The 53,425-nt window shown below is 59.8% G+C and carries 64 protein-coding genes and 2 tRNA genes (1 of these 66 cut by a window edge); 27 read left to right on the top strand and 39 right to left on the bottom strand.

The window, feature by feature from the left end; all coding sequences use genetic code 11:
• The 6 genes from ACRY08_RS12885 to rsmD all read left to right on the top strand — a co-directional run.
• On the top strand, window positions 1–1,165 hold the 3' portion of the coding sequence (locus ACRY08_RS12885) for an HlyD family type I secretion periplasmic adaptor subunit (protein WP_432450359.1). The gene continues 137 nt to the left of window position 1, outside the view; 1,165 of the gene's 1,302 nt are visible here — the last part of the coding sequence; the start codon falls outside the window, past its left edge; the stop codon is at window positions 1,163–1,165.
• 106 nt (window positions 1,166–1,271) lie between these two features.
• Window positions 1,272–1,733, top strand: coding sequence for a RidA family protein (locus tag ACRY08_RS12880; protein ID WP_432450358.1), 462 nt, complete (start codon window positions 1,272–1,274; stop codon window positions 1,731–1,733).
• The gene (locus tag ACRY08_RS12875; RefSeq protein WP_432450357.1) at window positions 1,730–2,497 is read left to right on the top strand and encodes a glycerophosphodiester phosphodiesterase family protein; all 768 of its coding nucleotides are present in this window, start codon (window positions 1,730–1,732) and stop codon (window positions 2,495–2,497) included. The genes ACRY08_RS12880 and ACRY08_RS12875 overlap by 4 nt, the downstream gene beginning before the upstream one ends.
• Before the next feature lie 31 nt (window positions 2,498–2,528).
• Window positions 2,529–3,707, top strand: a complete 1,179-nt coding sequence (locus ACRY08_RS12870) for a GNAT family N-acetyltransferase (protein WP_432450356.1) — start codon at window positions 2,529–2,531, stop codon at window positions 3,705–3,707.
• 85 nt (window positions 3,708–3,792) lie between these two features.
• Entirely contained in the window at window positions 3,793–5,001 is a 1,209-nt protein-coding gene (locus tag ACRY08_RS12865; RefSeq protein WP_432450355.1) for an NAD(P)/FAD-dependent oxidoreductase, read from the top strand.
• A complete protein-coding gene (rsmD, locus tag ACRY08_RS12860; protein WP_432450354.1) occupies window positions 4,998–5,558 on the top strand; it encodes a 16S rRNA (guanine(966)-N(2))-methyltransferase RsmD in 561 nt (186 codons plus the stop codon). Before ACRY08_RS12865 ends, rsmD begins: the two co-directional genes overlap by 4 nt.
• Here rsmD and map read toward each other — a convergent pair.
• Together map and sfsA are read right to left on the bottom strand one after the other, a co-directional pair.
• Entirely contained in the window at window positions 5,555–6,403 is an 849-nt protein-coding gene (gene map, locus ACRY08_RS12855) for a type I methionyl aminopeptidase (protein WP_432450353.1), read from the bottom strand. The two genes, rsmD and map, sit on opposite strands and share 4 nt — an antisense overlap.
• A 32-nt stretch (window positions 6,404–6,435) precedes the next feature.
• The gene (sfsA, locus tag ACRY08_RS12850) at window positions 6,436–7,134 is read right to left on the bottom strand and encodes a DNA/RNA nuclease SfsA (RefSeq protein WP_432450352.1); all 699 of its coding nucleotides are present in this window, start codon (window positions 7,132–7,134) and stop codon (window positions 6,436–6,438) included.
• A 38-nt stretch (window positions 7,135–7,172) separates the two neighbouring features.
• Here sfsA and ACRY08_RS12845 point away from each other — a divergent pair, with 38 nt between their 5' ends.
• The 4 genes from ACRY08_RS12845 to ACRY08_RS12830 are packed head-to-tail and all read left to right on the top strand — an operon-like array spanning window position 7,173 to window position 10,134.
• The gene (locus ACRY08_RS12845) at window positions 7,173–7,901 is read left to right on the top strand and encodes a competence/damage-inducible protein A (RefSeq protein WP_432450351.1); all 729 of its coding nucleotides are present in this window, start codon (window positions 7,173–7,175) and stop codon (window positions 7,899–7,901) included.
• Window positions 7,898–8,635, top strand: coding sequence for a GNAT family N-acetyltransferase (locus tag ACRY08_RS12840; RefSeq protein ID WP_432450350.1), 738 nt, complete (start codon window positions 7,898–7,900; stop codon window positions 8,633–8,635). The genes ACRY08_RS12845 and ACRY08_RS12840 overlap by 4 nt, the downstream gene beginning before the upstream one ends.
• 4 nt (window positions 8,636–8,639) lie before the next feature.
• Complete coding sequence (locus ACRY08_RS12835) at window positions 8,640–9,209, top strand: peroxidase-related enzyme (protein WP_432450349.1); 570 nt, start codon at window positions 8,640–8,642, stop codon at window positions 9,207–9,209.
• Entirely contained in the window at window positions 9,181–10,134 is a 954-nt protein-coding gene (locus ACRY08_RS12830) for an OmpA family protein (protein ID WP_432450348.1), read from the top strand. Before ACRY08_RS12835 ends, ACRY08_RS12830 begins: the two co-directional genes overlap by 29 nt.
• Window positions 10,135–10,212: 78 nt before the next feature.
• On the opposite strand, the gene ACRY08_RS12825 is transcribed toward ACRY08_RS12830, so the two are convergent.
• From ACRY08_RS12825 to ACRY08_RS12795, 7 genes are all read right to left on the bottom strand, one after another.
• Complete coding sequence (locus ACRY08_RS12825) at window positions 10,213–11,118, bottom strand: LysR family transcriptional regulator (RefSeq protein WP_432450347.1); 906 nt, start codon at window positions 11,116–11,118, stop codon at window positions 10,213–10,215.
• 136 nt (window positions 11,119–11,254) lie between these two features.
• Window positions 11,255–12,175, bottom strand: coding sequence for an AEC family transporter (locus ACRY08_RS12820; protein ID WP_432450346.1), 921 nt, complete (start codon window positions 12,173–12,175; stop codon window positions 11,255–11,257).
• Window positions 12,176–12,200: 25 nt separating this feature from the next.
• Window positions 12,201–14,228 (bottom strand): FAD-dependent oxidoreductase, encoded by a 2,028-nt coding sequence (locus tag ACRY08_RS12815; RefSeq protein WP_432450345.1) that lies wholly within the window; start codon window positions 14,226–14,228, stop codon window positions 12,201–12,203.
• A 55-nt stretch (window positions 14,229–14,283) separates the two neighbouring features.
• Window positions 14,284–14,805 (bottom strand): DUF523 domain-containing protein, encoded by a 522-nt coding sequence (locus ACRY08_RS12810; RefSeq protein WP_432450344.1) that lies wholly within the window; start codon window positions 14,803–14,805, stop codon window positions 14,284–14,286.
• Window positions 14,802–15,176, bottom strand: a complete 375-nt coding sequence (locus tag ACRY08_RS12805) for a hypothetical protein (RefSeq protein ID WP_432450343.1) — start codon at window positions 15,174–15,176, stop codon at window positions 14,802–14,804. Before ACRY08_RS12805 ends, ACRY08_RS12810 begins: the two co-directional genes overlap by 4 nt.
• Before the next feature lie 16 nt (window positions 15,177–15,192).
• Window positions 15,193–15,966, bottom strand: coding sequence for a DUF6478 family protein (locus tag ACRY08_RS12800; protein WP_432450342.1), 774 nt, complete (start codon window positions 15,964–15,966; stop codon window positions 15,193–15,195).
• A 68-nt stretch (window positions 15,967–16,034) separates the two neighbouring features.
• Complete coding sequence (locus ACRY08_RS12795; RefSeq protein WP_432450341.1) at window positions 16,035–16,796, bottom strand: hypothetical protein; 762 nt, start codon at window positions 16,794–16,796, stop codon at window positions 16,035–16,037.
• Between the two features lie 162 nt (window positions 16,797–16,958).
• On the opposite strand from ACRY08_RS12795, the gene ACRY08_RS12790 reads away from it, so the two are divergent.
• The 5 genes from ACRY08_RS12790 to ACRY08_RS12770 all read left to right on the top strand — a co-directional run bounded on the left by ACRY08_RS12790 (window position 16,959) and on the right by ACRY08_RS12770 (window position 21,927).
• Complete coding sequence (locus tag ACRY08_RS12790; RefSeq protein WP_432450340.1) at window positions 16,959–17,885, top strand: CPBP family intramembrane glutamic endopeptidase; 927 nt, start codon at window positions 16,959–16,961, stop codon at window positions 17,883–17,885.
• A 31-nt stretch (window positions 17,886–17,916) separates the two neighbouring features.
• Window positions 17,917–18,924, top strand: coding sequence for an acetyl-CoA carboxylase, carboxyltransferase subunit beta (gene accD / locus ACRY08_RS12785; protein ID WP_432450339.1), 1,008 nt, complete (start codon window positions 17,917–17,919; stop codon window positions 18,922–18,924).
• Window positions 18,925–18,956: 32 nt separating this feature from the next.
• Window positions 18,957–20,195, top strand: coding sequence for a bifunctional folylpolyglutamate synthase/dihydrofolate synthase (locus ACRY08_RS12780; RefSeq protein ID WP_432450614.1), 1,239 nt, complete (start codon window positions 18,957–18,959; stop codon window positions 20,193–20,195).
• 242 nt (window positions 20,196–20,437) lie between these two features.
• Window positions 20,438–21,067: a rhodanese-like domain-containing protein gene (locus ACRY08_RS12775; protein WP_432450338.1), complete on the top strand. Its 630-nt coding sequence runs from the start codon at window positions 20,438–20,440 to the stop codon at window positions 21,065–21,067.
• Window positions 21,064–21,927 (top strand): LysM peptidoglycan-binding domain-containing protein, encoded by an 864-nt coding sequence (locus ACRY08_RS12770; RefSeq protein ID WP_432450337.1) that lies wholly within the window; start codon window positions 21,064–21,066, stop codon window positions 21,925–21,927. The genes ACRY08_RS12775 and ACRY08_RS12770 overlap by 4 nt, the downstream gene beginning before the upstream one ends.
• A gap of 74 nt (window positions 21,928–22,001) precedes the next feature.
• Here the strand turns inward: ACRY08_RS12770 and zapE are convergent, their stop codons facing one another.
• Complete coding sequence (gene zapE, locus ACRY08_RS12765) at window positions 22,002–23,090, bottom strand: cell division protein ZapE (protein ID WP_432450336.1); 1,089 nt, start codon at window positions 23,088–23,090, stop codon at window positions 22,002–22,004.
• 97 nt (window positions 23,091–23,187) lie between these two features.
• Between zapE and ACRY08_RS12760 the strand changes: the two genes are divergently transcribed.
• Window positions 23,188–24,429 carry an MFS transporter gene (locus tag ACRY08_RS12760; RefSeq protein WP_432450335.1) on the top strand — a complete coding sequence of 414 codons (1,242 nt, stop codon included), beginning with the start codon at window positions 23,188–23,190 and terminating at the stop codon, window positions 24,427–24,429.
• A gap of 185 nt (window positions 24,430–24,614) precedes the next feature.
• Here the strand turns inward: ACRY08_RS12760 and ACRY08_RS12755 are convergent, their stop codons facing one another.
• Window positions 24,615–25,073 (bottom strand): Lrp/AsnC family transcriptional regulator, encoded by a 459-nt coding sequence (locus ACRY08_RS12755; RefSeq protein ID WP_432450334.1) that lies wholly within the window; start codon window positions 25,071–25,073, stop codon window positions 24,615–24,617.
• Between the two features lie 162 nt (window positions 25,074–25,235).
• Here ACRY08_RS12755 and ald point away from each other — a divergent pair, with 162 nt between their 5' ends.
• Window positions 25,236–26,354 (top strand): alanine dehydrogenase, encoded by a 1,119-nt coding sequence (ald, locus tag ACRY08_RS12750; protein ID WP_432450333.1) that lies wholly within the window; start codon window positions 25,236–25,238, stop codon window positions 26,352–26,354.
• A gap of 92 nt (window positions 26,355–26,446) precedes the next feature.
• Here ald and ACRY08_RS12745 read toward each other — a convergent pair whose 3' ends face one another.
• From ACRY08_RS12745 to pyk, 15 genes are all read right to left on the bottom strand, one after another.
• A complete protein-coding gene (locus tag ACRY08_RS12745) occupies window positions 26,447–26,857 on the bottom strand; it encodes a CBS domain-containing protein (RefSeq protein ID WP_432450332.1) in 411 nt (136 codons plus the stop codon).
• The gene (locus ACRY08_RS12740) at window positions 26,854–27,207 is read right to left on the bottom strand and encodes a P-II family nitrogen regulator (protein ID WP_432450331.1); all 354 of its coding nucleotides are present in this window, start codon (window positions 27,205–27,207) and stop codon (window positions 26,854–26,856) included. Before ACRY08_RS12740 ends, ACRY08_RS12745 begins: the two co-directional genes overlap by 4 nt.
• Window positions 27,204–27,986 (bottom strand): DUF1538 domain-containing protein, encoded by a 783-nt coding sequence (locus tag ACRY08_RS12735; protein ID WP_432450330.1) that lies wholly within the window; start codon window positions 27,984–27,986, stop codon window positions 27,204–27,206. Before ACRY08_RS12735 ends, ACRY08_RS12740 begins: the two co-directional genes overlap by 4 nt.
• Entirely contained in the window at window positions 27,986–28,726 is a 741-nt protein-coding gene (locus ACRY08_RS12730) for a DUF1538 family protein (RefSeq protein WP_432450329.1), read from the bottom strand. Before ACRY08_RS12730 ends, ACRY08_RS12735 begins: the two co-directional genes overlap by 1 nt.
• A gap of 180 nt (window positions 28,727–28,906) precedes the next feature.
• Window positions 28,907–28,983: transfer RNA gene (locus ACRY08_RS12725), tRNA-Met, on the bottom strand.
• A gap of 142 nt (window positions 28,984–29,125) precedes the next feature.
• Window positions 29,126–29,557, bottom strand: coding sequence for a large conductance mechanosensitive channel protein MscL (mscL, locus tag ACRY08_RS12720; RefSeq protein ID WP_432450328.1), 432 nt, complete (start codon window positions 29,555–29,557; stop codon window positions 29,126–29,128).
• A 130-nt stretch (window positions 29,558–29,687) separates the two neighbouring features.
• Entirely contained in the window at window positions 29,688–30,137 is a 450-nt protein-coding gene (locus tag ACRY08_RS12715) for a YtoQ family protein (RefSeq protein ID WP_432450326.1), read from the bottom strand.
• Between the two features lie 48 nt (window positions 30,138–30,185).
• Window positions 30,186–32,582 (bottom strand): phenylalanine--tRNA ligase subunit beta, encoded by a 2,397-nt coding sequence (gene pheT / locus ACRY08_RS12710; protein ID WP_432450325.1) that lies wholly within the window; start codon window positions 32,580–32,582, stop codon window positions 30,186–30,188.
• Entirely contained in the window at window positions 32,579–32,881 is a 303-nt protein-coding gene (locus ACRY08_RS12705; RefSeq protein WP_432450323.1) for a hypothetical protein, read from the bottom strand. The genes pheT and ACRY08_RS12705 overlap by 4 nt, the downstream gene beginning before the upstream one ends.
• Entirely contained in the window at window positions 32,882–33,955 is a 1,074-nt protein-coding gene (pheS, locus tag ACRY08_RS12700; RefSeq protein ID WP_432450321.1) for a phenylalanine--tRNA ligase subunit alpha, read from the bottom strand. It abuts the gene before it with no gap.
• 77 nt (window positions 33,956–34,032) lie between these two features.
• On the bottom strand, window positions 34,033–34,488 hold the full coding sequence (locus ACRY08_RS12695) for a GNAT family N-acetyltransferase (RefSeq protein WP_432450320.1): 456 nt from the start codon (window positions 34,486–34,488) through the stop codon (window positions 34,033–34,035).
• Between the two features lie 106 nt (window positions 34,489–34,594).
• Window positions 34,595–34,960: a 50S ribosomal protein L20 gene (rplT, locus tag ACRY08_RS12690; RefSeq protein WP_432450318.1), complete on the bottom strand. Its 366-nt coding sequence runs from the start codon at window positions 34,958–34,960 to the stop codon at window positions 34,595–34,597.
• A gap of 14 nt (window positions 34,961–34,974) precedes the next feature.
• The gene (rpmI, locus tag ACRY08_RS12685) at window positions 34,975–35,175 is read right to left on the bottom strand and encodes a 50S ribosomal protein L35 (protein ID WP_371169578.1); all 201 of its coding nucleotides are present in this window, start codon (window positions 35,173–35,175) and stop codon (window positions 34,975–34,977) included.
• A gap of 139 nt (window positions 35,176–35,314) precedes the next feature.
• Complete coding sequence (locus tag ACRY08_RS12680) at window positions 35,315–35,542, bottom strand: hypothetical protein (RefSeq protein WP_432450317.1); 228 nt, start codon at window positions 35,540–35,542, stop codon at window positions 35,315–35,317.
• Between the two features lie 52 nt (window positions 35,543–35,594).
• Entirely contained in the window at window positions 35,595–37,034 is a 1,440-nt protein-coding gene (gene pyk, locus ACRY08_RS12675) for a pyruvate kinase (protein ID WP_432450316.1), read from the bottom strand.
• A gap of 131 nt (window positions 37,035–37,165) precedes the next feature.
• Between pyk and ACRY08_RS12670 the strand changes: the two genes are divergently transcribed.
• The 3 genes from ACRY08_RS12670 to ACRY08_RS12660 are packed head-to-tail and all read left to right on the top strand — an operon-like array spanning window position 37,166 to window position 38,573.
• Window positions 37,166–37,906 (top strand): N-formylglutamate amidohydrolase, encoded by a 741-nt coding sequence (locus ACRY08_RS12670; RefSeq protein ID WP_432450315.1) that lies wholly within the window; start codon window positions 37,166–37,168, stop codon window positions 37,904–37,906.
• A 1-nt stretch (window position 37,907) separates the two neighbouring features.
• A complete protein-coding gene (locus ACRY08_RS12665; RefSeq protein WP_432450314.1) occupies window positions 37,908–38,243 on the top strand; it encodes a 5-carboxymethyl-2-hydroxymuconate Delta-isomerase in 336 nt (111 codons plus the stop codon).
• Window positions 38,244–38,255: 12 nt separating this feature from the next.
• On the top strand, window positions 38,256–38,573 hold the full coding sequence (locus ACRY08_RS12660; protein WP_432450313.1) for a DUF1244 domain-containing protein: 318 nt from the start codon (window positions 38,256–38,258) through the stop codon (window positions 38,571–38,573).
• A gap of 105 nt (window positions 38,574–38,678) precedes the next feature.
• Here ACRY08_RS12660 and ACRY08_RS12655 read toward each other — a convergent pair whose 3' ends face one another.
• Window positions 38,679–39,698: a LacI family DNA-binding transcriptional regulator gene (locus tag ACRY08_RS12655; RefSeq protein WP_432450312.1), complete on the bottom strand. Its 1,020-nt coding sequence runs from the start codon at window positions 39,696–39,698 to the stop codon at window positions 38,679–38,681.
• A gap of 79 nt (window positions 39,699–39,777) precedes the next feature.
• Between ACRY08_RS12655 and ACRY08_RS12650 the strand changes: the two genes are divergently transcribed.
• Window positions 39,778–40,959: a phytanoyl-CoA dioxygenase family protein gene (locus ACRY08_RS12650; RefSeq protein WP_432450311.1), complete on the top strand. Its 1,182-nt coding sequence runs from the start codon at window positions 39,778–39,780 to the stop codon at window positions 40,957–40,959.
• 182 nt (window positions 40,960–41,141) lie between these two features.
• Here ACRY08_RS12650 and ACRY08_RS12645 read toward each other — a convergent pair whose 3' ends face one another.
• Window positions 41,142–41,996 carry a D-amino-acid transaminase gene (locus ACRY08_RS12645; RefSeq protein WP_432450310.1) on the bottom strand — a complete coding sequence of 285 codons (855 nt, stop codon included), beginning with the start codon at window positions 41,994–41,996 and terminating at the stop codon, window positions 41,142–41,144.
• Window positions 41,997–42,098: 102 nt separating this feature from the next.
• On the opposite strand from ACRY08_RS12645, the gene ACRY08_RS12640 reads away from it, so the two are divergent.
• Entirely contained in the window at window positions 42,099–42,548 is a 450-nt protein-coding gene (locus tag ACRY08_RS12640) for a DMT family transporter (protein ID WP_432450309.1), read from the top strand.
• Between the two features lie 2 nt (window positions 42,549–42,550).
• Here the strand turns inward: ACRY08_RS12640 and dgcA are convergent, their stop codons facing one another.
• Together dgcA and dgcN are read right to left on the bottom strand one after the other, a co-directional pair.
• Complete coding sequence (gene dgcA, locus ACRY08_RS12635) at window positions 42,551–43,516, bottom strand: N-acetyl-D-Glu racemase DgcA (protein WP_432450308.1); 966 nt, start codon at window positions 43,514–43,516, stop codon at window positions 42,551–42,553.
• 67 nt (window positions 43,517–43,583) lie between these two features.
• A complete protein-coding gene (dgcN, locus tag ACRY08_RS12630) occupies window positions 43,584–44,585 on the bottom strand; it encodes an N-acetyltransferase DgcN (RefSeq protein ID WP_432450306.1) in 1,002 nt (333 codons plus the stop codon).
• A 273-nt stretch (window positions 44,586–44,858) separates the two neighbouring features.
• Between dgcN and ACRY08_RS12625 the strand changes: the two genes are divergently transcribed.
• From ACRY08_RS12625 to ACRY08_RS12615, 3 genes are all read left to right on the top strand, one after another.
• Complete coding sequence (locus ACRY08_RS12625; protein WP_432450305.1) at window positions 44,859–45,818, top strand: L-malyl-CoA/beta-methylmalyl-CoA lyase; 960 nt, start codon at window positions 44,859–44,861, stop codon at window positions 45,816–45,818.
• Between the two features lie 165 nt (window positions 45,819–45,983).
• Entirely contained in the window at window positions 45,984–46,409 is a 426-nt protein-coding gene (locus ACRY08_RS12620) for a hypothetical protein (RefSeq protein WP_432450304.1), read from the top strand.
• A 205-nt stretch (window positions 46,410–46,614) separates the two neighbouring features.
• The gene (locus ACRY08_RS12615; protein ID WP_432450302.1) at window positions 46,615–47,580 is read left to right on the top strand and encodes an acetyl-CoA carboxylase carboxyltransferase subunit alpha; all 966 of its coding nucleotides are present in this window, start codon (window positions 46,615–46,617) and stop codon (window positions 47,578–47,580) included.
• Between the two features lie 7 nt (window positions 47,581–47,587).
• On the opposite strand, the gene ACRY08_RS12610 is transcribed toward ACRY08_RS12615, so the two are convergent.
• From ACRY08_RS12610 to ACRY08_RS12590, 5 genes are all read right to left on the bottom strand, one after another.
• Window positions 47,588–48,193 (bottom strand): pyridoxamine 5'-phosphate oxidase family protein, encoded by a 606-nt coding sequence (locus ACRY08_RS12610; protein ID WP_432450301.1) that lies wholly within the window; start codon window positions 48,191–48,193, stop codon window positions 47,588–47,590.
• Entirely contained in the window at window positions 48,193–48,927 is a 735-nt protein-coding gene (locus ACRY08_RS12605; RefSeq protein WP_432450300.1) for a lysophospholipid acyltransferase family protein, read from the bottom strand. The genes ACRY08_RS12610 and ACRY08_RS12605 overlap by 1 nt, the downstream gene beginning before the upstream one ends.
• On the bottom strand, window positions 48,927–49,832 hold the full coding sequence (locus ACRY08_RS12600) for a cell division protein FtsX (RefSeq protein ID WP_432450299.1): 906 nt from the start codon (window positions 49,830–49,832) through the stop codon (window positions 48,927–48,929). The genes ACRY08_RS12605 and ACRY08_RS12600 overlap by 1 nt, the downstream gene beginning before the upstream one ends.
• On the bottom strand, window positions 49,829–50,503 hold the full coding sequence (locus tag ACRY08_RS12595) for a cell division ATP-binding protein FtsE (RefSeq protein ID WP_432450297.1): 675 nt from the start codon (window positions 50,501–50,503) through the stop codon (window positions 49,829–49,831). Before ACRY08_RS12595 ends, ACRY08_RS12600 begins: the two co-directional genes overlap by 4 nt.
• Window positions 50,504–50,582: 79 nt before the next feature.
• Entirely contained in the window at window positions 50,583–50,867 is a 285-nt protein-coding gene (locus ACRY08_RS12590) for a hypothetical protein (protein ID WP_432450620.1), read from the bottom strand.
• Here ACRY08_RS12590 and ACRY08_RS12585 point away from each other — a divergent pair.
• Complete coding sequence (locus ACRY08_RS12585) at window positions 50,769–51,593, top strand: zinc-ribbon domain-containing protein (RefSeq protein ID WP_432450296.1); 825 nt, start codon at window positions 50,769–50,771, stop codon at window positions 51,591–51,593. The genes ACRY08_RS12590 and ACRY08_RS12585 overlap by 99 nt on opposite strands.
• A 144-nt stretch (window positions 51,594–51,737) precedes the next feature.
• On the opposite strand, the gene ACRY08_RS12580 is transcribed toward ACRY08_RS12585, so the two are convergent.
• A tRNA-Met gene (locus ACRY08_RS12580) sits at window positions 51,738–51,814 on the bottom strand.
• A 23-nt stretch (window positions 51,815–51,837) separates the two neighbouring features.
• Complete coding sequence (locus ACRY08_RS12575) at window positions 51,838–52,008, bottom strand: hypothetical protein (RefSeq protein WP_432450295.1); 171 nt, start codon at window positions 52,006–52,008, stop codon at window positions 51,838–51,840.
• On the opposite strand from ACRY08_RS12575, the gene ACRY08_RS12570 reads away from it, so the two are divergent.
• The gene (locus ACRY08_RS12570; protein ID WP_432450294.1) at window positions 52,007–52,471 is read left to right on the top strand and encodes an acyloxyacyl hydrolase; all 465 of its coding nucleotides are present in this window, start codon (window positions 52,007–52,009) and stop codon (window positions 52,469–52,471) included. The two genes, ACRY08_RS12575 and ACRY08_RS12570, sit on opposite strands and share 2 nt — an antisense overlap.
• A gap of 273 nt (window positions 52,472–52,744) precedes the next feature.
• Here ACRY08_RS12570 and ACRY08_RS12565 read toward each other — a convergent pair whose 3' ends face one another.
• Together ACRY08_RS12565 and ACRY08_RS12560 are read right to left on the bottom strand one after the other, a co-directional pair.
• A complete protein-coding gene (locus ACRY08_RS12565) occupies window positions 52,745–53,044 on the bottom strand; it encodes a hypothetical protein (protein WP_432450292.1) in 300 nt (99 codons plus the stop codon).
• Window positions 53,014–53,169, bottom strand: coding sequence for a hypothetical protein (locus ACRY08_RS12560; protein ID WP_432450291.1), 156 nt, complete (start codon window positions 53,167–53,169; stop codon window positions 53,014–53,016). The genes ACRY08_RS12565 and ACRY08_RS12560 overlap by 31 nt, the downstream gene beginning before the upstream one ends.
• Window positions 53,170–53,425 lie beyond the last annotated feature (256 nt).

Below are 53,425 nucleotides of genomic sequence, written 5' to 3'. Positions count from 1 at the left end.
GGTCGACAAGAACCGGCAAGTCGTTCAGCACCCTGATGGTGGCGTCGTGAACGCGTTGCTTGTCAAAGAAGGCGATCTGGTATCCGCCGGCGATATTCTTGTGCGCCTTGATGCGGCAGAACGTCAGTCGCAAATGGTTGTGCTCAACGGGCAATATGCGGATCAGCTTGCCCGTCACGCCCGGCTCGTGGCAGAGCGGGATGGGGCCGATCAGATCGAGTTTCCACCCTCCCTTCTCAGCTCTGCCTCTGAAAATGAGGCAATCCACGATCTGATCGACGGGCAGACCCGGCTGTTCTCGTCGCGCCGCCGCAGCCTGTCGACCCAGATTGCCCAGCTTGAAAAACGCAAAACCCAGATCGAGCGGCAAATCGACGGGTTTGATGCCCAGAAACGGGCCTTGGATCAACAACTCTCTTTGCTGGGTGAAGATCTGGAAAACCAACAGACTTTGCTTGCAAAGGGACTGACGCAAGCGCCGCGCGTGCTGTCATTGCAGCGCGAAGAGGCCGCACTTCTTGGCGCGTTGGGCGAACTTGAAGCAAATCGCGCAAGTGCTGCGCTACAGGTCACGGAAACCGAACTGCAAATCCTGTCGCTGGAAAGTGAACAACGCGAAGGCGCCATCACTGAATTGCGCGAATTGGAACCCCTCATGCTGGATCTAGGAGAGAAGCGCGCACGACTTGCCGCTGAACTGGACCGGCTTGATATTCGCGCACCGATTTCCGGAATTGTGCATGGGATGCAGGTCTTCACCGACCGCGAAGTGATCCAACCCGGCGCCCCGGTGCTTTATCTGGTTGCGCGTGATCGGCCCTTGGTGGTGACCGTGCAGATCGATCCCATTCATGTGGATCAGGTTTTTGTCAATCAGGGCGTTTTCCTGCGGCTCACGGCCTTTGACGGAAAAACCACCCCGGATCTGAACGCAAAAATCACGCGCATATCAGCAGATTCCTTTTCCGACAGCAGTACGGGGCAAAGCTTCTACGTGGCGGAAATCCGGCTTGAGCCGGGCGAGGTTGAGCGCTTGCCGGATGGGGTCGAGCTGATCCCCGGCATGCCGGTCACCGCGTTTATCCGCACCGAAGACCGCAGCCCGCTTTCCTATCTGATTGCACCGCTTTCCGCCTATTTCGAAAAAGCGCTGCGCGAAAGCTGACGCGCGATCGCGGCCCCCTGTCGCTTTCCACCTTTCCCTGATCCCGGAGGCGCGATAGCGTTCGTGAAATGCCCTGGTCACCGGGCCAAATGGAAAGGACAAACAGATGAGCAACTATGAAACCCGACTGGCCGAACTGGGCGTCACCCTGCCCGATGCCCCGGCCCCGGCCGCCAACTATGTGCCGTTTGTGCAAATCGGGGATCTGGTGCACGTCTCTGGGCAAATCTCGATGAAAGATGGGGCTTTTCTGACCGGTAAACTGGGTGAAAACATGAGCGCCGAGGAAGGCGCCGAGGCCGCGCGCAGCTGCGCCATCAGCCTGCTTTCGCAGGTCAAAGCCGCCTGCGGTGGGGACCTTGATCGCCTTCAGCGCGTTGTGAAACTGGTGGGGTTCGTGAACTCGACCGCAGAGTTCGGCGATCAGCCCAAAGTGATCAACGGCGCGTCGGATTTCATGGTCGAAGCCTTGGGTGAAGCCGGGCGTCACGCCCGTTCCGCTGTGTCTGCGGCAAGCCTGCCCTTCGGCGTCGCCGTGGAAATCGAAGGCATCTTCCAGATCAAATGACCCGCACGCCTGTTGCTTTGCCGCATAGTTTTCTGGATCGCCCAATCGCGCATCGAGCCCTGCATGATGTGACGGATGGGCGGCCCGAAAACTCGCGCGCGGCGATCCGTGCCGCGATGGATGCGGGCTATGGGATCGAGATCGATCTGCAAATGTCGCGCGACGGGCAGGCCATGGTGTTTCATGACTTTCACCTGGGCCGACTCACCGATGAAAACGGCCCTATTCGCCAGCGCGACGCGGCAGCGCTTGCGTCAATCCCGCTGAAAGGCGGTGATGAGGGGGTGCCTGACTTTGCCGAGGTCCTGTCCCTTGTCGATGGCCGCGTGCCGCTCTTGGTTGAACTGAAAGACCAACATGGCGCGATGGGTCCACATGATGGGGTGATGGAACAAGCTGTCGCGAGGGCGTTGCAAAACTATTCGGGCGATGTGGCGGTGATGTCCTTCAACCCACATTCCGTCGCGGCTTTTGGACGGTTCAATGATACGGTCCCCCTTGGCCTGACAACCGAAGCATTCAGGCAAAAAGACAATCCTCTTCTGCCTGCCGCCACCCGCCGCCGTCTGCGCGACATTCCGGATTACGATCAGGTGGGAGCAAGCTTTATAAGCCACGATGTCAACGATCTGAAAAACCCGGCCGTCACAAAACTGAAAGCGCGCGGCGTGCCTGTATTGTGCTGGACCGTGAAATCGCCCGCACAGGAAAAAACTGCCCGCGAAATCGCCGACAACATCACCTTCGAACGATACCTAGCTTGACCTGCTGCCCTCTCTTCGGCCCAATACACCCGTGAGCACCCCCCAGATCAACATCCGCACCCACAGCAGCATTGCCGCCATTGAGCCCGCGGATTGGGATGCTTGTGCCGCCCCTGAAACTGCGCATGGCGGGCGTCCGACAGACCCTTTCACCACCCATCGCTTTCTTTCAGCACTTGAGCAGTCCGGCAGCGTCGGAGAAGGCACAGGCTGGCAGCCCCAACATCTTAGCGTCACATCGGGCGAAAGCCTCATTGCGGTGATGCCGCTTTATGTGAAAAGCCACAGCCAGGGGGAATATGTATTCGACCACGGCTGGGCCGAAGCCTATGAGCGCGCCGGGGGGCAATATTACCCAAAACTGCAATCGGCCGTGCCCTTCACCCCGGTGACCGGGCGCCGCCTCCTGACCCATCCGGACTTCGCCGACATAGGGCAAGCCGCGCTGTTGCAGGGATTGGTACAAATCGCGTCGGAAAATGGCCTAAGCTCGGCCCATGTCACCTTTTGCAACGAGTCTGAGGCCACGTTCGCCGCGCAAAGCGGCTTGTTGCACCGAACCGGCCTGCAATATCACTGGCAAAACGATGGCTACGCGGATTTTGACGCGTTCCTGACCACACTCAGCGCCCGCAAACGCAAGCAAATCCGCAAGGAACGGCGCGTGGCTCAGGGTTTTGGCGGGGTCATTCGTCAGCTGTCCGGGCCGGAGATTCGCCCAGCACATTGGGATGCCTTCTGGCAATTCTACCAGGACACTGGCGCCCGAAAATGGGGGCGCCCCTATCTGACACGTGCCTTTTTTGACGCGATACATGACACGATGGCCGACGATCTTTTGCTGGTTGTGGCGGACCGCGACGGTGTTCCCGTCGCGGGCGCGCTGAACGTGATCGGTCGTGACACGCTGTTCGGACGGTATTGGGGCGCGCTTCAGGATCACCCCTGCCTGCATTTCGAACTGTGCTATTATCAGGCGCTTGACTATGCGATCCGCCACCAGCTTTCCCGCGTCGAGGCGGGGGCGCAGGGGGATCACAAACTGGCACGTGGTTACATGCCCGTCGAAACGCAGTCTGTTCATTGGATCAACGACCCCGGGTTTCGGGACGCCGTGGCGCGGTTTTTGTCGGACGAACGGCGTCTGGTCGCAAATGACATTGACGCGCTGGCCCAAATGGGACCATTTCACCGAAAGAACCTGAGCTAGCGCGGCATAGATCGTTGTCAATGCAACCATCTGCGGTTTAACCTCGGTGGAAGCGAACAGGAAAACCAAACAGGACGGGACTTTCATGAGCCATATTGTTGTCATCGGCGCCGGTCAGGCGGGGGCCTCACTGGTTGCAAAACTGCGCAATGCCGGCTTTGACGGAGAGATCACCCTGATCGGTGCTGAAACCGCCCCGCCCTATCAGCGCCCGCCCCTGTCCAAGGCCTATCTGCTGGGCGAGATGGAGCTGGAGCGGCTCTATCTGCGGCCCGAAAGCTTCTATGATGACCAGAACATCACCCTCCGACTGGGCACAAAGGTCGATGCGATTGATGCCACCACGCGCGAAGTTGTGATCGGGGATGAACGCCTTGCCTATGACCAACTGGCGATCACCACCGGATCGACCCCGCGCCAGCTGCCCGCATCCATTGGCGGTTCGTTGGAAGGCGTACATGTGGTGCGCACGCTTGATGATGTGGACCGTATGGAACCCGAAGTGTCCCCTGGCCGCCGCGTGTTGATCATCGGGGGCGGCTATATCGGTCTGGAAGCCGCAGCAGTTGCCGCCAAGAAAGGCCTGAAAGTCACGCTGGTCGAAATGGCAGACCGCATCCTGCAACGGGTGGCCGCACCGGAAACCTCGGACTATTTCCGCGCGCTGCATCGCGCGCATGGCGTTGAAATACTGGAAGGCGTCGGGCTGGAGCGGCTGGTGGGTGATACGCGCGTAACCGGCGCAATCCTGTCCGATGGCACCGAACTGGAACTGGATTTCGCCATTGTCGGCGTGGGCATCGCACCGGATACCGCGCTGGCAGAAAGCGCAGGGCTGGTGCTGGACAATGGCATCAAAACCGATGCGCAAGGCCGCACATCTGACCCGGCAATCTGGGCGGCTGGCGATTGCGCGTCTTTCCCTTATCGCGGCACCCGCATCCGGTTGGAAAGCGTGCCCAATGCGATTGATCAGGCTGAGGTTGTCGCCCGCAACATGCTGGGCGAGAGCGTGGATTATGTCGCAAAACCGTGGTTCTGGTCCGACCAATATGATGTGAAACTGCAGATCGCGGGCCTGAACAGCGGCTATGACAATATCGTCACCCGTCCCGGCGACAACGCGGGCAGCGTGAGCTATTGGTATTATCAGGGCGACACACTGCTGGCGGTCGATGCAATGAACGACCCACGCGCCTATATGGTCGGCAAACGTCTGATCGAGGGCGGCAAATCGCCCGCCAAAGAGGCGGTGGCGGACCCAGCCGTCGAGCTGAAAACACTTCTGAAATGAGGATCATCGCAGGCAGGTTTCGCGGGCTGGCGTTGGCCAGTGTCGGCAAGGGGGATGCGGGCGCGCATCTGCGCCCCACCACGGACCGCGTGCGCGAAAGCCTGTTTTCCATGCTGACCGGTGGGCGTTTTGGCGACCCGATCAACGGCGCGCGCGTGCTTGACCTTTTCGCGGGCACAGGGGCGTTGGGGCTTGAGGCCCTGTCACGCGGCGCGGCCCATGTCACCTTGGTGGATGACGGGCGCAAAGCCCACAGCCTGATGCGCGAAAACATCGCCAAATGCCGATGTGCGGATGAGGTCACAGTCGTAAAACGCGATGCGACACGGCTGAGCGCGGGCACGCCGCATGACCTCGTGTTCCTCGATCCGCCCTATGGCAAGGCGCTGGGGGAAAAGGCGCTGGCTGCAGCGATCAAAGGCGGTTGGATCGCAGAGGGCGCGCTGATCGTCTGGGAGGACAACACAGCCCTGACCCTGCCCGAAGGCGTCACCCAGCTGGACGCGCGCCGCTACGGCGCGACGACCATTACGATTTGTGAATATTCAGGGGCCTAACCCCAGGTCGGGTGAAATTTTCCCGCGGGTGACAGGGTGAAAATCTCAACCCCATCCGCCGTCACGCCGACCGAGTGTTCAAACTGCGCCGAAAGCGACTTGTCACGGGTGATCGCGGTCCAGTCATCGGACAGGATTTTGGTTTCGGGGCGCCCCAGATTGACCATCGGTTCGATGGTAAAGAACATGCCCTCTTCCAAAACCGCACCTGATCCCGCACGCCCGTAATGCAGCACATTGGGCGGCGCGTGAAAGACCTGCCCCAAACCGTGACCGCAAAAATCGCGCACCACTGACATACGCTGGCTTTCCACGTAGGTCTGGATCGCGTTGCCAATGTCTCCAAAGGTGTTGCCAGGCTTCACCGCCTCGATCCCCTTCATCAGCGCGTCATGCGTGACCTGAATCAGGCGATCCGCGAAGGGCTTGATCTTGCCGACTTTGAACATGCGGCTGGTGTCGCCATACCAGCCATCGACGATCACAGTGACGTCGATGTTCAGGATGTCGCCTTCAACCAGTTCGTCATGTTTGCGCCCCGTCTTGTCGTTCTTCATCTTGGGCGTCTTAGAGCCCGGAATGCCGTGACAAACCACGTGGTTCAGCGAAATGCACGACGCGTGCTTGTAGCCCTTGTAGCCAATCGTGGCCGACACGGCGCCCGCCTCGTCCACCATCGCCTCGATCGCGGCATCCAATTCGGCCGTGGTCACGCCGGGGCCAACCATCGGCGCAATCCGGTCCAGAATTTCAGCTGCCAGCTTGCCAGCCGCATGCATCCCGGCAAAATCCGAGGTTTCGTAAAGCCGAATGCCTTCTTTGGTCACGCGCATGGTCTTGTCCATCTTGGTGTCGTCCTTGCCCCTAGATAGGCGGTTCAGGCCAAAGACACCAGAGGGTCGGCTACCGTGATGCCATCGGGGCTGATATGCGTGCCCAGAACCACAACGCCAACCCCGGCAGCACGGGCCTCATCAAAAGCAGCGCCATAGGCGGGGTCAATGTCGCGCGCCAGATCAAAGCGGTCACAATCGGTGCGCTGTACCAGATAGAGCATCACGGCTGCGTGGCCCTCTCGCACCATATTTGCGAGCTCCCCCAGATGCTTGGTGCCACGCGCGGTCACGCTGTCGGGAAATTCGGCCAGACCGGGCTGGCGGGAAAGCGTCACGGATTTCACCTCGACATAGGTGAGGCCCATGCCTTCCAGCAGGAAATCAACGCGGCTCTTCTCGCCGTATTTCACCTCGGCGCGCAGCGTGTCATAGGCGGGCAGGCCCGGCACCTCATGCGCTTGAAGCGCCGCTTTCAGCGCGCGATTTGGCACCGAGGTATCCACGCCGGTGAAATGCCCATCCGCGTGTTCCACCAGCCGCCAGCCGTAATCGAGCTTCTTTTTCGGGTCGTCATTGGGTTCCAGCCAAACCTTCATGCCGGGGTCGCAAAGCCCCATCATCGAGCCCGGATTGGCACAATGGGCGGTGATCTCGCGCCCATCGGGCAACCGGCAATCGGCAAGAAACCGTTTGTAGCGTCGAATAAGCGTTGCAGGCACAAGAGGGCTGGGAAATTCCATGCCCCGGGCCTATACCGGAATAAGGAAAGGAACAAGCGATGCCTAACCCGACAGCTTCCATGTTGGTGATCGGAGACGAGATCCTCTCGGGCCGCACCCGTGATGCAAACATGCATTACCTGGCGGGCCGCTTGACCGAGGCGGGCATTGATCTGCGCGAAGTGCGTGTGGTGTCCGATGACGCGCCCGCCATTGTCGCCGCCGTTAAGGCATTGGCGGCAGCGCATGACCACGTGTTCACCTCGGGCGGCATCGGACCGACCCATGATGACATCACGGCAGACTGCATCGCGCGCGCCTTTGACGATCACATCGACATTCGTGCCGATGCGCGTGATCTGCTGGCGGCGCATTACGCGGCCTCGGGGCGCGAGTTTAATGCCGCCCGCCAGCGCATGGCCCGCATCCCGGACCGTGCCACGCTGATCGACAACCCGGTCTCGGTTGCCCCCGGGTTCACGCTGGAAAACGTGCATGTTATGGCCGGTGTCCCATCGGTCTTCAAAGCGATGGTCGAAAGCGTTCTGCCCGGCCTGACCGGGGGCGCGCCGCTTTTGTCACAAAGCGTGCGTATTGACCGGGGCGAAGGTGACATTGCGGGGCCTCTGGCAAAACTGGCCGAGGACCACGACAACCTTAGCTTCGGTTCGTACCCCTTTATCGAAAACGGTGCCTATGGCGCCAATATCGTCATCCGGGGCACGGATGCAGCGCAGATAGATGCCGCCGTCCATGCCCTTGAAACACTGTTTGCGGAGACCCCATGAAACACGACCTGCCCACCACAGACGACCTGATCGAAGCATGCGAAGCCACATGGCCACCCGCCGAAATCCACCGGGTTGGAGCCTGGGTCATTCGCGACGGTGCGGGTGGCGGCAAACGGGTTTCGGCTGCGACCGAAAACTGGCCCACAACCGAAGCCGATCTGCCCGCCGCCGAACAGGCCATGAAGAAACTGAATATGGATCCCTTGTTCCAGATTCGCGCGGGCGACGAGCATCTGGACGACATGCTGGAGCAACATGGCTATGACGTGGTGGACCCGGTGAATTTCTGGGTCATCCCGGTCGCGGAACTGACCCGCGATCCCCTGCCCCCGGTGTCCGCTTTTGCCATCTGGCCGATGCTGTCGATCATGACCGAACTGTGGGAGGCCGGCGACATTCACAAGGACCGCCGCGCCGTGATGGAGCGCGCCGACTGCGAGAAAACCGCCATTCTTGCCCGCACAGATGACACCCCGGCTGGCGTGGCTTTCGTCGGCATTCATGACGATATCGCCATGGCGCATGCCATCCATGTCGACCCGAAACTGCGTCGTCAGGGCACCGGGCAAAACCTGTTGAAACAGGCTGCGAAATGGGCCGAGGAAAAGGGTGCGAAATACTTGTCACTGATCGTGACCCAAGGCAACCATGCAGCCAATCCGCTTTATGCAAATCTGGGCATGCACCTTGTTGGGCACTACCACTATCGCACCAAAAAAGCTCAAGGATGAAGGCATGACAGACAGCAAAGTGACCGAACTGAACCTGCCGATGGTTGATCCTCTGCCCGAGGATATTCAGAAATATTTCGACATCTGCGATGAAAAGCTTGGCCTCGTGCCCAACGTGCTGAAAGCCTATGCCTTCGACATGGAAAAGCTGCGCCCCTTCATGGCGATGTATAACGAGCTGATGCTGGGCGAAAGCGGCCTGTCGAAACTGGAACGCGAGATGATCGCCGTGGTGGTCAGTTCGATCAATTCCTGCTGGTATTGTCAGGTGGCCCATGGGGCGGCCGTGCGCGAATTATCCGGCAATCCAAAACTGGGCGAGGCGATGGTCATGAACTGGCGCGCCGCAGAGCTGGACCCGCGCCAGCACGCCATGTTGCACTTCGCCGAACGCATCACCAAGGCCTCGTCCGAGACCACCGAAGAAGATCGCGACGCCTTGCGCGCCGTGGGGTTCACGGATCGCGACATCTGGGACATTGCCGCGACGGTCGGTTTTTTCTCGATGTCCAATCGCATGGCCTCTGCGGTCGGAATGAAACCAAATGACGAATATCATGGGCAAAACAGGTAACGCGTTGCGGGTCTCAGGCCTTGTTGTGGCATCGGCCCTTCTGTTTCCAATCGCAGCAGGCGCACTCAGCCTGCCCGCAGGCGCCATCAAACAGGCCGAAGACGTGCAGATCGGGCAAACCGACCTGGCGCGCGCGCGCTTTGATGGCAGCGCGGTGCCAAGGCGCACCGTCGAAGGCCGCATCACCCGGCAAGCATGGAAACTGTCCGGTGACAGCCGCACCAGCTTTCAGATTTTGCAGGATTTGCGCCGCCAGCTGACCGATGACGGCTTCGAGCCATTGCTGCAATGCCAATCCGTGTCCTGCGGTGGGTTCGACTTTCGCTTTGCTGTTGGCCATTTCAAGGCACCCGAGATGTTCGTCGACCTTGGCGACTATCACTATCTCAGCGCCTCAAACGGCGACCAGCACGCCAGCGTGTTGGTCAGCCGGGCGCAGGCTGATGCTTATGTCGAACTTACCTTGGTGGCACCTGCCGACGCGGCCGCGACCAATGTCGACACCGGCGCAACTCCCGTCACAACGCCCACAATCATCCCCCCATCCGGCCCACTACAAGCGCAGCTGGACAGCGCAGGCCATGCCGTGCTCAGCGGTCTGAGTTTTGCCACCGGATCGGCGACACTGGCCGAAGGCGACAGCCCGTCGCTGGCTGAACTGGCGCGCTATCTGACCGATCACCCAACGCGTCAGGTGGCGCTGGTTGGGCATACGGATGCGCAAGGAGGGCTTGAGGGCAATGTTGCCCTGTCCCAAAAACGCGCAAACGCTGTGCGCATTCGTCTGATCGAACAATATGGCGTGAAACCGGATCAGCTTTCCGCCGAGGGGATTGGCTATTTGGCCCCCCGCGCGGCCAATTTGACCACAGAAGGACGCGACGCCAACCGGCGGGTCGAGGCGGTTCTGATCAGTACGGAATAAAAAAACGCGGCGAAGGGGCCAGCCCTTGCCGCGTCAGTGGTTCCCATGGATGTCAGGCGGGAAAACTCGGTCGCTGGGTTACCAGCTGTCCGGGCCTTTGTCGGCAAAGGCATGGACAAGAAAGTCAATGAAGGCACGCACCTTGGGCTGGGTAAAACGGCCCGGCGGGTAGACCGCGTAAATGCCCTGGCGATCTTGCGGCAGGTCGGGGATCGCGTCTTCGACCAAGCCCTGTTCCAACGCATCTGCGTAGAGGAAGCTGGGCAGGTAAGCGATGCCAAGTCCCGAGATGGCCGCATTCAAAAGCGACTGCCCGTCATTCACGCTCAGCCACCCGGCCGACCGCACTTGGCGCAGCTCGCCCGAAGGGGCGGGGATTTTCCACACATTACCAGTGCTTTGGCTGGAATAATGCAGAAGCTTGTGTTCGTTCAGATCGTCAATCCGTGTCGGACGACCGTATTTTTCAAAATATTCCGGGCTGCCCACCATGCGGCGTGTGGTCTGGGCAATTTTACGGGCCCGCAAGGAACTGTCTTCCAGCTCGCCCACACGAATGGCCATATCGAACCCTTCGGAAATCAGCTCGACATAGCGGTTCGCCAATTCCATGTTCACGTTTACATCGGGGAAGTCCTGCAGGAACTCTCCCAGAACGGGGCTCAGGTGATTGACGCCGAAATCCGTCGCAACCGAAATGCGCAACATGCCCGAAGGGGCTGATTGCATCGACGTCACCAGCGCATCCGCTTCGCCTGCGTCGTTCAACACGCGGCGGGCGCGGTCGTAATAGGCCAGACCGATCTCGGTCGGACTCACGCGGCGTGTGGTCCGGTTCAGAAGACGGGCGCCCAGACGGGCCTCGAGGCTCGAAACATGTTTCGAGACAGCGGATTTGGAAATCCCCATCTTCTTGGCAGCATCCGTGAAGCCGCCCTGATCCACCACGGTGGCGAAGGCTTCCATTTCAGTCAAACGATCCATGCGTCTTTTCTTTCTACAATCTTGGCCCCAACTACGAATTGTATCGCGGGCAAATGGGGCGAGACTGTGAAGAGAGGCAGACAATACCGGGGTAATTAGGCGGATCGTTCGGGGCATGGAAACAGGGCGCGATGGGTCATGGCGCGTTGAAAACGGCCTCGGCGATCGAAATCCAAAGGGGCAAGGTCAGGGCTGATATCAGGGTCGTTTGGGCGATCAGCGTTGCAACCAATTGGCGATCCGCCCCGAAGGCCGAGGCCAGCACATGCGCAGCCGACGCCGTGGGCAGGGCCGCGAAGACAACCAAAGTCGCAGCGATGGCCGGGTCCAGCTGGAACGCAAGACCAAGGCCCAAAGCGACCGCAGGCAATCCAAGTAGCTTAATTGCGCAGATTGCGCCGCTAAACCGGTTCAGCCGGGCCAAAGCGCCCCAATTCATCGTGGCCCCAATGGATAGAAGCGCGATGGGAATGGCGGCGCGGGCCAGCATCTCGATCGGGGCCATCACTGCCCGGGGCAAGGCCCAGCCCATCAAGCCGAAGGTCACACCCGCAAGGCTTGCCAGCAGAAAGGGGTTCAGGGCGATCTTGGCAAGGGTCTGACCCAGCCCCAACGTGCCACCGCGCGACAGGGCAGTGACGGCAAACAAGTTCGCCACGGGCACGCCCATGCCCACTGCCACCGCCATTTCCCCAGCCCCGCCGCGCGACAGAAGGGACACGGCCACAAGGCCCAGCGCGGTGTTGAACCGCCAGCTGACCTGCCAAGCCCCCGCAAAATCCAGAAACCGTGCAGGGCCTGCACGTCGCGCGGCCCACCCCAGCGCCAGCCCGGCTAGAAGCACGGTCCAGACGGCGGGGGCCATGATCACAACCTTGGCCGGTTCAATCGGGCGCGACGCGGCGGCGACGAAGAGCAAGGCAGGAAAGAGGATTTCGAAATTCAGCCGATCCAGCCCTTGCCATGCATTTTCTGACAGGCGCTTGCGCACCACGCCTCCCAGCCCCACCAGAAGGAAGCTGGGCAGAAGCCCGATGAAGACAGACAAAAACAGCATGGGACCTCCGCCAGGCCCCTTCTGTTCAAAGAGAGGCCGCCAGTCGTGATCCTTGGTCAATGGCACGCTTGGCGTCAAGCTCTGCCGCCACATCCGCCCCCCCGATCACATGCGCGGTGATACCTTTTTCAGCAAGTTGATCAGCCAGAGAGCGATCCGGAACCTGGCCCGCGCAAAGGATCACGTTGTCGACCTCGATCACGCGCGGGTTTTCGCGCGCTTCTCCGGTAGAGACCATCAAGCCCTCGGAGGTGATGCGTTCGTAACTCACACCGCCCAGCATCTCGACCCCTTTCATCTTCAGGGTCGCACGGTGGATCCAACCGGTGGTCTTGCCCAAGCCCTTGCCCAGCGCCTTGGCTTTTCGCTGCATCAGCGTGACCTGGCGGGCGGGGGCTTCGGGCTGCGGGCCGTCGGGCGACAGGCCGCCGCGTCTCTCGGCCGGGTCGGCAACCCCCCATTCATGAAGCCACTCTTCAAGGTTCTCGGTCGGGCTTTCACCGGCCTGTGTCAGAAACTCAGCGATGTCAAAACCAATGCCCCCGGCACCGATCACAGCAACGCGGTCCCCGACAGGCGCATCGTGGCGCAGCACGTCGATATAAGACAGCACGTTGTCGCCATCCTGCCCCTCAATGCCCGGATCGCGCGGGGTCACACCCGTGGCGATGATCACCTCGTCAAACCCGGTCAGGTCATCGGCAGAGACCTCGCGGCCCAGCTGCAGGTCAATGTCCGATGCAGCAACCGCGCGGTCATACCAATCCACCAGCCCGATGAATTCTTCTTTGCCGGGAATTTTCTTGGCCATGTTCAGCTGCCCGCCAACCTCATCGGCGCGATCAAACAGGGTGACCTTGTGACCGCGTTCATCCGCCACAAGCGCGGAAGCCAGCCCCGCAGGCCCAGCCCCGACGATGGCGATGGATTTCGGCGTGTCGGTCATGTCGTAGCTCAGCTCTGTTTCAAAACAGGCGCGCGGATTGACCAGACAGGACGAGATTTTGCCGCTGAACGTGTGATCCAGACAGGCTTGGTTACAGGCAATACAGGGCGCGATGTCGCCTGCGCGATCCTCGGCCGCTTTCACCACGAAATCCGGGTCCGCCAGGAAAGGCCGCGCCATGGAGACCATGTCGGCCGCGCCCCCTGCCAGCACCTCTTCGCCCACGTCGGGCATGTTTATACGGTTCGAGGTGATCACCGGGATGGACACCTGCCCCATCAGCTTTTTCGTGACCCAGGTAAAGGCTGCGCGCGGCACGGACGTGGCAATCGTCGGAATGCGCGCTTCGTGCCAGCCGATGCCGGTGTTGATGATCGTGGCACCGGCCTTTTCGATCTCCTTGGCCAGTTGCACCACCTCGTCGAAGCTCGAGCCATTGGGCACAAGGTCGATCATCGAGAGGCGATAGATGATGATGAACTCCGGCCCGACGGCCTCGCGCACGGCCTTCACCACGGCAATCGGCAGGCGCATGCGGTTTTCATATGATCCGCCCCAGCCGTCTTCACGCTTGTTGGTGTGGGTGACAAGGAATTGGTTCAGGAAATAACCTTCCGAGCCCATGACCTCGACCCCATCATAGCCCGCCTCTTTGGCGCGGGCCGCTGCGGTGGCGAAATCGGCGATCTGTTTCTGAATGCCCGCTTCATCCAGCTCTTTCGGCGGAAAAGGAGAAATCGGGGACTTTACCGGGCTGGCCGATACACAATCAGGACCGTAGGCATAGCGGCCCGCATGCAGGATCTGCATCGCGATCTTGCCGCCTTCCTCGTGCACCCGCGTGGTCACCGAGCGGTGATTGGCGATGTCTTCATCCGAAAACAGACCTGCCGCGCCGGGGAAAACGCCACCTTCGGCGTTGGGGGCCATACCGCCCGTCACAATCAACGCTGCCCCGCCGCGCGCACGGGCTGCGTAAAACTCTGCCACGCGCGACCAGTCGCCACGTTCTTCCAACCCTGTATGCATGGACCCCATCAGCACGCGATTTTTCAAGGTGGTGAAGCCCAGATCCAGCGGGGCAAGAAGATGCGGGTAGCGTGTCATGGTCGGTCCTTTGGCTGCCGTTGCCCACCGACATTGACGCGCGCGTAAAGTGATGTCACTTGAAACGCTGCGTAACCTCATGATCCGCGGCATCGAAATCCATGGCCAGTTCGTCAATCTGATCGGGCGCGTAAACCGCGATGCCCTCCTGACGCAACAACGCAGTGAGCACTCCGAACCCCGCGCGCGTCGTGCCATCATGGTGCCCACTATAAAGCACAGATGATCCGCAAGAGGGGCTGGCTTCGGTCAGCAGCGCATGACGACACCCCGCCCGCAACGCCTGCGCAAGCACCTGCCTTGCGCCCAGAACAAAGGGGGCTGTGACATCCTGCCCCTGCAGGTCAACAATCCGCGCCCGCGCGGCGACAACATCGGCACCGTCATGCCCCGGCGCGATCTCGGCCGGGTTGCGCGGCACGGGCAAACCGCCTGCCAGCTCCGGGCAAAGCGGCAACAGGCGCCCTGCGGCCTGCCAACGACTGAGATGGTTGTTCAGAAAAGTCTTTGCGCCGCCGTCATAGCGCACCGCCTGCCCCATCAGACAGGCACTGACCAAAAGCGGCGCGGTGGTCATGTGGTCTCTAGGCAGTGACGGCGAAACGCGCTTTTCAGCATATCCAGCTCGGCGCGCAGAAGGTCCACCTCGGCACGGATGTCTTCATCCAGAGGCTGCCCGGTGACGATCGAGAAGCTGTCCAGCCGCTCCCCGCTGGCGGCATCGGAAATCACAAAGGTCTGCACCCCGTCGTAAAGCTGTTCAACCGGGATCGGCACCGAAACCGTGAAACGGCCGGGATGTGTCGCATCTTCGCGCAGCTCGACCCCATCAAGAACCTGCCCCAGATGTGCGACCTCGATGTTCGGGGCGCCTTTGTCGGCATCGCTGGTCAGCACACCTTCCCAGATGCCGGCCTGAATGCGCGTTTTGATCAGTTGCATCGCCATGGGGCTTCCTTTCCAGTCAGACCTCGGCGCGGGGCCGGCGGCTGAAATTCACGTCGCGCAGGATCACCTGGCTCATTTCAGGGTTTTCAAACACAAGATCGACCCACATGCGGTCCACGCGTTTCTCGTTCATCTTGGTATAGGCAAGGTCAAATTCGACCACGACCTCGTCCTGATCAAGCGGAAGTTCACGCACGATCTGTTCTTTATTGGGGCCATGCTGCACATTCAGTCGCGCAAAAATCTCCAGTGGTTTTTCCATCTCGACCACGGTGGTCATGCGCACAAGATGCTTGCGCTTCAATCCATCGACCGACGAGCTTGGAAGCTCGATCACCAGTGACAGGAACGAACCGTCAAACCGGAACACATCCATGCGCAACCCGAAGGGCGCCAGATCGCTTTCGCGCGTGTTGCGCACTTGGCGCACAGTCAGCTCCGAGATGCGGCAGTCGTGAAACACCGTGACCTCTTCACCGAATTCAGACTTGGTTTCGACCGCCGCACGACCCGGCGTGCCCATCGGCCCGCGCCACATTTCGGGCCGATAAGCCCAATCGGAATAAAGAGGCTTCTGAAAGGCATTTGATCCGATCAACGGCAAGGTCAGGCGACCCTCTGCCACATGCAAAACCTTGTCCAGATGCTGGCGCAGTTGACGCGCCCGCCCGCGCAGCAAACGCAATGCCGCAAGGTCCAGCCCATCAGCCAATGCCGCAAGCTTTTCCCAGCGCCGCACCGAACGGCGGTGCAGGATGCGGTTGGATATCGAATTTACGCCGCGCGCCATGGGTCTTTCCCGATCTGCTCAGATTCGCCGCCTTGCGGTGATTGTTTCCATTCTTAAACCGAATAGTTTCAATTACGCAAACGACCAAACAGCTTTCCGATCCCGGAACCACCTGATTTTGCTTTTGGATTGGCCGATCGCGTGTCAGATACCAGCTGCTTTAGCAGGGCTTCTGCCTGACCATTTGACAGCTTGTGCCCTTTCACACCGGTGACAGACGCCGTGACCACTGCGCCGCCCAGCTCAAAGAATGCCCGCCACGAGGTTTCGCTGAGCCCGCTTGGCAGCCCGGCGGAACGATCCTGCACCTTGACCCGCAACACGTCCCCGGCCAGGCGCACAGAGCTGATGGACAGATCGGCGGCTGACCCGGACCAGCTCAGACCAGCGCGCCCCGCATCGCTCTCCAGATACGCGCGCGCAACTGCAAGACGGTCCGCCGGATCGTCGGGCAGGCCAGCCTGTTGGGCATCAATGGGCAGGAAGGCCACGGTCAGAAATGCCGGGGTTTTGGGGGTCGGGTCATTTGGGTTGCCGGTCAAAGCCGAACAGGCCCCCATAGGCACAAAGGCACCGCCTGCCCCATCCTGCACGGCCGGTTTGTCCACGCAAAACCCTTTCGGAGCCGTGACAGCCGCCTGCCCTGACAGGACCGACACCTTCTGCATCAGGTCCTTGCTTGCAGATTTGCTACCTGAGAAAAGCGCGCCCTTTTCGGGGTTTATCTTGGGCAGCTCGGCCCCACCGAAACAACCTGCCAGCACCGTCACGCAGCACAAGGCAATCCACCGACCCTGAACAACTCTCCGCCCCATCACATTCTCACTCATATGTCCCCCAACACACGCCTTCCACAGAAAGCTTCCAGTCGGATACAAGACCATCCCAGCCAAAACAAGGTTGCCGGGGGGCCAAGCTTCCCCCTGTTTCCAGCTTGCAGCGGGTCCGCACGCTTGCCATCATGGCGCGATCAAACCGCAAACGAGTGGCACATGACCCGCCCAAATGACTTCTGGACCCCCGCCCTGCCCCGCATTGAGCTGTGGCGCAGCCTGGTCGGGCTTGCCCTGATCCACGCCTGCTTTTTCGCAGCGACCTTTGGCATCATCCTTGTCGCGGGCAAAATCATGGGCCGCCACCCGGCCGTTGTCGTGGATGGCAATACGCCTGCAGATGCCGCAGCGTTTTTCCTGACTTTTCTGGGATATCACGCCGGGCTTTGGGTGACGCTTCGCCTTCTGCACAAGCGCGGCTTTCGCAGTTTGTTCGGCCCGGCGCGCCATATCGGCTGGCGACATTTCACAAACGGCGTGGCCATCGCGCTTGGCGTGGTCGTGTTGGCGATGATCCTTGGACAGCTGCAGGAATTGCTGCTGCCACCAGAATTGCCCACACCGTCAGAAATCGACCCCGCGCGCGATGTGGGGACATGGGCAATGTGGCTTCTGCCCGCCTGTGTGCTGGTTTTCGTGCAGATCATGGCCGAAGAACTGGTTTTCCGCGGATACCTTCTGCAACAACTGCGCGCCCGGTTCCGCACGATCTGGCTTTGGGCGATCTTGCCCTCGGCCCTGTTCGGACTGCTGCATTTCGACCCCACCACCTATGGGGTAAATGCCTATTATTATGTGCTCCACACAACTGTCGTGGGCATCGTTCTGGCATTGGTCACGCTACAGACGGGCAATATCGGAGCGGCTGCCGGGCTGCACTTTGGCAACAACATCTCGTTGGTCCTGGTTGGAAATACCGGCAGCCTTGAAGGCTTTTCCCTTTTCCTTGTGCAGGTTGACCCGATGAGCCCCGTGATGGGGCACTCGATCCTTGTGCAAACCGGGCTGGTGGTGATTGCCTATCTGGTCTGGCGGCGGTTGACCCAACGCAAAGCCCCAATTGCAAATACCGCCAAGGCGGACTAACTAAGGCCAAACGCATCAAGGAAGAACGGCGATGAACTGGATTTCGAACTACGTCCGCCCCCGCATCAACTCGCTTTTCTCGCGCCGCGAAGTGCCCGAGAACCTCTGGACCAAGTGCCCGGAATGCGGAACGATGCTGTTTCACCGCGAATTTGCAGAAAACCAGAATGTCTGCACCAATTGCGATCACCATATGGCGATCACTCCGCGTGACCGTTTTGCGGCCCTGTTTGATGGCGGTATCTTCACCGAGATCGACGTGCCTGCCCCCGTCGATGATCCGCTGCAGTTCAAGGATCAGAAGAAATACCCCGAACGCATGAAGGGCGCGCGCAAAAACACTGGCGAACGCGAAGCGATGCTGGTCGCCGAAGGCGAAATCGGCCGCACCCCCATCGTCGCCACGGCACAGGATTTCAGCTTCATGGGCGGGTCCATGGGCATGTATGTCGGCAACGCGATCATCGCCGCGGCTGAACGCGCCGTGGCCCAAAAACGCCCTCTGGTGCTGTTTTCGGCAGCCGGTGGCGCACGCATGCAGGAAGGCATTCTGTCACTGATGCAAATGCCGCGCACCACCGTGGCTGTGCAGATGCTGAAAGAAGCAAACCTGCCCTATATCGTTGTCCTGACCCATCCGACCACCGGCGGAGTGACGGCCTCTTACGCGATGCTGGGTGACGTGCAGATTTCCGAGCCCAACGCCCTGATCTGTTTTGCAGGCCCCCGCGTCATCGAACAGACCATCCGCGAGAAACTGCCAGAAGGCTTCCAGCGCGCCGAATATCTGCGCGATCATGGCATGCTGGATCGGGTCACCCACCGCAAGGACATGAAAGACGAACTTGTCACCATCCTGCGTATGCTGACCGGCCAACCGCCTGCGGTGAAAGGCGACCTGCCCAAACCCGAGGCAAAACCCGCAGACGCACCTGCTGACGGCGCAGGCAAGACCGCCGACGACAGCGCATCCGGGCAAAAGGCCGATGCGCAGGCCGAGGCCGACAAAGCGCCAAGCCCAAAGGCTGACGAAACGTGAGCGCCACAAGCTCGGACGTCATCCTTGAACGGATGATGTCTTTGCACCCGAAGATCATCGACCTGACACTGGACCGCGTTTGGCGGCTGTTGGCGGCTGTGGACAATCCGCAGGATCGCCTGCCCCCGGTCATTCACCTTGCAGGCACAAATGGCAAGGGCTCGACGCAGGCCATGCTGCGCGCGGGCCTCGAGGGCGCTGGTCAACGCGTTCACGCCTATACCTCGCCACATCTGTCCCGGTTCCATGAACGCATCATGCTGGCTGGAAAGCTGATTTCCGAGGCGGCGCTGACCGAGGTGCTGGATCGCTGTTACGCGGCAAATGGCGGCGAGAACATCACCTATTTCGAGATCACAACGGTCGCAGGCCTGATGGCCTTTGCCGAAACGCCGGGGGACTACACCCTTTTGGAAACCGGGCTTGGCGGGCGGCTCGACGCCACCAATGTGGTCGAAAAGCCCGCACTGACCGTGATCACCCCCATTTCGATCGACCACACGCAATTCCTTGGCGAAACCCTGACCGAGATCGCTGGCGAAAAAGCCGGCATCCTGAAGCGCGGCGTGGCTTGCGTGGTTGGCCCGCAACCTGACGAGGCGCTCGAGGTGATCGAGGCCCGTGCTGCGCGACTTGGCTGCCCGCTTTTCGTATATGGCCAACATTGGCACATGTGGGAAGAACGCGGGCGACTGATCTTTCAGGATGAAAACGGGCTTCTCGACCTGCCGCTGCCCGCCCTGATCGGCCCGCACCAGATCGAGAATGCAGGCGCCGCCATCGCCGCTTTGCGGGTGCTTGGATGTGACGAGGCCGCCTGTGAGGCGGCCATGCGGGACGTCACCTGGCCCGCGCGCATGCAGCGGTTGAAAACCGGGCCGCTGGTTGACGCGGCTGGCACGGCAGAGCTGTGGCTGGATGGCGGACATAACCCGGCCGCCGGTGAAACGCTGGCCAAAGTGCTAGGCGACCTTCCCAAGCGACCGACACATCTGATTTGCGGTATGCTGAACACCAAGGACATCACAGGATACCTGCGCCCGTTGGCGCAGGTGGCTGACAGCCTTACGGCGGTCTCCATCCCCGACGAGATGAACACGCTGCCCGCCGAAGAGACTGCTGAACACGCCCGCGCCGTGGGCCTGACCGCACAGGAGGCACCAAGCGTCGCCCAGGCGCTGGCCGCGTTGGTCACCGCCGAACCTCAGGCGCGCATCCTGATTTGCGGCTCTCTCTACCTGGCCGGGAACATCCTGCGCGAAAACGGCTAAACCACTCAATTCTCGATTGTGATCACAAAATTTTTTTCACAGGCGAAGCAATCCGCACATCAACAATGCGACTCAACCCCCCGGAAAGAATCAGTTTTTTCCAGCCCCACCGAATCATCAAATGATTCGCGCAAAATGTTGACGAAATAATGATTTAGCCGCTATATATGGGTCATTCTACAGGCAAAGTTCGCATCAAGTGGACAGACCTGTCGAGCAGTACATAAAGGCTGGGGGGTCTCATGTATAGGTGGCTTGGGGGCGCCCTGGCGGCGCTTGTGATCACAAGCATTCCTGCGACGGCGCAGGATGTTGGCATCACGTCAGAAATGAAAAGCGCAAGCTTCTCGATCCGAGGAGCCACGAAAGAGATCTCTCGAAATCAGGACGTAGACAATCGGCTTTCGCCCGAGTTCACAAAAACATCGCGCCCCTGTCCTCCTTTCTGCATCGCACCGATCGCAGCCGATGATGGCGTGGCGACACTGGGCGAGCTGGAAGTTATCGAATTTCTGAAAACGAAAGCATCGGACGGGTCAGGTCTTCTGATCGACAGCCGCGTGCCTGAATGGTTTGCCAAAGGCACCATTCCCGGCGCGGTCAATGTCCCATTCGCGACCGTCGATGCCAAAAACCCCTATCGCGACGAAATCCTGAAGGCGCTTGGCGCCGTGAACACCGGAAACGGCTGGGACTTTGATGGCGCGCTTGAGCTTGTTCTGTTTTGCAACGGCCCATGGTGCGAACAAAGCCTGCGTGCGATCCACAGCCTGCGCGCAGCCGGCTACCCCGCTGAAAAACTGGGATATTACCGAGGCGGCATGCAGGTCTGGATACTTCTTGGCCTGACCGTGGAGAAACCAAACACATGAGCCTGATCCAAGACACATACCGCATTCCGCTGATCGTTGGCGGCTTCACTTTCGGCGTGACGGCTTTGGTTTTGTTGCAGCCGGGGCAGAGCGCGAAGGACACACGACAGGTTGCATTGCCCGCGCCGTCTCAGGCGGCCTCGACATTGACAGAGGTGACGCAGCTGTCCGCGCAGGTCGCACCCGCAGCCGCGCAGCCTGTCATCGTGCCCAAGGCGGAAACGCCAGCGATGCTGAACATGACCAATTCGGTTCTGGCCGGGCTTGGCGTGACGACACCGGACACATCGCAAGACACGTCCATCGCGGGTGCGTCCGGGGGGGCCGCAAATGGCGACATGCGCGACCTGACCTCGTCGGTTCTGGCCGGTTTGGGGCAGGTATCTGGCACCGCTGCAAGCGATGCCCCCGCCACCAACCTTCAGGGCCTGATCGCACAAGCCCTGAACGAAGGACAAACCGACGCCTATATCACCGCACTTCTGGATGAAGCCTTTGACCGCGGCCTGATCGAAGCCCCCAAGGCGCTGACCACGGAAGATGGAGGCGTCGACACGGCCACTTTGGTCAGCCAGTTGGCACGCGCGGCGTCAGGCGCCAAACCCAAACGCCCCGAGGCACAAGCTCTGGTCGGCGGCCCGGGCGTGGAAGTGCGGGTTGTGCAGGAAGCCGGCAAGACCGTGCAATACAACTTCTACACCGTTCAGCAGGGCGACAGCCTGGGTGCCATTGCGCATAAGTTTTATGGCGATGCGGCAGAGTTTACCCGTATTTACGAAGCCAACCGCCGCTTCTTGCCCAGCCCTGACCGGATTCGCGTGGGCCAACGCCTGAGCATTCCCGCGCTGAGCGACGTCTGACGCGCGCAAACAAGTTACCGGGCAGGTAGGGGTCGCTGAACGGGCGGCCCCACTTAGTTTTGAAGCGCCCGTTTTCAAGCGCCCGCGTCGCCCCAATCCTTATCCTGCATCTCGCGCAGACGGCTGGCTGTGCGTTCAAACTCGAACGACCCCTCGCCTTCGACATAGAGCATCTCGGGCGCAGCAGCGGCTGATGCGATCAGGCGGACCTTCGCCTCGTAGAGCGCATCAATCAGCGTGACGAAACGTTTCGCTTCGTTGAAGTTCGACCGGCCCAGACGCGGGATGTCTTCCAGCACCAAAAGCTTCACCGCATTGGCGACGGCCAAGTAGTCGCCCGGTCCAAGCATGGCACCGCACAGGTCGTGAAACCCTGCCCTTGCCGCGCCATTCCGATAAGCGGGCAGGACCACATCGCGCCCCTTCACGGTCAATGTCAGCGGCTCGGCCTCTCCGCCAGAGAGGTCCTTCCAGATCGCATCAATCGCAGTGCGGGCCGCGGCGTTGGCCGGGGTGAAATACACCTGTTCCCCTGACAATCGGTCTTGCCGGTAGTCATTGGGGCTGACCAGCTCGTGCACCACCATCTGATCCTTCAAAAGCGCGATGAAGGGCAGGAAAAGCTGTCGGTTCAACCCGTGCTTATAAAGTTCATCCGGGTGCCGGTTCGACGTGGTGACAACCACGACACCTGCCTCAAACAGCTTCTCGAACAGGCGGCCGACCAGCATGGCATCCGTGATGTCCGTGATCTGCATTTCATCAAAGGCAAAGAGTTTCACATTTGCGGCGATGCTGGCTGCAACGGGCTCCAGCGGGTCATCCACACCGGTCTTGCGCGCTGCCGCCATGCCTTCATGAACTTCCTGCATGAAGGCATGAAAATGCACGCGGCGTTTTGCGCTGGTTTCAAGACTGTCGACGAACAGATCCATCAACATCGACTTGCCGCGCCCAACACCGCCCCAAAGGTAAAGCCCCTGCGGCACCTCTTCGGGTTTGGAATGAAACAGCCCCCCCAAGATGCCACGTTTGCGCACCGGGGCAGCGTCCAGATGGGCGCGGATGTCTTCGAGCGCGGGCAGGCAGGCCTCCTGCGCCGGGTCTCGGGTGATCTCGCCTGCATTGGCGAGGGAGTCGTAGGTCTGGATCAGATTTGCCATGGGGTCTGATAAAACGCCGCGTCACATAAGAAAAGGTGAACTGTCCCATCAAAAAGCAGGAATTGACCAAGCGTGGCGATTGCCAGACATTAACCAGATGACAGAGACACGCGCGCCCCTCATCACCCCCGTCCTTGTGGCGGGTTGTTTGATCATCCTCGTCAGCTTCGCGATCCGCGCAAGTTTCGGCGTGTTTCAAATTCCAATTGCGACCGAGTTCAATTGGCCACGCGCCGAGTTTTCGCTGGCCATCGCCATTCAGAACCTTGCATGGGGGATCGGCCAGCCGATTTTCGGCGCCATCGCCGAGAAGATGGGCGACCGCAAGGCAATCATCATGGGCGCGCTGATTTACGCGGTTGGGCTGGTGGCCAGTTCAGCAGCCGTGACGCCCGAGGCGCATCAGGCGCTGGAAGTGCTGGTTGGGTTCGGCATTGCGGGCACGGGTTTCGGCGTGATCTTGGCCGTCGTCGGCCGTGCGGCCAGCGACGAGAACCGCTCGATGTCTTTGGCAATTGCCACGGCAGCGGGATCGGCCGGACAAGTGTTTGGCGCCCCGCTGGCGGAGTTCATGTTGTCCGTGATGAGCTGGCAGGATGTGTTCCTGATCTTTGCCGCCGCCATCGTGGCGACACTTGCGCTTTTGCCTTTGATGAAAACCGAAGAGGTGGCCTCGAAATCCGAGCTTGAAGAAAGCATGGGGCAGATTCTTGTGAAGGCCTTCAAAGACCCAAGCTATACGCTGATCTTCCTGGGGTTCTTTTCCTGCGGCTATCAACTTGCCTTCATCACCGCGCATTTCCCGGCCTTCGTGACCGAGATGTGTGGGGCGATTGACCCATCGGGCACGCTGGCGGCGGTGGGCGTGTCGACCACATCGGCCTTGGGAGCAATCTCGATTTCGCTGATTGGGTTGGCAAATATCGCGGGCACCTTGTTGGCCGGGTATTTGGGCAAGACCTATTCCAAGAAGTATCTTCTGGCGGCGATTTATACGGGGCGGACCATTGTCGCGGCCTTGTTCATCCTGATGCCCATCACGCCGACCTCTGTTATCCTGTTTTCGATTGCCATGGGGTCTTTGTGGTTGGCAACGGTGCCGCTGACCTCAGGTCTGGTCGCACATATCTATGGCCTGCGTTACATGGGCACGCTTTACGGGATTGTTTTCTTCTCGCACCAATTGGGCAGCTTTCTGGGCGTTTGGCTTGGCGGGCGCATGTATGATGCTTTTGGCGATTACACCTTCGTGTGGTGGATTGGCGTTGGGGTCGGGGCGTTTTCGGCCATCGTGCATTTGCCGGTGAAGGAACAGCCCCTGAAGCTGCGTACTGCCTAAAGCGCTTCGAGATTAAGTTGGATCACAAGTTGATTTCGAAACGCTTTAAGGGGCGCTGCCCCTCGCCTCTTCGAGGCTCACCCCGAGGTGCTTCTGACAAGAAAATGGGAAGCGCCACCGCCGAGGCGCAGCCTCGGCCACGCCCAAGCCCGACTGGCCGGAAGGTCATAGGGCGCGGGAGCGCTTCAAACCGGCAGGGCGGTGGTTTTGAACACGGTACGCAGGGCAAAACTGGATTGCATGCCCTGTACGCCGGGTAGCCGGGCGAGGTATTGACGGTGGATGCGGGCAAAGTCCTCGGTATCCTGCGCCACCACTTTCAGCAGGTAGTCCGCCGTGCCGGCCATAAGGTGGCATTCGAGCACATCCGGAACCCGCGCCACTTCGCGTTCGAACGCATCGAGCACCTCATCGGCCTGGCCGGACAGGGTGATTTCGACAAAAACGGTCGACGGGCACCCCATTTTACGCGGATCAAGAAGGGCAACGTAGTCGCGAATAAAGCCCTCGGCTTCGAGCCTTTGCACCCGACGATGGCACGCAGAGGGTGACAGGTTCACCTTGTCAGACAGGTCTGCGTTAGACATGCGACCTGTACGTTGGAGCACCCCAAGGATGCGGCGATCTATACTGTCGAGTTCCATTTTCGCACACGCTCCTTGCGCACATTCATTCTTTAACAGGATAATCTTCGAAACTATCTAGCTTATCCGGTGCATCTTTTCAAAGCAATTGCGCAGGGAACGCCGCAAGATCAGGGGCAGGAAACACAACTTCCCGCCAACAGGGACCAAGGAGGAACCCCCATGCTGATCGGATGCCCGAAAGAGATCAAGCCCCAGGAATTTCGCGTCGGTCTGACGCCCGCTGCCGCTGGTGAAGCCATCGGTCGTGGTCATTCCGTGATTGTTGAAACCAATGCCGGTGCCGGCGCAGGTTTTTCCGACGAAGACTACACCGCAGTGGGGGCCACCATTCTTGGCACCGCTGAAGAGGTTTTTGCGAAAGCCGACATGATCGTGAAGGTGAAAGAGCCGCAAGCGGTTGAACGCAAGATGCTGCGCGAAGGTCAGCTTCTGTTCACCTATCTGCACCTCGCACCCGACCCCGATCAGACCCATGACCTGATCGCTTCCGGCGCGACCTGCATTGCTTATGAAACCGTGACAGACCGCAATGGCGGCCTGCCGCTCTTGGCCCCGATGTCCGAAGTTGCCGGTCGTCTGGCCCCTCAGGTCGGGTCGTGGACACTGCAGAAGGCCAATGGTGGCCGCGGCGTTCTGATGGGGGGTGTACCCGGTGTTGGCCCCGCCAAGGTTGTTGTGATCGGCGGCGGTGTCGTTGGCACCCACGCGGCCAAGATCGCTGCTGGCATGGGCGCAGATGTGACTGTGCTGGACCGGTCTCTGCCGCGCCTGCGCTATCTTGATGACGTCTATGGCGGCACGTTCAAGAACCAGTATTCCACTGCGGCGGCCACGGCCGAGCTGATCACCACCGCTGACATGGTCATCGGCGCGGTTCTGATCCCCGGTGCTGCTGCGCCAAAACTGATCAGCCGTGATCAGCTGTCGACCATGAAACCCGGTGCGGTGCTGGTGGATGTGGCCATCGACCAAGGCGGTTGCTTCGAGACATCGAAGGCCACCACCCATGCTGACCCGATCTATGAAGTCGACAACGTGATGCATTACTGCGTGGCCAACATGCCGGGCGCCGTTGCCCGCACATCGACCATCGCACTTGGCAACGCCACCTTGCCCTTCATGCTGTCACTGGCTGACAAAGGCTGGAAAGAGGCCTGTGCGGCCGATCCGCACCTTCTGAACGGTCTGAACGTGCACGCAGGCAAGCTGACCTATGCAGCCGTGGGCGAAGCCCTTGGGCTGGACAGCATCACCGGTGAAGAGGCGCTGAAAATCTGATCCTCCCGTCAGGTTTCAACGCGAAAGCCCCGCCATCTGGCGGGGCTTTTTCTTTGCGCTGTGTCCTGTGAGAGATTCGGCGCGGATCAGGATCAGGCTTTCGACTGCCCGTCGCGAAATTCGCACATCGACATATCGCGCAGGTCCGCGACGCCGACCAGAGTGTCCCCTTTGCAGACAATCGCATGTTCAACGCCCAGCCGGGTCATCAGGCGCAGCGCATAGCGCACCTGCATGCCCGCAGAGATGGTCAGGGCGGGCTTTTCCATCACCTCGTAGACACTGACCCGTTGCGGGTTACGGTTTTTCGCAAAAATCTCACGGGCAATCATGCCGATGGTGATCAGACCGTATTCGTCCTGCGGGTCACGCTTGTCGATCACCAGAGCATTGCGCCCGGTCTCTTCCATGATTGCCAGTGCCTTTCGCACGGATGAAAGCCCGTCGATCACATGGGCCTGCCGCATGGCATCGCGGGTCTGAATGGCTTCTGTTTTCGTCATAGCTCATCCTCCTGCAAAGACGACCGCATGGCGGCGACCTGTGTTTCCAACCCAATGGCATCTTCGATATCCAGCTGGAAGGTGACCCCGCTGCCCGGTTCCTCAAGGAATTTGCCGGCACTGGCGACGGCTTCAAGGATGTCCGTGGCTTTGTGCTCTTCGACCAGAAACAGGGCCATATCGCGCTGCCCGGCAACGGTCAGGCCCAGGAAGGTCTTCTTCTGCCTCAGCCCCTCTCCGCGCACGCTGGTGATCACGGTGGCGCCGGTGGCACCGGCCGCACGGGCCGCGTCCAGCACCTCGTCGGTTTTGGCGTCCTGCACCAGGGCGATGATCAGTTTGAACTTCATGGCGCATCCTTTCTTTCGCCGTCCTGCGGCAGAGTATCGGGTTCATGGCGCGATTGCCACGCGACGAATTGAGCGTAGCCCATCACGGTGATCATGGGGAACAGGCTGGCCAAAGCGACAAGACCGAACCCGTCCAGCACGGCGCTGCGCCCCGGCACGGTCGAGGCAAGCCCCAGCCCAAGTGCCGCCACCAAAGGCACGGTCACGGTCGAGGTGGTCACCCCCCCGCTATCATAAGCCAGTGGCACAATCATCTTCGGCGCAAACATGGTTTGCACAATCACGATCACATAGCCCGCGATCATGTAAAAATGCAGCGGCGTGCCTGTGACGATCCGGTGCGTGCCCACCACAAGGCTGAGCGCCACACCGAAGGCCACCGCCAAACGCAACCCCCACGCACTGACCGCGCCGCCTGACACATCACGCGCCTTCATGGCCACGGCAATCAAGGACGGTTCGGCGATGGTCGTCGAGAAACCGATGGCAAAGGCAAAAAGATAGGTCCAGCCGTGGCGGGTCCAATCGGCGGGGTCACCGATGAAGTCAGGCGCGGTCAACTGGCGAGCCATGCTTTCGCCAATGGGAAAGAGCGCATATTCAAGGCCAAAGAGGAACAGCCCCAGTCCCAGCACCACATAGACACTGCCCAAGAGCACTTGTGGCAGATGCGGCACTGGACGACGCAGGACCACAAGTTGGAAGAACAGCAAAATCACTGCGATCGGCAGAATGTCCAACACGGTCGAGGCGATGGTGCGCAGTAGATCCAAAAGCATCACCATGTTCCCACGATCCCGAAGCCAAGCACGAAGATGATCGGCAGAAGGCTGGCAAAGGCCACCAGACCGAAGCCATCCACCATCGGGTTGCGCCCCTTGATCACGCTGGCCAGCCCCACGCCCAGCGCCGTGGTCAGCGGCACCGTGACGGTTGATGTGGTCACCCCACCGCTGTCATAGGCAATGCCCACGATTTCGGGCGGCGCAAAGCCCGTCATCACCACCACGATCACGTAGCCGCCAATAATCAGATACTGGATCGGCCATCCCAGCAGAATGCGCAGCACACCAATGACAAGCGAGGTGCCCACTGCCGCCGCCACCGTATAGCGCAATGCGTCAGCATAGCCGTTCTGCGCCGCCTCATCGGCCGCAACAGCACCAATGTCGGACATGGTGCGCGCGGCCTCTCCGCTGACGGCAATCAGGGCGGGTTCTGCCACCGTGGTGCCAAAGCCCAGCGCAAAGGCGAAAAGCAGAAGCCACGTCAGGTTCCCCTTGTTGGCGAAAGCGTCAGCCAGGCTTTCGCCCAGCGGGAACAACGCCAGCTCCAACCCGCGGATGAACACCGCAAGCCCCGCCATGACAAACAAGAGCCCGATGATTTTCATGGATAAATCGTCAATCGGCTGGCGCAGCACCCAAAGCTGAAAGATGGCCACCACGCCCACAATCGGCGCAAGGTCCCGTGCTGTTTCCAGCGTCAGGCGGGACAGGGCTTTGATCTCGGCTAGCATGGGGCGCGCTCGGTCCTCTGGATTTTTGGGGCTATGGGCAGCCTTCTCATGTCTGTGTAAATTATATGTGGAAACGCGTGGGAAATGCACCCGTCCCCAACCGGAAATCGTGCGCCAGACACAAAAAAACCCGGCGCGTAGCCGGGTCGTCGTCCTTGGTGCCGTGGGCTGGACCGGATGTGGTAGCGTGGGGCGGACTTGAACCGCCGACCCCAGCATTATGAGTGCTGTGCTCTAACCAGCTGAGCTACCACGCCATCTCACATCGGTGGTCCGAATATTCCGGCGCGTGGCTGGTGTCAAACGAAAAACGCGTATTTTTCGACCCGCCCCGGAAAAAGGCAAAAGAAAAGGGCACCCGTGGTCGGGCGCCCTTCTGCAATCGGATGTATTCCCCGATTATTTCTTCAAGGCATCGCGAATCTCGGTCAGAAGGTCCAGTTCGCTCGGCCCCGCCGGAGCCTCTTCTGCCGCGACCTCTTCTTCCTTGGCGGCGGCTTCCTTGGCTTTGTTTACATAGCGCACCAACATGAACACCACCCATGCGATGATCAGGAAGTTGATCACGGCCATGATGAAGGCACCATAGGCAAAAACCGAAGCACCGGCCTCTCGCGCCGCTTCAAGCGACGTGCCGGCGGCGACCTCGCCCGCAAGCACCGCATATTTGTTGACGAAATCCACGCCACCGGTAAATAGCCCGATGATCGGGTTGATCAGGTCGTCGACCATGGATTTGACGATCGCGGTGAACGCCGCACCGATGATGATACCAACGGCCATATCCATGACATTGCCCTTGGCGATGAAATCCTTGAACTCTTGAAGCATATTGTCCCCATCTATCTTTCAGGTCCTGCGCTACGCATGACCCTGTTCGCATTGATAGCAAACATACACGGACTTCGCGCATTTTGTGGGGGAAAAAACAAAAACCCGTCACCACAAGTTGACGTGCAAGTCAGCCGGGCAATGCTCCGCTTAGAACGTAGCTAAGGATTTCAACAACTTGAGCGGGCTCACGGGCCACGGCCAACGCCGCGGCATCGACCTCTTTCAAGGCGTGGTCATGTTCAGGCATCTGCAGGATGATCAGCGATTTTCCCTTGGCGGCGGCATAGCCTGCGTCAAAGGCGGCATTCCACTGGCGGTATTTTTCGCCAAAGCGCGCGACGACGACGTCTGCGTCCTCGATCCCTTTGCGGGTGCGGATCGCATTGATCATCGCGCCTTTGTGGTCGTGCCAGTATTTGTTGGGCTCTTCGCCCAGAATGGCCACGCCGCAATCGTCCGAGGCATCGTGATCCGTCACAGGGGATGAGAAACTCACATCAAGCCCCTTCGCGCCGTCAATGATCTGCTCGCGCCAATCGGTGTGGATTTCGCCGGAAAGGTAAACGTTCAGGGTCATGGCTGTTCTCCGAATGGAAACGCGGCCCCGAGGGACCGCGCTTTGGATTTATCCGCGCAGGCTGCCGCCTGTCGCCTTCTCGACCTTCTGGACGATCTTCTGGCTAACCGCCTCGATGTCCTTGTCGGTCAGCGTCGCGTCACGCGGTTGCAGGCGCACGGTGATGGCGAGGGACTTCTTGCCCTCACCCAAGCTGCCGCCGATAAACTCGTCAAAGACGTTTACATCGGTGATCAGCGCCTTGTCGGCACCCGCGGCGGCATTCACCAGATTGATGGCTTCAACATCCGCATCCACAACGAAGGCAAAGTCACGCTCGACCGGTTGCAAGTCCGACGCGCCCAGCGCCGCGCGGCCCGTGCCTTTGGCTTTCGGGAAGGGCACTTTCGCCAGATGCACGGCGAAGGCCACAACAGGGCCTTTCACGTCCATCTCGGCGATGGTTTTCGGGTGCAGCTCGCCAAACGCGCCAAGGATGTTCTTCGGTCCCAGACCCAGCTTGGCCGAACGACCCGGATGCCACCACGCATTCATGTCGCGCACGAAGGTCAGTTTAGCCGGCGCGCCGATGGCGCTCAGCACCGCTTCGACATCTGCTTTGGCGTCATAGGTATCAACCGGGCGACGTGCACCAAAACGGTCGCGCGGGCCGGTGTGTCCGACAAGAATACCTGTGACCATCTGTTCGTACTCATCCGGCTCACCGCCGTGGAAGACGGGGCCAACTTCGAAAAGCGCCAGATCCATGAAACCGCGCGCTTGGTTGCGGGCAGCGGCTTGCAACAGACCGGGCAGCAGCGAGGGGCGCATATGGCTCATTTCCGACGAGATCGGGTTTGCCAGTGCAACGTTGTCTCCACCAGTGCCGAAGCGTTCCGCACTCGCCTGATCAATGAAGCTGTAGGTCACACATTCGTTGTAGCCCAGCGCCGCCACAGTGCGCCGCGCAATGCCTTCGCGCTTTTGCATGGGCGTCAGGATCGCCTTGGGCACGCCCACATGGGTGCGCGGCAGCGGCTTGCCGACCAGCTTGGTCAGCGAGGCGACACGAGCCACTTCCTCGACCAGATCGGCCTCGCCCAGCACGTCGGGGCGCCACGACGGCACATGGGCCATGTCGCCCTCCAGCGTGAAGCCCAGCGCGGTCAGGGTCTTGCGCTGCTCATCGGCAGGAATGTCCATGCCCACCAGCGACTGAACACGGTCCGTGTCGAGCTTATAGGCGCGGGCCACGTCCGGCACTTCGCCAGCGGTCACCACGTCCGAAGCCTCGCCCCCGCAGAGATCAAGGATCATCTGGGTCGCGGCCTCGATGGCCGGGGCGTTGTAGTTGGGGTCAATGCCGCGTTCGTTGCGATAGCGCGCGTCCGAGTTGATCTTCAGCGCACGACCGGTTTTTGCGATCTGTATCGTGTCCCAAACAGCGGCCTCGAGGAAGACATTGGTGGTTTCCTCAGTACAACCCGTGGGCAGACCACCCATGATGCCACCGATGCTTTCAACGCCTTCCGCGTCCGAGATCACAACGGCGCCCTCGGGGAAGGTGTATTCCTTCTCGTCCAGCCCTATCAGGGTCTCGCCGCCCTTGGCGCGATGCACGCGCAGATCGCCTTTGACCTTATCCGCGTCAAACACGTGCAGCGGGCGGTTCATGTCGTAGGTGAAGAAGTTGGTGATATCGACAAGGGCCGAGATCGGGCGCAGCCCAACAGCCTTCAGACGCACCTGCAACCACGCAGGCGACGGGCCGTTCTTCACGCCTTTGATCAGACGCCCCATGAAGACAGGCGCATCGTCGCGCGTGTCATCGTCAATGGTCACGTTGATCGGGCTGGGGCCGGTGCCCTGAACCTTATGTTCTTTCAGAGGCTTCAACGTGCCCAGACCACGGGCGGCCAAGTCGCGCGCAATGCCGCGCACGCCCAGCGCATCGGGGCGGTTCGGGGTGATCGCAATCTCGATCACCGGGTCGACTTTGGTCGGGTCATTGGCGGCCAGCCAGTCGACGAAACGCTCACCCACTTCGCCCGAAGGCAGCTCGATGATGCCGTCATGTTCGTCCGACAGCTCCAGCTCGCGCTCGGAGGCCATCATGCCGTGGCTTTCGACGCCGCGGATTTTGCCGACCGAGAGCGTCACGTCGATGCCGGGCACATAGTCGCCGGGTTTCGCCAGCACCACGGTGATGCCCTCGCGCGCGTTCGGCGCACCGCAAACGATCTGCTTTTCGCCCTCGTTCGTCTCGACCGTGCAGACGCGCAGACGGTCGGCGTCGGGGTGTTTCTCGGCCGATTTGACCTTAGCGATGGTAAAGGCGCCCAGACGGTCCATCGGGTTGAAGATATCCTCAACCTCGAGCCCCAGATCGGTGCAGGCCTCGGCGATCTCATCGACGCTCGCGTCGGTGTCGAGGTGGTCTTTCAGCCAGGAGATGGTGAATTTCATTGTGATTTCTCTTTCTGCCCAAGCAAAATGAGCTTCTTTATTCTGAGCGAGGTTTCTAGCTGATCCGCTTTCTCTTCCGCAGCTCGTTTATTTTTTTTCGAGGCGTGATGGTATCCAGGCAAAATAAATATCCAGCCTACCGGGTAAAATGCGAACGCCCACACTCCCAATAAAGCGGGTAGAAAGGTCAGTATTAAACCGATAGCAAGCAAGGCATATTCCCAGCGCTTCGGATTGACTGAAACCTTGCGATCCCACCAATCCCAATACGCCGCCATATAAACCTGAAGAGCGTACACTTACCTACTCAGCCCCCCACGCATGGTCGGCACGTCGAGCGAGCTGAAGCCATAGTGGCGCAGCCAGCGCAGGTCGCTGTCAAAGAACGCGCGCAGGTCGGGGATGCCGTATTTCAGCATGGCCAGACGGTCGATGCCCAGACCGAAGGCGAAGCCCTGCCAGTCGTCGGGGTTCACGCCTGCTGCCGACAGCACTTTCGGGTGCACCATGCCGGAGCCAAGGATTTCCATCCAGTCGTCGCCCTCGCCCAATTTCAGGGTGCCGCCTTCCCACGAGCAGCGAATGTCGACTTCGGCCGACGGCTCGGTGAAGGGGAAGTGCGAGGCACGGAAGCGCAGTTCGATGCCGTCGATTTCAAAGAACGCACGGCAGAATTCCTCGAGCGTCCATTTCAGGTTCGCCATCGAGATGTCTTTGTCGATCGCCAGCCCCTCGACCTGATGGAACATCGGGGTGTGGGTCTGATCATAGTCCGAGCGATAGACGCGGCCCGGTGCAATCACGCGGATCGGCGCGCCGGTCTTCTCCATCGCGCGGATTTGTACCGGCGAGGTGTGGGTGCGCAGCACGTGCGGCGGGCGGTTGTCGCCTTCGTCGCGGTGCATGTAGAACGTGTCAAACTCCTGCCGTGCGGGGTGGTGCGGCGGGATGTTCAGCGCATCAAAGTTATACCAATCGCTTTCGATCTGCGGACCTTCCGCGACCGAGAAGCCCATGTCGCCGAAGATGGCCGAGATTTCCTCGGTCACCTGGCTGATCGGGTGGATGGTGCCTTGGCGCGCGGGGCGGCCCGGCAGGGTGACGTCCAGCCATTCGGTGCGCAGACGTTCATCAAGGGCGGCATCCGCCAGCGCGGATTTCTTGGCGGAAATGGCCGAATTGATCTCGTCCTTCAGGGCATTCAGCGCAGGTCCGGCCACTTGCCGTTCCTCGGGCGTCATCTTGCCCAGCTCGCGCATTTTCAGGGCCACTTCGCCCTTTTTGCCGACCGCCTGCACGCGGATATCTTCCAGAGCCGCCTCGTCAGCGGCCCCACCGATTGCGTCCAGATATTTTGTTCTGAGCTCGTCCATCTCGGTCCCTTTGCTTCGCACCGCTTCCAGCTAGCGAATGCGGGGCAAAATGGCAAGCGCAGGGCGGTGTTTGCGGGTCAGGACGGGTCGCGTTTTGCGTATTTGATGAAGGGGGTGCGGGTGGCAACCTTGTCGTAGAGCATCCGGCCTTTGTAGTTGAACTCCTGCGTGAGCCAGTAGACGTCGGGAATGCCCGCGGCTTTGGCGCGTTCATGCACGGCCTCGATGAGCTGGCGGCCCACGCCGCCACCGCGGCAATCGGGGCTGACATAAAGGTCCATCAGATAGCAGGTGTCCTCGATGGACCACAGGCGGCGGTGGAAAAGGTAATGGGTCAGGCCGACCGCCACGCCATCCTGTTCGGCAATCAGCCCGGCAAATTCATGCGGATCACCAGACAGCAGCCGTTCAAACGCGGTGTCATAGACCGCGCCCGGCAACTCGGTTTCATAATAGGCCAGATAGGCCTGCCAGAGCTGGTCCCAGGCGGGGCGGTCAGCCGCGACAAGCGGGCGGATTGTCAGGTCGGACATGGGTGGCTCCTTTTTCGGGGGAGCCTAGAGCATTTCGATACTGCATTAAAAAGAAAAAGCCGCAGAGAGACCCCTGCGGCTTTGATCTTTCAAACTGAACGGGCGCTTAGGCGGCCAGAGCAGCCTGTGCTTTTTCAACGATCGCGGTGAACGCTTCGGGTTCGTGCACGGCCAGGTCGGCCAGAACCTTACGGTCCACTTCAACGCCAGCCAGGTTCAGGCCGTTGATGAAGCGCGAGTATGTCAGGTTTTCGTCATGCGAACGCACGGCTGCGTTGATCCGCTGGATCCACAGCGCACGGAAATTGCGCTTGCGGTTCTTGCGGTCGCGGGTTGCGTATTGGTTCGCTTTGTCGACGGCCTGACGGGCAACCTTGAAGGTATTCTTACGGCGACCGTAGTAGCCTTTTGCGGCCTTGACGACTTTCTTGTGACGGGCGTGGGTTGTGGTTCCACCTTTAACGCGGGACATATCTGTATCTCCTCTTAGCGGTCGTAGGGCATGTAGCCCTTGACGATCTTAGCGTCGGGGGCGGACAGAGCGGACGTGCCGCGTGCGTTGCGGATGAATTTCTTCGTCCGTTTGATCATTCCGTGCTGTTTGCCAGCCTGGGCGCCCATGACCTTGCCGGTCGCGGTCACCTTAAAGCGCTTTTTGGCGCTTGATTTGGTCTTCATCTTGGGCATTTCCGTCTCCTTCGTGGGTTCGGTTTCTACACGACTCGGCATGCCACTTAAGCCGGTCGCGCATGAAGTGCGGCATATAGGAGAAATTCTGCGGGCAGGCAAGAGGTTTATTTCACGCGATGCCCCTTGCCACAAAGGCTCAGCGTAAAAAATATCCGATGACCGAATAGATCACGCCGGGGATTTCCTCAAGCGTGTAGCCGCCGGGCTTTTGCATCACGGCCAGAACGATCAACCCGCCGCCGATCAACACCATGATCGAGGCCGCGCGGGGTGCACGCCCTTCGCTGAGCGCCCCGGCAATCGCGGGCAAGGACAGGACCAGAACGGCCAGCCCGATAACAAGGTAAAGGTCATGTGTCAGCATCTGGCCCCTCGGCGCAACTCATTAAGCTGCACCAAGGGTAACACATAATTTGTCAGGTTGCGTAGATCATCTTCTCGTCGCAGGGCGCGACGCGCAAAATGTTGGTGGTGCCGGGAACATTGAACGGCACACCGGCGGTGACGACAATCTGGTCGGTTTCCTCGGCAAAGCCCGAACTGCGCGCCGCGCGCGCGGCGGACACAACGGCCGCCTTGAACCGTTCGACCTCGCCCGAGGTGACAAAGCAATTGGTGCCCCAGCTTAGACAAAGGCGGCGGGCCGTGCCCACCAGAGGTGTCAACGCAATAATCGGCACGCGGGGTCGTTCGCGTGCAGTCAAAAGCGCCGTGGTGCCCGATTGGGTGAAACAGCAGATCGCCTTGATGTCAGTGGTCTCGGCAATTTCACGGGCAGCGGCCACGATGGCATCATTGATGCCCGACCGGCTGGCCACGCGCGAGGCTTCGACCTGTTCGCGGTAGGTGTCATCGCCTTCGACTTCGATTGCGACAGCGTTCATGGTCGACACGGCCTCGATCGGGTATTGTCCGGCGGCGCTTTCCGCCGACAACATCACCGCATCCGTGCCGTCGTAAATGGCATTCGCCACGTCAGACACCTCGGCCCGCGTGGGCATTGGGCTTTCGATCATGCTTTCCAGCATCTGCGTCGCCACGATCACCGGTTTTCCTGCGCGGCGGCATCGGTGGATCAGACGTTTCTGGATGGGGGGCACGGCGTGAACCGGCAGCTCGACACCAAGGTCCCCACGCGCAACCATGATCCCGTCAGAGGCCTTGAGGATGGCATCAAACGCATGAACGGCGGCGGGTTTTTCAATCTTGGACAGGATCGCGGCGCGACCTTCCGCCAACACGCGCGCCTCTTCCACATCTTCGGGACGCTGCACGAAACTAAGCGCCAGCCAATCGACACCCAGCTGGCAGGCAAATTCCAGATCGGCGCGGTCTTTGTCGGACAAAGCGGCCAACGGCAACACCACATCCGGCACATTCACCCCTTTCCGGTCCGAGATCGTGCCACCCACTTCCACAACACAATTCGCGAAATCTGGGCCGCACTCCTGCACTTTCAGGCGCAGCTTGCCGTCATTGACCAATAGCGTCGATCCGGGTTCGAGGGCTGCAAAAATCTCGGGATGAGGCAAGCAAACGCGGTGTGCATCGCCCGGCGCCTCGTCCAGATCAAAGCGGAAATCCTGTCCCTCTTCGATCTCGACCGCCTCGCCCGCGAAAACACCGCAGCGCAGCTTTGGTCCCTGAAGGTCAGCCAGAATGGCAATCGGGCGGTCCAGATCCTTTTCGACCTGCCGTACGATCGCATGGCGCGCGCGCTGTTCATCGTGGGAGCCATGGGACATATTCATGCGGAACACATCTGCGCCCGCTTCGAACAAGGCCCGGATGGTGTCATAATCGCCCGAGGCCGGTCCAAGGGTGGCGACGATCTTCACATTGCGATGGCGTCTCACTGCGCGCATCTCCTTCTCTGTCTCTCTCACGTAGGGTCAGGTGCTTTGTGCCTGATAATGTTAGCGCTGACAACTGGCACTTCCCCGACAGCTCGCATAAAGGAGGAGTGAATCAGGAAAACGACACAGATATGACATACGAACCCTTTCACATCATTGGCAAGGATCGACCGGCCCGTTGGCTGATCACCTGCGACCACGCGGCCAACACCGTGCCGCCCTGCGTCGGTGCGGGCGACCTTGGCCTTGCCCCCGAAGATATGGCCCGCCACATCGCCTATGATGTGGGCGCAGCCGGGGTCAGCCGCCACCTGTCAGAGCTTCTGGATGCCCCTGCGGTCCTGTCCAATTTCTCGCGTCTGGTGATCGACCCGAACCGGGGCGAAGATGATCCGACGCTTTTGATGAAGCTTTATGACGGCACGATCATCCCGGCCAACCGCCACGCGGATGCCGATGAAAAAGCCCGGCGCCTTGATGCGTTTCACCGCCCCTATCACGCCGCACTGGCCGCGCTGGCCGCACGGCAGGAGGACACGGTGATTGTGGCGATGCATTCCTATACGCCCAAGCTGAACGGCTATCCGCCGCGCCCGTGGCACGTGGCCGTCCTGCACGAGAAAGACAGCCGCTTTGCGACGCCGCTCATCGAACGTTTGATGGAAGAACCGGACCTCTGCGTCGGCGAAAACGAACCCTATGGCGGGCATCTGGATGGCGATTCGATTGATCGGCATGCGCTGGACACCGGGCGTCCCAACGTGTTGATCGAGATCCGCAACGACTTGATCGAGACCGAAGACCAGCAACGCGCATGGGCCGAACGCCTCGCCCCGATCTTGATGGAAACCCTTGCCAAGGTAGGGCTCTGACATGCCACATATCCGGATCGAATATACCGGCGAAGCAGGTGCCGCGATGCAGCCGCTTTGCGAAGCGCTGCTGGACGCGCTTTCTGCCCATGACGCCATTCCCAACCCCGCTTCGATCAAGATTCGCGCCCTGCCGGTGCAATATGCGGTAATGGGAAGCGAAGCGCAGGGATTTGCCCACGCGCAGTTCGCCCTTTTGCCCGGACGCTCCGAAGCGGTGAAGTCCGAGCTCGCGCAGCTGATCCTTTCGACCATGCGCGCCCATCTGCCGCAGATCGCCAACCTATCCGTTGACGTCGAGGACCTCAGCCCTTCCTATGCCAAAGACGTTCTCTAAGGAGTGACCCACATGGACGACCAGACCCGTATCGAGATCGAAGCCGCCGCCTTTCGCCGCCTGCAAAAGCACCTGATGGAAGACCGCACCGACGCGCAGAACATCGACATGATGAATCTTGCTGGCTTCTGCCGCAACTGCCTTGCCCGATGGTATCAGGAAGCTGCCAATGAACGCGGCATTGAGATGACCAAAGACGAAGGCCGCGAGGCGTTCTATGGCATGACAATGGCCGAGTGGAAGGCGAACTATCAGACAGACGCCAGCCCGGAAAAGCAAGCGGCTTTCGAGGTGGCGTTCAAAGAAAATGTGCTCGGCGAGAAAAAGTAAGCTGGCGGTGGCTTGGAACTTCAGCTGTGCGGAGCAAAGCCGACAGCGGCGAAGAAGACGGTGTTGTCTGCTTTTCCAGGTGACAGGGCAAATCCAGCTAGAAAATCACCGTGGAACATTCTCCGGTGTCAGCACCTGAACCGTCGAGATTGGCGCCTCAAACAGATCGTTAGACAGTCGATGGTAGGCCAAAAAGGCGTTGAAGGCGTTTCGTATGTCCAGTTGCAGATCGTGATGCAGGACGAAGTCCAAGCGCCTGTCCTGGATCAGCTCTCTGTTTTCCCTATCAAGGTCATGGGCCACGTACACCTTGGGGCGAAGACCATTGTCCGCCAGCGTGCGTAGGATCGATCGGTTGCCACCCCCCATCGAATAGACCGCGCGTAGATCACGAATGTCGTTCATGGACTTCGTGAGGAGCTTCGATGTTTCAAAGTCCACTCCGCTGCCGCCTTGGACAGCAAGAACCTGTAGACTCGGATGCTCGCGCGCCAAGGCTTCGACAAACGCAAACTCTCGTTCCTCTTCGCCCAGAAAACGTTCATGGCTGCGCGTAGCCAGGACCATTCCCGGCATATCTCCAAGCGTTCGGGAGATAAGATAAGCAGCTGTGCGGCCTGCACCAGCGTTGTCTAACCCGACATAGGCAAGACGATCAGCTCCTCCAATGTCGGTCACAAGCGTGACTACGGGGATTCTGGCGTTGGCCAGCATTTTGACGGCGTCTCTTATCTTTGCTGTGTCGCGGGCCTTGAGGCAGACGCCCTGGCTGCCGCGTTTCATGATCCGCCCGAGCGCCGCAATGACCTCCTCTTCTTCCATGACGTCCTGCAGCAGAAATCGCGGGCGGCATACGGCAGTTCCTATCTGGGGAACTACGGCTTCGGCGGCCGCCTTCACCTCGCGGCTGAAGCGTGATGGCGCCTCCACAACGAAGTCGAAGAACAAACGTCTTCCACGGGCAGCAAGCTGGGCTTCCTGGGATTTCAGCTCTTCTATTGCAGCCGTAACGCGCAACTTTGTCTGCGGGCTTACATGGGCCCGGTCATTCAGAGCCCGATCTACAGTGGCGGTGCCAAGACCTGCCTGCCTTGCGATCTCTTTGATGGGAAAGCGGTGCGTCATTTGATGTTTTTTTGATGTATTTTAGGACCCAATGCAATCCCCATGGCCCTATCCTTGTCGCGACAAGGGAGGAGCCGCCATGAAGGACGCCATCGACAAAACCATCGCCTACTACGACCCGGATACCTGTGATCTGGGCGAGTTCACAGCACTCATCGATCAGGAAACACGCCCCGAGCAGGTGCCGCATGCGGCTCTGATCGAAAAGAATATCCCCGTCTACGACATGGCGGACCTGCGTACCGCTCTCGAGGATGACCAGACGCGTCGCACGCTTATGTCGGAATGGGCGCAAGTCCTGCGCTCGGGTGCAGGGGTTGTGGCGCTGAAGGGGGCCTATGCCGATACGGCGGTTCTGGATGAGGCAACCCGCATCTACGAAAGCATTATCGCAGAAGAGAAGCAGGGAACTGGGGGCGCCGGCGATCATTTCGCAGCGTCGGGAGCAAACGATCGAATCTGGAACGCGCTTCAAAAGCTCTGCGAAGCCTCGCCCAAGGCGTTTCTGAACTACTTCGCAAACACTTCTATCGCGGCAGTTTGCGAAGCTTGGTTGGGGCCGAATTATCAGATGACAGCGCAGGTAAACCTCGTTCACCCGGGCGGCGCAGCTCAGCAGGCTCATCGCGACTATCATCTGGGGTTTCAAACCGCCGACGTCAGCGCGTCTTATCCTGCGCACGTCCACGATGTCTCACCCATTCTGACGCTTCAGGGCGCTGTTGCACATTGCGACATGCCTTTGGAAAGCGGCCCGACCAAGCTGCTGCCCTTCTCTCAAACATACCGTCCCGGGTATGCAGCGTGGCGCCGAGATGACTTTCGGGTGCTTTTCGAGGAGCGCCATGTGCAGTTGCCGTTGGCCAAAGGGGATGCCGTGTTCTTCTCCCCCGCTCTGTTTCACGCTGCCGGTGCCAATACGAGCCATGACATTCACCGCTTCGCCAACCTTTTGCAGGTGTCATCGGCCTTCGGTCGCGCAATGGAGACGGTCGATCGGGAGAGAATGTGCAAGCTGCTCTACCCGCATGCGCTTCGGGCCCGGCAGGAAAACAGGCTCAGCCCCGCCGAATTGTCCGCGGCAATCGCTGCGACCGCAGAGGGGTACTCGTTCCCGACAAACCTAGATCGCGATCCCCCGATAAACGGTCTTGCACCGGAAACCCAAGCCGCCTTCTTTCGGCGCGCGTTGGCTGAGGGCGTTGATGAGCCTGCCTTTGCCGATCGGTTGAATCAGATGAGTAAAGCGCGCGGGGCTTAGACCCGGGCGACCTTGGCAGTCGATCTCCAAAGCGGTCGCCGGTTGTTCATTCAACTTTCGCTCGCTTTGGGCTCTTCGCGGACATTCCCTCGGCCAACCCTACCCAAAAAATCGCAAAGGCACTCAACAGAAAAGGGCCGCTGAAGCGGCCCTTTCTCACGTCGCCTCACAACCGTTGCGGATCACACCGCCGCCTTCAGGCTCTCATCCAGATAAATCTCGCGCAGGCGCAGGGCCACGCGGCCCGGCGCGCCGTCACCCAGTGTCTGGCCGTCAATTTCCACCACCGGCATCACGAAAGCTGAGGCCGAGGTGAAGAACGCCTCATCCGCGCTTTGTGCTTCTTCGATGGTGAAGTTGCGCTCTTCGATTTCAATCTGTGCCTCTTCGGCGTAGCGCAACACAGCCGCACGGGTGATGCCGTGCAGAATGTCATTGGACAAGCCGCGCGTGATGATCTTGCCGTCTTTCACGATATAGACGTTGTTCGAGGTGCCCTCGGTCACGAACCCATCCTCGACCAGCCACGCGTCATCGGCGCCCGCTGCCTTGGCCATCATCTTGCCCATCGACGGATAGAGCAGCTGTACCGTCTTGATGTCGCGGCGACCCCAGCGAATATCCTCGATCGAGATCACTTTCATCGGCTTCACGGTCTCAGACAGCCCCGGCTTGTTCTGTGTGAACAGAACCACGGTCGGCTTCACCTTTTCGGGGTCCGGGAAGGCAAAATCACGGTCGCTATCGGCCCCGCGCGAGATTTGCAGGTAAACCAGACCCTCTTCAATCTCGTTCAGACGCACCAATTCGCGATGAACCTCCAGCAAGTCCTCTTTCGAGATCGGATGCTCCATTCCCAGCTCGTCCAGGGAACGGGCCAGACGGTCGGCATGCCCGTCAAAGGCAATCAGCTTGCCATCCAGCACGCTGGTCACCTCGTAAACGGCATCGGCGAACAGGAACCCACGGTCAAAGATCGAAACGCTTGCCTCGGTCTCGGGCAAATACTCTCCGTTCACATATACGGTGCGGGTCATGTCAGGTCTCCTTCATGTGACGCTGCGGGCCATTTGACCCGGGCGACAATTCCTGTTTGGGGTGTTGATACAAATACCGACGACAGAGTCAAAGGAAACCCCATGCCCAGCGCCACGCAATCCGCCGCCATCATGCTGACCGCCGGGATTGGCATTCCGGTTCTGGCAGCGCTTAACGCCGCATTGGGCCAGCGCATGGGATCGCCGATTGCGGCGGGATTGATCCTGTTCGTGGTGGCATTCCTGACCACTGGCGTCGTGTTCTTGATGTCCGGCGCGTCGCTGAAAGGCGCTGTGGGATCGCCGCCGCACCTGTTCTTCGCGGGCTGCCTTGTGGCCTTTTACGTGCTGACCATCACCTGGGTCGCCCCCAGCTTTGGCGTCGGCAATGCGGTGTTCTTCGTGCTGATTGGCCAATTGATCGCCGCTGCCGCCATCGACCACTTTGGCCTCTTCGGCGCGAATGTCACGCCCCTGACTTTTTGGCGCATTGCCGGGATTGCGGTCATGGGCGTGGGCGTCTTTCTGACCCAGATTGCAGGACGTGGCTGACATCAGCCCCAAAGCGCGACCTTGGGCGGATGCACGCCCGCATCGTCAAACAGAAGCGGCGTCTCGCGATCCTCAGCCAACAGAAGCGGCCCATCCAGATCGGTGACCATTGCCCCCTGCGCCACCAAGGTCGCAGGCGCCATCGCCAAAGACGAGCCAACCATACAGCCCACCATGACCTCATAGCCCTCGGCCAATGCGGCTTCGCGCAGGGCCAGCGCCTCGGTCAGGCCACCGGTCTTGTCGAGCTTGATGTTCACCACATCATATTTGCCCTTCAGCTTGGGCAGGCTGGTGCGGTCATGGCAGCTTTCGTCGGCACAGACAGGTACCGGGCGCTCCATCCCGATCAGCGCGTCATCTTCGCCGGCGGGCAACGGCTGTTCAACCAGCCCAACACCCAAACGCACCAGATGCGGGGCAAGATCGGCATAAACCTCGTCAGACCACCCTTCATTGGCATCGACGATGATGCGCGACGCGGGCGCACCAGCGCGCACAGCTTCCAGACGCGGCATGTCATCCGGCGTGCCCAGCTTGATCTTCAACAGCGGCCGATGTGCGTTCTTCGCGGCCTGTGTCTGCATCTCGGCGGGTTCCGCCAAGGACAAGGTGTATGCAGTGATCTCGGGGCCCGGCGCAGTCAAACCTGCCAGCTCCCACGCGCGCTTGCCCGCGCGCTTGGCTTCCAGATCCCACAGGGCGCAGTCCACGGCATTGCGCGCGGCCCCGGCAGGCAACAGATCGTAAAGCGCCGCACGTGACAGATCAGCGGGCAGGCCCATGATCTCATCCGTCACACTGTCCAGCGTTTCGTCATAGCGCGCATAAGGAACACATTCGCCCCAACCCACATGATCGCCATCCTGAACCCGAACGGTCAGAACCTTCGCCTCGGTTCGCGACCCGCGCGAGATGGTAAACACCTGCGCCAGTTTGAACACATCAGGAGTGACTGAGATTTTCACGCGCCTGCCCTCGTCTTTTGTTATTGGCATCGGAGGCCGGAAGCTGTTCCCGGCCCACCTTTGCAGCTTAGATGGCTTCCAGCGCATCCACCAGCTTGCCCGCGCCATAACGGAACGGGTCGGTCGCTGGCAGCCCCATATCAGCTTCGACCTTCGCCAGATAGGCCTTGGCGTCATCATCCGACATATGCTGCGTGTTGACCGAAATGCCGATCACTTTGCAATCCGGGTTTGCCACTTTGGCCAGCCCCAGCGCCATGTCCCGCAGGGCCTCCAGCGACGGCTGCGTGTAGTCCGGCAAACCGCGCATATGCTCGCGGGTCGGTTCATGTGCCAAAACCAGAGCATCCGGCTGGCCGCCATGGATCAGCGCCATGGTCACGCCCGAATAGGACACGTGGAACAGGCTGCCCTGACCTTCGATATGATCCCAGTGATCTTCATCATTGTCCGGGGTCAGATATTCGATGGAACCGGCCATGAAATCCGCGATCACCGCGTCCAAAGGCACACCGTCACCGGTGATCAGAATGCCGGTCTGACCGGTGGCACGGAAGGTCGACTTCATGCCACGCTTGCGCATTTCGGCATCCATGCACAGGGCAGTATACATCTTGCCGACCGAGCAATCAGTGCCCACGGCCAAACACCGCTTGCCGGTGCGTTTCTTGCCGTTTGCGATCGGGTATTCAACCTCGGGGATGCGCACGTCATGCAGCTCTTGCCCGGTGGCTTCGGCCACGGCGACCAGATCGGGTTCATCACTCAGAAGGTTGTGCAGGCCCGAGGCAAGGTCAAACCCTTCCTCAAGCGCCATCACCAGCACTTTCTTCCACTCTTTCGAAATTACACCGCCACGGTTGGCCACGCCAACCACCAGCGTCTTGGCGCCAGCCGCCTTGGCTTCTTGCAGGGTCATATCGGTCAAACCCAGATCGGCGCCACAGCCCTCCATACGGAACTGACCCACGGCGTTTTCCGGGCGCCAGTCACGAATCCCGATGGCCACTTTCGCGGCCAGTTGATCGGGCGCGTCGCCCAGGAACAGAAGATACGGAGTCTTGATCATGGCCGTGGCCCTTTTTGCTGAAGTGTTGGAAATTCCCTCGGCACATTTTGACGATTAGTCAGCGTATTTTCTTTCTTTTTTCCCCTTAATTCCGTCAATCAGTGAATTATCTACGGCCACATGCAAGATTTGCACAATATTCTTCGTCACAATGGCGGATAATCCTCTGAATCATCGGATATGCTGCGCCTGCAAAATAAACTTGCGGGCGGCGCGGCAATTTAATAACGATTGCAGCCAAGAAATCGCAACATCCTTACCGAAAGGCCCGCCATGTCCTTCCGACTGCAACCTGCCGCCCCGTCCCGCCCCAACCGCTGTCAATTGTTCGGACCGGGTTCAAACACCAAACTGTTCCCGAAAATGGCCGCCTCGGCCGCGGACGTGATCAACCTTGATCTGGAAGACAGCGTCGCACCGTCCGACAAAGATGCCGCGCGCGCCAATATCATCGAGGCGCTGAACACGATCGACTGGGGCAACAAATACATGTCGGTGCGCATCAACAGCCTTGATACGCCTTACTGGTATCGCGATGTTGTCGACCTGCTGGAACAGGCCGGTGACCGTATCGACCAGATCATGATCCCGAAAGTGGGCTGCGCGGAAGATGTTTATGCGGTTGATGCTCTGGTCACGGCCATCGAGCAGGCCAAGGGCCGCACCAAACCCGTCAGCTTCGAGGTGATCATCGAGAGCGCCGCCGGCATCGCCCATGTGGAAGCCATCGCAGCCTCCAGCCCGCGTTTGCAGGCCATGTCGCTGGGTGCCGCTGACTTCGCGGCCTCGATGGGCATGCAGACCACCGGCATCGGCGGCACACAGGAAAACTACTACATGCTGCGCGAAGGCGAAAAGCACTGGTCCGACCCGTGGCACTGGGCACAGGCCGCAATCGTCGCCGCCTGCCGCACCCATGGCATCCTGCCGGTTGATGGACCCTTCGGCGACTTCTCGGACGACGAAGGCTATATCGCGCAGGCCAAACGTTCAGCCACGCTGGGCATGGTGGGAAAATGGGCCATCCACCCGAAACAGATCGCCCTGGCGAACGAGGTGTTTACCCCGTCAGAAGAGGCTGTTTCCGAAGCGCGCGAAATCCTTGCCGCCATGGAACAGGCGAAAGCCAACGGCGAAGGTGCCACTGTCTATAAAGGCCGCCTTGTCGACATCGCATCGATCAAACAGGCCGAGGTGATCGTTGCCCAGGCCGAGCTGATCGCTGGCAGCTAAGCCCCGAAAACCCCGACTGGCCCCGCAATTTGCGGGGCCTTTTTTGTTGGAACAGACTGTCGCAGGGCATCCGGTCGCATGGGCACGACTGGGCGGGCCAGTAAAGTGAACGCGGGTCATGACGAGGCCTGTTTGGGGACGCATCCCAATCTGAAAGGTTCACAAATGAGATCGCTTCTTATCGCCACAACCCTCACCCTCGGCCTGTCGGGGGCTGCAATGGCGCAGATGCAACCATCAAACCCAGCCGAAACCGGACTTTCGCGGCCCATCATTCAACTGACTGGCATTCTGGCCAAGAACATGGATGTTTTGGGGCTGAATGAAGACCAGCGCGCGGACGTGAAAAACTGGATTTCCACGATGCCCACCAACCGCAAGGCGCTGGAAACCGAGACCGTAGCCCTGCGCGCCGCATTGCGGCAGGCCATCATCGAAGGACGGGCAACCGAAGACCGTCAAGCGCTTGCCGACAAAATCGGTGCAAACGAAGTTAGGCTTGTGATGATGCGCTCCAACTGCACAGATCACTGGCGCAGCGTGCTGAGCGAAGATCAGTTCGCACAGCTCATCGAGATCGCGACAAAATAATGGGGCATGGCGGGCCGAACAGCCCGCCATATCACCGATCACGCTACAGGCCTGCTGAAACGCAACTTGCCCCCTGCGCATATGTCATGCCGCAGATGAAACGCACAAATCTTGCCAAGTTGCAGCCCAAGTAAAAAGAGCAGGAGTTGTAATGCCGCGCGCCAAACGGCATATAGTCCTGAACGACATGCAATCAGGTTGACCTATGACCAATTATCTCGAGTTCGAAAAACCGCTGGCTGAAATCGAAGGCAAGGCAGAAGAGCTGCGCGCACTGGCCCGCAACAGCGAAGAGATGGATGTGGAAGGCGAGGCGCAGGCGCTGGACGTCAAGGCCGAGAAGCTTCTGAAAGAGCTCTATGAGACCCTGACCCCGTGGCGCAAATGCCAGGTCGCCCGTCACCCGGATCGCCCGCATTGTCGCGACTATATCAATGCCCTGTTCACCGAATACACGCCGCTGGCCGGCGACCGGAACTTTGCCGATGACCACGCGGTCATGGGCGGCTTGGGCCGGATCGGCGATATCCCTGTGGTCGTCATGGGGCAGGAAAAGGGTCACGACACGAAAACGCGGATCGAACGCAATTTCGGCATGGCCCGCCCCGAAGGTTACCGCAAGGCAATCCGCCTGATGGATCTGGCTGATCGCTTTGGCCTGCCTATTGTTATGCTGGTCGACACCCCCGGTGCCTATCCCGGCAAAGGCGCGGAAGAACGCGGCCAATCAGAAGCGATTGCGCGGTCGACCGAGCGCAGTCTGAACGTGAAATCTCCTGTCGTGTCCGTGATCATCGGCGAAGGCGGATCAGGTGGCGCCGTTGCGCTGGCCACGGCAAATTCTGTCATGATGCTGGAGCATTCGATCTATTCGGTGATCAGCCCCGAGGGCTGCGCGTCGATCCTGTGGAAGGACGCCGAGAAAATGCGCGAGGCGGCCGAAGCGCTGCGCCTGACCGCGCAAGACCTGAAACAGCTGGGCGTGATCGACAAGATCATCCCCGAACCCATGGGTGGCGCGCAGCGTGGCCGTGACGAAACCATCGCTGCGGTTGGCAAAGCCATCGAAGCCGAACTGAAAGCGCTGATGAAGCGCCAAAAGGGCGACACGCTTCTGAAAGAGCGCCGCGAGAAGTTCCTGAAGATGGGATCGAAAGGGTTGGCGGCGTAAACCCGCCTTACCACATCGTCTTTTTCGCGCGTTCCGGCCAGCTTTTATCATAGCTGGCCCCATCAAATGCGCCCGAGGTCATCTCTTTCAACATGTCCCCGACGCTGGGCAGCTCTGCGCTTTCATCCTCTGACGTCCAAAGGCCAGCACGCATGATGGCACGGGCACATTGCGAGTAGATTTCCTCGATCGAGATCACAATCACCGTTCGGGGCGTTTTGCCACCCTTCTCGAACCGCGCGCGCAGCTCTTCGTCTGCCGTCAGGCGCGCGCGCCCGTTCACGCGCACCACATTGGGCGATCCGGGCACCATGAACATCAGGGCCACGCGGCTGTCGCGCACGATATTGCGCAGGCTGTCGATCCGTTCATTGCCGCGCCAATCGGGCAGCGCCAGCGTCCTGTCGTCCAGCTCGATCACAACCGGGCCATCATCGCCCCGCGGGCTGCCGTCAGCCCCTTCCGGCCCAACCGTGCTGAGCACGCAGAAACGCGACGCCATGATCCACTTGCGATAGCTGGGCGTCATCTGCCCCGCGACTTTCACCAGTGACGCTTCACCCGGAGTGCCATAGAGCGCCTCAAGCGCTTCGGTATCTTCTATAAACTCCATCACTCCACCACCTTCAATCCAGCCTCGGCCATCAAGGCATCTGACCCGGTTTCAACAACCTCTTCGACGCGTTCCATGAATGCGTCCAGCTCCAACCCCGGCTCAATGGGACTGTGGAACTCCACCACGGCAAGCCCCGGATGGCGCATGATCCCGTGGCGCTTCCAAAAGACACCGACATTGGTCGAGGCCGGCACCACAGCCTGCCCCGTTTCCTTGTAAAGCGCACCCATGCCAACCTTGTAGGGCTTCTTGACCCCGGCCGCGACGCGCGTGCCCTGCGGGAAAATAACCAGCTGCCCCGGTGCTTTCTGCCCCTCTTTCACCGCAGCAACCATCTGCTTGATCGCCGCCCCCCGTTTGCCGCGGTTCACCGGCACCGAGTTGGTGTAGATCGCATAGATATTAATGACGGGCGCCCATTTCAGCTGGCTTTTATAGATGAACTTCAGGCGCGGCAGGACCGAGGCCAGCAGCAGGATATCAAAGAAGGATTGGTGCTTGGCGGCGATCAGAACTTCGCCGGTTGGCACCTCACCCCGGATTTCGCTTTTCAGCCCGATCATCCATGACGCGGTCCAGCGCACCCAGTGACAGTAAAAGTGGATCACCTTGAACGCATTGTCGCGTTTGATCCACACAAGCGGCATGCCCAGAAAGCCAACGATGGGCAACATCAGGTACATCTGGACAATGAAAACCAGCGACCGCAGCCATTGAATTGCATGACGCATTAGCGTTTCTCCTGCAGGACGGCCAACGCGGCCTGTCGGGTTGCGATGAAGGCGACAAGGGCCGCAAAAGGGGGCACGACGAGCGGCCAGAGCCACTGCCAACCATGAAATCCAAGCCCGGTCAGGAAGTTTCCGGGGTCTTCCCCGCCAGGAAGCAAAGCCAGCACCAGCGCCCCGGCCAATGACCCCACGATCGCCCCCGAAAAAGCGCGCAGCGTGTAGCGGCGCACAAAGGCATGGGCGATATAGCTGTCACGCGCGCCCACAAGGCGCAAAACGCGGATCACCTGCTCGTTGGCCGCCAGCGCCGCCGAGGCCGCCAGCGTGATCACCGCGCCCGCAAGCGCTGCGATCAACACCATGGACAGCCACCCCAGAGACTTCAGTCGCGACGCCGCCTGAACCAGAGGTTTTCGCCAGCGCGCGTGGTCGTCCAGCACAGCCCCCGGCGCCTCGCCTGCCAATCGCGCCTTCAACCCGTCCGGGTCTATGCCATTCGCATCCTCGATCACCTCAATCAGACGAGGAATGGGCAGGCGGTCCAGAGGCAGGTCAGGGCCAAACCAGGGCTCCAGCAACCCGCGTTGTTCCTCGATCGACAATGGGCGGGCATCGGCAATGCCCGGCGTTGTGGCCAGAACCTCCATCACGGCCAAAACCTGCGCGTCCAGCTGGTCAGCCGGGGCGGTGACACGAATGGTCAGGCTGCGCGCCAAGGCCTCGCCCCAGTTTTCGGCCAAACGCCCGGACGCCATAGACAACGCCAGCGCAAAGACCGCCAAAAACGCCATTGAGGCCGCCGCAAACACAGTCAGGCGCGCCGTGTAACCGGTTGGAGGCACCACGCGATCCGCCTGAGCATCCCCGGCGATAAACTGCAAAAGCTGGTTCAGACGCGCGTTCATAGATCCACCCCCGCCTGATGCAGCTGGCCGTTTGAAATCCGCAACACACGGGCTTGCACCTGCGCCTTCGCAGCGCGGATCAGGTTCATATCATGGGTCGCGATCATCACCGTCTTGCCCATGCGGTTCAGCTCCATCAACAGCTTGAGCAACCGCAACGACATGTCCCAATCGACATTGCCGGTGGGTTCGTCCGCCAAGATAACCTCGGGTGACATGATCACCGCGCGCGCCAGGGCGGCACGTTGCCGTTCACCGCCGGACAGCTCTGGCGGACGGGCACCTGCCTGTGCGGACAGGCCCACCCATGCCAGAAGGTCATCCATCTCGGCCGGGTCAGACAGGCTGCGCCCGGACACCGTTAGCGGCAATCCAACATTCTCGGCCAGATTAAGGTGATCCAGAAACTGGCAATCCTGATGCACCACACCAATGCGCTGGCGCGCGAGGGCCACATCATCGCGCGTCATGGCGCTGGCCTGTTGCCCAAACAATGACACCTGCCCACGCGTGGCGATCAATTCGCCATAGCACAGCTTCATCAAAGTGGTTTTGCCCGCACCAGATGGCCCGGTCAGAAAATGAAACGACCCCGGCGCCAAATTCAGCGAAATCTCTGACAAAAGCGGCGTCGCGCCATAGCCATAGGACACCTGTTCCAACTCGATCACGTCATGTCCTCGCTATATGTGCGCGGGTGATTTCACCCCATAGAGGGGCCTTGGCCCCGCAACACATATTCTGGTTGTATCACGTTCCGACTGCCACCAAGCAGTGATTTCCCGAAACGCCTTGTTTGGCGACAGTTTTGCCCCAGCCGCGCAATTGTTTCAATGCAGAGCTTGCAAAGGTTTGATTTTCGCGGTGAAACTGCTCATATTGATGCCAAACACGGCAGGAAAAGCTTCGGGTAATCACCGAAGGATCGAGGGTAGAATGCGGCTTGTATGCCCCAATTGCGGCGCCCAATATGAGGTGGATGATCGCGTCATGCCAGAAGGCGGGCGCGATGTTCAGTGCTCGAATTGTGGCCACGCGTGGTTCCAAATGCCGCCGCAATCTGCTTCGTCGCTTGTTGAAGACGACGATCAGGATGGGTTTGGCGCCGATGTCCCGGCAGAAGACCCGCCCGCAGAACCTGCGCCCGAAGATACGCCGATCGATAATTCTGACGCGGATCTGGACGGTGATTTCGAACCTCCCCAAAATGCCCGTCGTGCGCTGGACGACAACGTGCGCGATATCTTGCAAGAAGAAGCCGAGCGAGAACTATCCGCACGCGAGGGTGAGCAAGAGCAGCTTGAGACACAGCCCGATCTGGGGCTCGACGACGCGGTCGATCAGGATCGGTCAGGATTGCAAGCCCGCATGGCACGGCTTCGTGGCTATGACGACACGTTTGAACAAGGTGCCCCGGCTCAGGAAATGAAAGGGCGGGATGTCCTGCCCGATATTGAAGAAATCAATTCAACGCTCGACGCGCCTGCGCAAGACAGTGACCCCTCGATGCCCGATCATGGCGACGATGGCACGTCCAAACGGGGTGGTTTCCGGCGCGGTTTCACGTTGATTCTGCTGCTGGTGATCATTGCCCTGGCGCTTTACATTCTCGCCCCACGTCTGGCCGATGCTGTGCCTGCGCTAAAGCCCACGCTTGATCAATATATCAGTCTGATCGACGGTTTGCGCGCCAAGCTGGATGATCTGATGCGTGGCGCCGTGACCTCTATGCAGGGCGCAATGGAAAAGCCCGAAGGCTGATCCACACATCCCCTGACTCGCATGAGCGTCCTAACAATACTGCGCGCAGAAGGCTTGCCGTATGGCAAGGCGAACCTATAGCCCTATAGAAACGACAAAGCCCGCCATGGGGCGGGCTTGATCGAAGCGAAAACTCGCTGATGTTGGTTGCGGGAGTAGGATTTGAACCTACGACCTTCAGGTTATGAGCCTGACGAGCTACCGGGCTGCTCCATCCCGCGCCAGTAGTAGGGCGTATATAGGCTCATGATTTCGGAACCACAAGCGCAATCGGCAAAAAATCTGTTACAAAATGCACCTCAAACTCCGCGGGCGTGACTTTGATGATCGCTTTCGCTAAGCCTTTGGGAACACGAGAGGGTTTTATGGACGGCACACTTGCAGTTTTGTTCCTGCTTACAGGATTGATCGACATGTTCATCAATCACTGTGACCGCGGCTGCGTGAAACCCACGGTCGAAGCTGTGCGCCATGTGGCCTCGGCTGGCGCGCTCATCTTTGAGGCCGATTCCATCGGTGGCGAGGCTTACTATCGCTATGACGCCCCCGTCAGCTTCGGCCCGTTTCGCCCGACGGTCGGCATATCCTTTGATACGCTCGGAGATGTTTGGGTCGGCATCGGCGCCGTGAATGAATTCCGAACGTCTCACGGTCCGGGCTATGCCGAACTCAGCTTCATACCGGGCTGGTGGATGCGTTCAGCGGACGGTCCGGTTCTGGGCTACCCTCTGGAGTTTCGGTCCGGGATCGAAGCTGGCTTCTACCGAGAAAGCGGCGCGCGCATAGGCGTGTCCTTGGATCATCGATCGAATGGAGAACTAAGTTATCCGGTTCCCAACCCGGGGCTGGAGACGGTGATGGTGCGGGTTGGACGGTAGTTCTAGACAACAATGTCGAGGAGGAGGCGCATCGTTGGTCCAAATTGACTACACCTAAGGCAATGCACTTTGCATCAACGCGCATCTCACCTCTTGTTCAATGGACTTAGCCCAGCGTCCCATAGAACGTCATATTCCGGTCGCTTGGCATGAACCGAGGATCGCCATAACGCGAATGCGAAAATCGCAAGGACCAAAATAATCGCGATGAAATCACTGATCATCTCCGCTCCATTCAAGTCATTTTCCTAGAAGCTCTAAGCGTAGTTTTCTTCAACAAACTAAGATTTCCACAACGACGGCAAGAAGGTTGATTAGGAAAAACCCAAACGGCACTAGAGCCCAGTGAAGGAAGCCTATTCTTGCGAGTTTTATATGGGTTTCTCGAAGCGGATCATCTTCCTTCCTTCGATACCCAGCCCGTAAATTGTCGAAGTTAAGATTGATCTTTTGACCACTTTTTCGGAGTGGTTCGAACTCATCACGTAGCGAAACTTTCCAGAACGAGAAGATGACCAGGGGAATCACCGCCACCATAGCAGCTACGACCATTCGCTTGCCCCCCAGTTGCATTCAGTATCCTTCTGTGGGTCATTTACGATCTCTTCCACATAAGTCAGAAGCAATTCTAGTGGCAGAGCCGAGAGCCGCCGTTCCTCGGCATTTCTCGGAATGCCGACATAATCAGAGTTCATCATGTTGGTGTTACCTGTGTAAAAGAGGCTGCTAACTAGACAAGGACAAAAGCCCGCCTTCAATGAAACTTAGTGGTTTCTAACCCAATTGATCCGAGCCCACTATCTATAGGTGTGCTCTGCGCATCAAACATAGAACACAAAACGCCGCCGGCATTTCTGCTCGGCGGCGTATTGTTTATTTTCATCGTTGAGAGAATATTGGCTCTTTGCTAGGTTTGGCGGTGACCTACTCTCCCACACCTTAAGATGCAGTACC

The sequence above is a fragment of the Aliiroseovarius marinus genome (assembly GCF_050881025.1).
GTDB lineage: Bacteria > Pseudomonadota > Alphaproteobacteria > Rhodobacterales > Rhodobacteraceae > Aliiroseovarius > Aliiroseovarius marinus_A.
The sequence above is the reverse complement of the archived record's forward strand: the minus strand, read 5'-3'. Positions and strand labels throughout refer to the sequence as shown.

Coding starts and splice junctions, on each gene's coding strand:
- ACRY08_RS12865 (WP_432450355.1), top strand. CDS start 3,793: ATGAGCCATATTGTTGTCATCGGCGCCGGTCAGGCGGGGGCCTCACTG.
- ACRY08_RS12830 (WP_432450348.1), top strand. CDS start 9,181: ATGACGAATATCATGGGCAAAACAGGTAACGCGTTGCGGGTCTCAGGC.
- ACRY08_RS12625 (WP_432450305.1), top strand. CDS start 44,859: ATGTCCTTCCGACTGCAACCTGCCGCCCCGTCCCGCCCCAACCGCTGT.
- ACRY08_RS12760 (WP_432450335.1), top strand. CDS start 23,188: ATGACAGAGACACGCGCGCCCCTCATCACCCCCGTCCTTGTGGCGGGT.
- ACRY08_RS12790 (WP_432450340.1), top strand. CDS start 16,959: ATGACCCGCCCAAATGACTTCTGGACCCCCGCCCTGCCCCGCATTGAG.
- ACRY08_RS12840 (WP_432450350.1), top strand. CDS start 7,898: ATGAAACACGACCTGCCCACCACAGACGACCTGATCGAAGCATGCGAA.
- ACRY08_RS12745 (WP_432450332.1), bottom strand. CDS start 26,857: ATGACGAAAACAGAAGCCATTCAGACCCGCGATGCCATGCGGCAGGCC.
- ACRY08_RS12640 (WP_432450309.1), top strand. CDS start 42,099: ATGCCCAGCGCCACGCAATCCGCCGCCATCATGCTGACCGCCGGGATT.
- ACRY08_RS12805 (WP_432450343.1), bottom strand. CDS start 15,176: ATGGCGATGCAACTGATCAAAACGCGCATTCAGGCCGGCATCTGGGAA.
- ACRY08_RS12600 (WP_432450299.1), bottom strand. CDS start 49,832: ATGAACGCGCGTCTGAACCAGCTTTTGCAGTTTATCGCCGGGGATGCT.
- ACRY08_RS12680 (WP_432450317.1), bottom strand. CDS start 35,542: ATGCTGACACATGACCTTTACCTTGTTATCGGGCTGGCCGTTCTGGTC.
- ACRY08_RS12645 (WP_432450310.1), bottom strand. CDS start 41,996: ATGACCCGCACCGTATATGTGAACGGAGAGTATTTGCCCGAGACCGAG.
- sfsA (WP_432450352.1), bottom strand. CDS start 7,134: ATGGAATTTCCCAGCCCTCTTGTGCCTGCAACGCTTATTCGACGCTAC.
- ACRY08_RS12795 (WP_432450341.1), bottom strand. CDS start 16,796: ATGAGTGAGAATGTGATGGGGCGGAGAGTTGTTCAGGGTCGGTGGATT.
- ACRY08_RS12835 (WP_432450349.1), top strand. CDS start 8,640: ATGACAGACAGCAAAGTGACCGAACTGAACCTGCCGATGGTTGATCCT.
- ACRY08_RS12825 (WP_432450347.1), bottom strand. CDS start 11,118: ATGGATCGTTTGACTGAAATGGAAGCCTTCGCCACCGTGGTGGATCAG.
- rsmD (WP_432450354.1), top strand. CDS start 4,998: ATGAGGATCATCGCAGGCAGGTTTCGCGGGCTGGCGTTGGCCAGTGTC.
- ACRY08_RS12615 (WP_432450302.1), top strand. CDS start 46,615: ATGACCAATTATCTCGAGTTCGAAAAACCGCTGGCTGAAATCGAAGGC.
- pheT (WP_432450325.1), bottom strand. CDS start 32,582: ATGAAATTCACCATCTCCTGGCTGAAAGACCACCTCGACACCGACGCG.
- map (WP_432450353.1), bottom strand. CDS start 6,403: ATGGACAAGACCATGCGCGTGACCAAAGAAGGCATTCGGCTTTACGAA.
- ACRY08_RS12620 (WP_432450304.1), top strand. CDS start 45,984: ATGAGATCGCTTCTTATCGCCACAACCCTCACCCTCGGCCTGTCGGGG.
- ACRY08_RS12815 (WP_432450345.1), bottom strand. CDS start 14,228: ATGACACGCTACCCGCATCTTCTTGCCCCGCTGGATCTGGGCTTCACC.
- mscL (WP_432450328.1), bottom strand. CDS start 29,557: ATGCTTCAAGAGTTCAAGGATTTCATCGCCAAGGGCAATGTCATGGAT.
- ACRY08_RS12565 (WP_432450292.1), bottom strand. CDS start 53,044: ATGCAACTGGGGGGCAAGCGAATGGTCGTAGCTGCTATGGTGGCGGTG.
- zapE (WP_432450336.1), bottom strand. CDS start 23,090: ATGGCAAATCTGATCCAGACCTACGACTCCCTCGCCAATGCAGGCGAG.
- ACRY08_RS12740 (WP_432450331.1), bottom strand. CDS start 27,207: ATGAAGTTCAAACTGATCATCGCCCTGGTGCAGGACGCCAAAACCGAC.
- dgcN (WP_432450306.1), bottom strand. CDS start 44,585: ATGATCAAGACTCCGTATCTTCTGTTCCTGGGCGACGCGCCCGATCAA.
- rplT (WP_432450318.1), bottom strand. CDS start 34,960: ATGTCCCGCGTTAAAGGTGGAACCACAACCCACGCCCGTCACAAGAAA.
- ACRY08_RS12670 (WP_432450315.1), top strand. CDS start 37,166: ATGACATACGAACCCTTTCACATCATTGGCAAGGATCGACCGGCCCGT.
- ald (WP_432450333.1), top strand. CDS start 25,236: ATGCTGATCGGATGCCCGAAAGAGATCAAGCCCCAGGAATTTCGCGTC.
- ACRY08_RS12820 (WP_432450346.1), bottom strand. CDS start 12,175: ATGCTGTTTTTGTCTGTCTTCATCGGGCTTCTGCCCAGCTTCCTTCTG.
- ACRY08_RS12605 (WP_432450300.1), bottom strand. CDS start 48,927: ATGCGTCATGCAATTCAATGGCTGCGGTCGCTGGTTTTCATTGTCCAG.
- ACRY08_RS12570 (WP_432450294.1), top strand. CDS start 52,007: ATGTTCATCAATCACTGTGACCGCGGCTGCGTGAAACCCACGGTCGAA.
- ACRY08_RS12735 (WP_432450330.1), bottom strand. CDS start 27,986: ATGCTTTTGGATCTACTGCGCACCATCGCCTCGACCGTGTTGGACATT.
- pheS (WP_432450321.1), bottom strand. CDS start 33,955: ATGGACGAGCTCAGAACAAAATATCTGGACGCAATCGGTGGGGCCGCT.
- ACRY08_RS12880 (WP_432450358.1), top strand. CDS start 1,272: ATGAGCAACTATGAAACCCGACTGGCCGAACTGGGCGTCACCCTGCCC.
- ACRY08_RS12560 (WP_432450291.1), bottom strand. CDS start 53,169: ATGATGAACTCTGATTATGTCGGCATTCCGAGAAATGCCGAGGAACGG.
- ACRY08_RS12665 (WP_432450314.1), top strand. CDS start 37,908: ATGCCACATATCCGGATCGAATATACCGGCGAAGCAGGTGCCGCGATG.
- ACRY08_RS12730 (WP_432450329.1), bottom strand. CDS start 28,726: ATGCTAGCCGAGATCAAAGCCCTGTCCCGCCTGACGCTGGAAACAGCA.
- ACRY08_RS12695 (WP_432450320.1), bottom strand. CDS start 34,488: ATGTCCGACCTGACAATCCGCCCGCTTGTCGCGGCTGACCGCCCCGCC.
- ACRY08_RS12715 (WP_432450326.1), bottom strand. CDS start 30,137: ATGACCCTGAACGTTTACCTTTCCGGCGAAATCCACACCGATTGGCGC.
- ACRY08_RS12650 (WP_432450311.1), top strand. CDS start 39,778: ATGAAGGACGCCATCGACAAAACCATCGCCTACTACGACCCGGATACC.
- ACRY08_RS12660 (WP_432450313.1), top strand. CDS start 38,256: ATGGACGACCAGACCCGTATCGAGATCGAAGCCGCCGCCTTTCGCCGC.
- ACRY08_RS12845 (WP_432450351.1), top strand. CDS start 7,173: ATGCCTAACCCGACAGCTTCCATGTTGGTGATCGGAGACGAGATCCTC.
- accD (WP_432450339.1), top strand. CDS start 17,917: ATGAACTGGATTTCGAACTACGTCCGCCCCCGCATCAACTCGCTTTTC.
- ACRY08_RS12810 (WP_432450344.1), bottom strand. CDS start 14,805: ATGACCACCGCGCCGCTTTTGGTCAGTGCCTGTCTGATGGGGCAGGCG.
- ACRY08_RS12780 (WP_432450614.1), top strand. CDS start 18,957: ATGATGTCTTTGCACCCGAAGATCATCGACCTGACACTGGACCGCGTT.
- ACRY08_RS12800 (WP_432450342.1), bottom strand. CDS start 15,966: ATGGCGCGCGGCGTAAATTCGATATCCAACCGCATCCTGCACCGCCGT.
- ACRY08_RS12585 (WP_432450296.1), top strand. CDS start 50,769: ATGCGGCTTGTATGCCCCAATTGCGGCGCCCAATATGAGGTGGATGAT.
- ACRY08_RS12575 (WP_432450295.1), bottom strand. CDS start 52,008: ATGTCGATCAATCCTGTAAGCAGGAACAAAACTGCAAGTGTGCCGTCC.
- ACRY08_RS12770 (WP_432450337.1), top strand. CDS start 21,064: ATGAGCCTGATCCAAGACACATACCGCATTCCGCTGATCGTTGGCGGC.
- ACRY08_RS12655 (WP_432450312.1), bottom strand. CDS start 39,698: ATGACGCACCGCTTTCCCATCAAAGAGATCGCAAGGCAGGCAGGTCTT.
- ACRY08_RS12610 (WP_432450301.1), bottom strand. CDS start 48,193: ATGGAGTTTATAGAAGATACCGAAGCGCTTGAGGCGCTCTATGGCACT.
- rpmI (WP_371169578.1), bottom strand. CDS start 35,175: ATGCCCAAGATGAAGACCAAATCAAGCGCCAAAAAGCGCTTTAAGGTG.
- ACRY08_RS12875 (WP_432450357.1), top strand. CDS start 1,730: ATGACCCGCACGCCTGTTGCTTTGCCGCATAGTTTTCTGGATCGCCCA.
- ACRY08_RS12755 (WP_432450334.1), bottom strand. CDS start 25,073: ATGGAACTCGACAGTATAGATCGCCGCATCCTTGGGGTGCTCCAACGT.
- ACRY08_RS12775 (WP_432450338.1), top strand. CDS start 20,438: ATGTATAGGTGGCTTGGGGGCGCCCTGGCGGCGCTTGTGATCACAAGC.